54 protein-coding genes (2 of these 54 running past the window's edge) are annotated in these 57124 nt (G+C 65.8%); 27 read left to right on the forward strand and 27 right to left on the reverse strand.

Annotation, left to right across the window (positions count from 1 at the left end; translation table 11 throughout):
* The 3 genes from NG1_RS01215 to NG1_RS01225 form a co-directional block, all read left to right on the forward strand.
* Nucleotides 1-312, forward strand: partial view of a hypothetical protein gene (locus NG1_RS01215; RefSeq protein ID WP_062967065.1) — the 3' portion only. It extends 102 nt beyond the left edge of the window; only the last 312 of its 414 coding nucleotides appear in the window; the start codon falls outside the window, past its left edge; its stop codon occupies nucleotides 310-312.
* 96 nt (nucleotides 313-408) lie between these two features.
* The gene (gene pheA, locus NG1_RS01220) at nucleotides 409-1323 is read left to right on the forward strand and encodes a prephenate dehydratase (RefSeq protein ID WP_062967067.1); all 915 of its coding nucleotides are present in this window, start codon (nucleotides 409-411) and stop codon (nucleotides 1321-1323) included.
* Nucleotides 1320-1988 (forward strand): histidine phosphatase family protein, encoded by a 669-nt coding sequence (locus tag NG1_RS01225; protein WP_040864188.1) that lies wholly within the window; start codon nucleotides 1320-1322, stop codon nucleotides 1986-1988. Before pheA ends, NG1_RS01225 begins: the two co-directional genes overlap by 4 nt.
* 19 nt (nucleotides 1989-2007) lie before the next feature.
* Here the strand turns inward: NG1_RS01225 and NG1_RS01230 are convergent, their stop codons facing one another.
* The 6 genes from NG1_RS01230 to NG1_RS01255 form a co-directional block, all read right to left on the reverse strand.
* Nucleotides 2008-2835, reverse strand: a complete 828-nt coding sequence (locus NG1_RS01230) for an ESX secretion-associated protein EspG (protein WP_040864189.1) — start codon at nucleotides 2833-2835, stop codon at nucleotides 2008-2010.
* Nucleotides 2832-3998: a PPE domain-containing protein gene (locus NG1_RS01235; protein ID WP_062967069.1), complete on the reverse strand. Its 1167-nt coding sequence runs from the start codon at nucleotides 3996-3998 to the stop codon at nucleotides 2832-2834. The genes NG1_RS01230 and NG1_RS01235 overlap by 4 nt, the downstream gene beginning before the upstream one ends.
* 42 nt (nucleotides 3999-4040) lie before the next feature.
* A complete protein-coding gene (locus NG1_RS01240) occupies nucleotides 4041-4352 on the reverse strand; it encodes a PE domain-containing protein (RefSeq protein WP_040864191.1) in 312 nt (103 codons plus the stop codon).
* 164 nt (nucleotides 4353-4516) lie between these two features.
* Nucleotides 4517-4867 (reverse strand): metallopeptidase family protein, encoded by a 351-nt coding sequence (locus NG1_RS01245; RefSeq protein ID WP_062967071.1) that lies wholly within the window; start codon nucleotides 4865-4867, stop codon nucleotides 4517-4519.
* Between the two features lie 10 nt (nucleotides 4868-4877).
* A complete protein-coding gene (locus tag NG1_RS01250) occupies nucleotides 4878-6017 on the reverse strand; it encodes a septum formation family protein (protein ID WP_084498608.1) in 1140 nt (379 codons plus the stop codon).
* Between the two features lie 75 nt (nucleotides 6018-6092).
* Nucleotides 6093-7793: an aldehyde dehydrogenase family protein gene (locus tag NG1_RS01255; RefSeq protein WP_062967073.1), complete on the reverse strand. Its 1701-nt coding sequence runs from the start codon at nucleotides 7791-7793 to the stop codon at nucleotides 6093-6095.
* Nucleotides 7794-7885: 92 nt separating this feature from the next.
* On the opposite strand from NG1_RS01255, the gene serS reads away from it, so the two are divergent.
* From serS to NG1_RS01285, 6 genes are all read left to right on the forward strand, one after another.
* Entirely contained in the window at nucleotides 7886-9148 is a 1263-nt protein-coding gene (gene serS / locus NG1_RS01260; RefSeq protein ID WP_062967074.1) for a serine--tRNA ligase, read from the forward strand.
* A gap of 175 nt (nucleotides 9149-9323) precedes the next feature.
* Nucleotides 9324-11111: a putative bifunctional diguanylate cyclase/phosphodiesterase gene (locus NG1_RS01265; protein WP_245659741.1), complete on the forward strand. Its 1788-nt coding sequence runs from the start codon at nucleotides 9324-9326 to the stop codon at nucleotides 11109-11111.
* 144 nt (nucleotides 11112-11255) lie between these two features.
* On the forward strand, nucleotides 11256-12659 hold the full coding sequence (locus tag NG1_RS01270; RefSeq protein ID WP_245659742.1) for an MFS transporter: 1404 nt from the start codon (nucleotides 11256-11258) through the stop codon (nucleotides 12657-12659).
* A gap of 77 nt (nucleotides 12660-12736) precedes the next feature.
* Nucleotides 12737-13690 carry a DMT family transporter gene (locus NG1_RS01275; protein ID WP_245659743.1) on the forward strand — a complete coding sequence of 318 codons (954 nt, stop codon included), beginning with the start codon at nucleotides 12737-12739 and terminating at the stop codon, nucleotides 13688-13690.
* A 54-nt stretch (nucleotides 13691-13744) separates the two neighbouring features.
* Nucleotides 13745-14770, forward strand: a complete 1026-nt coding sequence (locus NG1_RS01280; RefSeq protein ID WP_062967083.1) for a peroxiredoxin family protein — start codon at nucleotides 13745-13747, stop codon at nucleotides 14768-14770.
* A gap of 165 nt (nucleotides 14771-14935) precedes the next feature.
* Nucleotides 14936-15277 carry a BP74-related protein gene (locus NG1_RS01285; RefSeq protein WP_062967084.1) on the forward strand — a complete coding sequence of 114 codons (342 nt, stop codon included), beginning with the start codon at nucleotides 14936-14938 and terminating at the stop codon, nucleotides 15275-15277.
* 54 nt (nucleotides 15278-15331) lie between these two features.
* Here NG1_RS01285 and NG1_RS01290 read toward each other — a convergent pair whose 3' ends face one another.
* Nucleotides 15332-16870 carry a Rieske 2Fe-2S domain-containing protein gene (locus tag NG1_RS01290; protein ID WP_062967087.1) on the reverse strand — a complete coding sequence of 513 codons (1539 nt, stop codon included), beginning with the start codon at nucleotides 16868-16870 and terminating at the stop codon, nucleotides 15332-15334.
* A 42-nt stretch (nucleotides 16871-16912) separates the two neighbouring features.
* Nucleotides 16913-17836: a hypothetical protein gene (locus NG1_RS01295; protein WP_062967088.1), complete on the reverse strand. Its 924-nt coding sequence runs from the start codon at nucleotides 17834-17836 to the stop codon at nucleotides 16913-16915.
* Between the two features lie 119 nt (nucleotides 17837-17955).
* Here NG1_RS01295 and NG1_RS01300 point away from each other — a divergent pair, with 119 nt between their 5' ends.
* Together NG1_RS01300 and NG1_RS01305 are read left to right on the forward strand one after the other, a co-directional pair.
* Complete coding sequence (locus NG1_RS01300; RefSeq protein WP_062967090.1) at nucleotides 17956-18705, forward strand: lysophospholipid acyltransferase family protein; 750 nt, start codon at nucleotides 17956-17958, stop codon at nucleotides 18703-18705.
* A 10-nt stretch (nucleotides 18706-18715) separates the two neighbouring features.
* Nucleotides 18716-19459, forward strand: coding sequence for a lysophospholipid acyltransferase family protein (locus tag NG1_RS01305; protein WP_062967092.1), 744 nt, complete (start codon nucleotides 18716-18718; stop codon nucleotides 19457-19459).
* A 25-nt stretch (nucleotides 19460-19484) separates the two neighbouring features.
* On the opposite strand, the gene NG1_RS01310 is transcribed toward NG1_RS01305, so the two are convergent.
* From NG1_RS01310 to NG1_RS01340, 6 genes are all read right to left on the reverse strand, one after another.
* Nucleotides 19485-20120 (reverse strand): dCTP deaminase, encoded by a 636-nt coding sequence (locus tag NG1_RS01310; RefSeq protein WP_157113797.1) that lies wholly within the window; start codon nucleotides 20118-20120, stop codon nucleotides 19485-19487.
* Nucleotides 20098-20637, reverse strand: coding sequence for a dCTP deaminase (gene dcd, locus NG1_RS01315; protein ID WP_062967096.1), 540 nt, complete (start codon nucleotides 20635-20637; stop codon nucleotides 20098-20100). Before dcd ends, NG1_RS01310 begins: the two co-directional genes overlap by 23 nt.
* Nucleotides 20637-21176 carry a dCTP deaminase gene (locus NG1_RS36270; protein ID WP_063910225.1) on the reverse strand — a complete coding sequence of 180 codons (540 nt, stop codon included), beginning with the start codon at nucleotides 21174-21176 and terminating at the stop codon, nucleotides 20637-20639. Before NG1_RS36270 ends, dcd begins: the two co-directional genes overlap by 1 nt.
* Entirely contained in the window at nucleotides 21173-21778 is a 606-nt protein-coding gene (locus NG1_RS01325; protein WP_062967101.1) for a P-loop NTPase family protein, read from the reverse strand. Before NG1_RS01325 ends, NG1_RS36270 begins: the two co-directional genes overlap by 4 nt.
* Nucleotides 21775-23595 (reverse strand): hypothetical protein, encoded by a 1821-nt coding sequence (locus tag NG1_RS36275; protein WP_157113798.1) that lies wholly within the window; start codon nucleotides 23593-23595, stop codon nucleotides 21775-21777. Before NG1_RS36275 ends, NG1_RS01325 begins: the two co-directional genes overlap by 4 nt.
* A gap of 934 nt (nucleotides 23596-24529) precedes the next feature.
* Entirely contained in the window at nucleotides 24530-25357 is an 828-nt protein-coding gene (locus NG1_RS01340) for a helix-turn-helix domain-containing protein (protein ID WP_210750447.1), read from the reverse strand.
* An 85-nt stretch (nucleotides 25358-25442) separates the two neighbouring features.
* Here NG1_RS01340 and NG1_RS01345 point away from each other — a divergent pair, with 85 nt between their 5' ends.
* The gene (locus NG1_RS01345) at nucleotides 25443-26306 is read left to right on the forward strand and encodes an SDR family oxidoreductase (RefSeq protein WP_062967229.1); all 864 of its coding nucleotides are present in this window, start codon (nucleotides 25443-25445) and stop codon (nucleotides 26304-26306) included.
* A gap of 105 nt (nucleotides 26307-26411) precedes the next feature.
* Complete coding sequence (locus NG1_RS01350) at nucleotides 26412-26756, forward strand: hypothetical protein (RefSeq protein ID WP_157113799.1); 345 nt, start codon at nucleotides 26412-26414, stop codon at nucleotides 26754-26756.
* Nucleotides 26757-27020: 264 nt separating this feature from the next.
* Here the strand turns inward: NG1_RS01350 and NG1_RS01355 are convergent, their stop codons facing one another.
* From NG1_RS01355 to NG1_RS01370, 4 genes are all read right to left on the reverse strand, one after another.
* A complete protein-coding gene (locus NG1_RS01355; protein WP_062967110.1) occupies nucleotides 27021-29270 on the reverse strand; it encodes a heavy metal translocating P-type ATPase in 2250 nt (749 codons plus the stop codon).
* Nucleotides 29271-29306: 36 nt separating this feature from the next.
* Nucleotides 29307-30242, reverse strand: a complete 936-nt coding sequence (locus tag NG1_RS01360; RefSeq protein WP_062967113.1) for a DUF8832 domain-containing protein — start codon at nucleotides 30240-30242, stop codon at nucleotides 29307-29309.
* 16 nt (nucleotides 30243-30258) lie between these two features.
* A complete protein-coding gene (locus NG1_RS01365; RefSeq protein WP_040864215.1) occupies nucleotides 30259-30465 on the reverse strand; it encodes a heavy-metal-associated domain-containing protein in 207 nt (68 codons plus the stop codon).
* Nucleotides 30466-30592: 127 nt separating this feature from the next.
* Nucleotides 30593-31345 carry a carboxymuconolactone decarboxylase family protein gene (locus NG1_RS01370; protein ID WP_062967231.1) on the reverse strand — a complete coding sequence of 251 codons (753 nt, stop codon included), beginning with the start codon at nucleotides 31343-31345 and terminating at the stop codon, nucleotides 30593-30595.
* A 119-nt stretch (nucleotides 31346-31464) separates the two neighbouring features.
* Between NG1_RS01370 and NG1_RS01375 the strand changes: the two genes are divergently transcribed.
* Both NG1_RS01375 and NG1_RS36280 read left to right on the forward strand, forming a co-directional pair.
* Nucleotides 31465-32022 (forward strand): TetR/AcrR family transcriptional regulator, encoded by a 558-nt coding sequence (locus tag NG1_RS01375; RefSeq protein ID WP_062967115.1) that lies wholly within the window; start codon nucleotides 31465-31467, stop codon nucleotides 32020-32022.
* Between the two features lie 124 nt (nucleotides 32023-32146).
* The gene (locus NG1_RS36280; protein WP_157113800.1) at nucleotides 32147-32332 is read left to right on the forward strand and encodes a hypothetical protein; all 186 of its coding nucleotides are present in this window, start codon (nucleotides 32147-32149) and stop codon (nucleotides 32330-32332) included.
* Nucleotides 32333-32347: 15 nt separating this feature from the next.
* Here NG1_RS36280 and NG1_RS01385 read toward each other — a convergent pair whose 3' ends face one another.
* Nucleotides 32348-33058 carry a sterol desaturase family protein gene (locus NG1_RS01385; protein WP_084498609.1) on the reverse strand — a complete coding sequence of 237 codons (711 nt, stop codon included), beginning with the start codon at nucleotides 33056-33058 and terminating at the stop codon, nucleotides 32348-32350.
* Nucleotides 33059-33066: 8 nt separating this feature from the next.
* Nucleotides 33067-33804 (reverse strand): FadR/GntR family transcriptional regulator, encoded by a 738-nt coding sequence (locus tag NG1_RS01390; RefSeq protein WP_062967119.1) that lies wholly within the window; start codon nucleotides 33802-33804, stop codon nucleotides 33067-33069.
* A 601-nt stretch (nucleotides 33805-34405) separates the two neighbouring features.
* Here NG1_RS01390 and NG1_RS01395 point away from each other — a divergent pair.
* From NG1_RS01395 to NG1_RS35100, 9 genes are all read left to right on the forward strand, one after another.
* Nucleotides 34406-35362, forward strand: a complete 957-nt coding sequence (locus tag NG1_RS01395; protein ID WP_063910226.1) for a ParB N-terminal domain-containing protein — start codon at nucleotides 34406-34408, stop codon at nucleotides 35360-35362.
* 191 nt (nucleotides 35363-35553) lie between these two features.
* The gene (locus NG1_RS38000; RefSeq protein ID WP_062967123.1) at nucleotides 35554-36780 is read left to right on the forward strand and encodes a condensation domain-containing protein; all 1227 of its coding nucleotides are present in this window, start codon (nucleotides 35554-35556) and stop codon (nucleotides 36778-36780) included.
* Nucleotides 36777-39059 carry a peptidase domain-containing ABC transporter gene (locus NG1_RS38005; RefSeq protein ID WP_084498610.1) on the forward strand — a complete coding sequence of 761 codons (2283 nt, stop codon included), beginning with the start codon at nucleotides 36777-36779 and terminating at the stop codon, nucleotides 39057-39059. Before NG1_RS38000 ends, NG1_RS38005 begins: the two co-directional genes overlap by 4 nt.
* Nucleotides 39060-39205: 146 nt before the next feature.
* Nucleotides 39206-40294: a class I SAM-dependent methyltransferase gene (locus tag NG1_RS01410; protein WP_062967127.1), complete on the forward strand. Its 1089-nt coding sequence runs from the start codon at nucleotides 39206-39208 to the stop codon at nucleotides 40292-40294.
* Nucleotides 40295-40302: 8 nt separating this feature from the next.
* Complete coding sequence (locus NG1_RS01415) at nucleotides 40303-41244, forward strand: radical SAM protein (RefSeq protein WP_217275389.1); 942 nt, start codon at nucleotides 40303-40305, stop codon at nucleotides 41242-41244.
* A gap of 17 nt (nucleotides 41245-41261) precedes the next feature.
* A complete protein-coding gene (locus NG1_RS01420) occupies nucleotides 41262-42143 on the forward strand; it encodes a creatininase family protein (protein ID WP_168434149.1) in 882 nt (293 codons plus the stop codon).
* Nucleotides 42144-42163: 20 nt separating this feature from the next.
* Nucleotides 42164-43729: an asparagine synthase-related protein gene (locus NG1_RS01425; RefSeq protein ID WP_062967130.1), complete on the forward strand. Its 1566-nt coding sequence runs from the start codon at nucleotides 42164-42166 to the stop codon at nucleotides 43727-43729.
* A gap of 25 nt (nucleotides 43730-43754) precedes the next feature.
* On the forward strand, nucleotides 43755-44966 hold the full coding sequence (locus tag NG1_RS01430) for an arylsulfotransferase family protein (RefSeq protein ID WP_084498613.1): 1212 nt from the start codon (nucleotides 43755-43757) through the stop codon (nucleotides 44964-44966).
* Entirely contained in the window at nucleotides 44963-45220 is a 258-nt protein-coding gene (locus NG1_RS35100) for a phosphopantetheine-binding protein (protein ID WP_168434150.1), read from the forward strand. Before NG1_RS01430 ends, NG1_RS35100 begins: the two co-directional genes overlap by 4 nt.
* Here the strand turns inward: NG1_RS35100 and NG1_RS01435 are convergent.
* Together NG1_RS01435 and NG1_RS01440 are read right to left on the reverse strand one after the other, a co-directional pair.
* Nucleotides 45160-46467 carry an alanine racemase gene (locus tag NG1_RS01435; RefSeq protein ID WP_062967132.1) on the reverse strand — a complete coding sequence of 436 codons (1308 nt, stop codon included), beginning with the start codon at nucleotides 46465-46467 and terminating at the stop codon, nucleotides 45160-45162. The two genes, NG1_RS35100 and NG1_RS01435, sit on opposite strands and share 61 nt — an antisense overlap.
* On the reverse strand, nucleotides 46464-48029 hold the full coding sequence (locus NG1_RS01440) for a class I adenylate-forming enzyme family protein (protein WP_062967134.1): 1566 nt from the start codon (nucleotides 48027-48029) through the stop codon (nucleotides 46464-46466). The genes NG1_RS01435 and NG1_RS01440 overlap by 4 nt, the downstream gene beginning before the upstream one ends.
* Nucleotides 48030-48401: 372 nt before the next feature.
* Between NG1_RS01440 and NG1_RS01445 the strand changes: the two genes are divergently transcribed.
* From NG1_RS01445 to NG1_RS01455, 3 genes are read left to right on the forward strand one after another with little or no spacing between them, the layout of a single operon-like run.
* On the forward strand, nucleotides 48402-49571 hold the full coding sequence (locus tag NG1_RS01445) for a radical SAM/SPASM domain-containing protein (protein ID WP_210750450.1): 1170 nt from the start codon (nucleotides 48402-48404) through the stop codon (nucleotides 49569-49571).
* A 28-nt stretch (nucleotides 49572-49599) separates the two neighbouring features.
* Complete coding sequence (locus tag NG1_RS01450; protein WP_062967238.1) at nucleotides 49600-50520, forward strand: glycosyltransferase family 2 protein; 921 nt, start codon at nucleotides 49600-49602, stop codon at nucleotides 50518-50520.
* Entirely contained in the window at nucleotides 50517-51209 is a 693-nt protein-coding gene (locus NG1_RS01455; RefSeq protein ID WP_062967138.1) for a histidine phosphatase family protein, read from the forward strand. Before NG1_RS01450 ends, NG1_RS01455 begins: the two co-directional genes overlap by 4 nt.
* On the opposite strand, the gene NG1_RS01460 is transcribed toward NG1_RS01455, so the two are convergent.
* From NG1_RS01460 to NG1_RS01480, 5 genes are all read right to left on the reverse strand, one after another.
* A complete protein-coding gene (locus tag NG1_RS01460) occupies nucleotides 51144-52199 on the reverse strand; it encodes a hypothetical protein (protein WP_210750451.1) in 1056 nt (351 codons plus the stop codon). The two genes, NG1_RS01455 and NG1_RS01460, sit on opposite strands and share 66 nt — an antisense overlap.
* 4 nt (nucleotides 52200-52203) lie before the next feature.
* Nucleotides 52204-53097 carry a phosphotransferase gene (locus tag NG1_RS35105; RefSeq protein ID WP_168434151.1) on the reverse strand — a complete coding sequence of 298 codons (894 nt, stop codon included), beginning with the start codon at nucleotides 53095-53097 and terminating at the stop codon, nucleotides 52204-52206.
* A 258-nt stretch (nucleotides 53098-53355) separates the two neighbouring features.
* Nucleotides 53356-54018, reverse strand: a complete 663-nt coding sequence (locus NG1_RS01470) for a hypothetical protein (RefSeq protein ID WP_062967140.1) — start codon at nucleotides 54016-54018, stop codon at nucleotides 53356-53358.
* Nucleotides 54015-55685, reverse strand: coding sequence for an ABC transporter family substrate-binding protein (locus NG1_RS01475; protein ID WP_062967142.1), 1671 nt, complete (start codon nucleotides 55683-55685; stop codon nucleotides 54015-54017). Before NG1_RS01475 ends, NG1_RS01470 begins: the two co-directional genes overlap by 4 nt.
* Before the next feature lie 39 nt (nucleotides 55686-55724).
* Nucleotides 55725-57124, reverse strand: partial view of an ABC transporter family substrate-binding protein gene (locus tag NG1_RS01480; RefSeq protein ID WP_062967145.1) — the 3' portion only. 301 nt of this gene lie beyond the right edge of the window; only the last 1400 of its 1701 coding nucleotides appear in the window; the start codon falls outside the window, past its right edge; its stop codon occupies nucleotides 55725-55727.

A 57124-nucleotide genomic window follows, 5' to 3' on the forward strand; every position in this document is an offset into this window, starting at 1 on the left:
CCCGCCGCGCCGACCGTGGAACTGGACGCGCCGGACAGCGGGATCGCCGACTTCCTCGCGCAGGCGGCACACTCCGATACCGGTTTCGTCGTGCGTACCGCCTCCGGTGAGCGCGCGGTGGCCATCGTCGCCGCGACGGCCGCCGCCCTGTGCGGCGAAGACATCGGCGCCGCACTGCGCAACCCCGATATCGCCTTCCTGACTTCTCTGAAACCACCGGCCGTCGAGGCGGTCCGATCCGTCCTGCTCGCCATCGAAACCGCGGCCGTTGACCGGGTGAACGACGCGTTGCGGGTGCTCAACGAAGGTTGAACGGCGCTCGGGCTGCCGTGGAACACCGGCCGCGCGGTGGCCGGGCCTTCCGCGATTGGTGGGGGGCCGGGCGAGCGCGCAAGTAATCTCGTAACCGTGCCGCGAATCGCGTACTTCGGGCCGTCCGGAACCTTCACCGAGATGGCCCTCGCCCAACTCGAATCCTCGGGAACCTTCGACGGACCCGTCGAGCGAATTGCCGCGCCCAGCCAAGGGGCCGCGCTCGACTTGATCCGCTCCGGCGACGTGGACGGCGCGGTGGTGCCGATCGAGAGTTCCGTCGAGGGGTCGATCTCGGCGACGCTCGACTCGCTGGCAATCGGCCCGCGTCTGCAGATCGTCGCCGAGACCGAACTCGAGGTGAGTTTCACGATCCTTGGCAAGCCGGGCACGGCGCTTCCGGAAGTGCGCACCCTCGCCGCATACCCCGTGGCCGCGGCACAGGTGCGGCTGTGGGTCGCGCGGCATCTGCCGCAGGCGCGGCCATACACCTCGGCATCGAATGCCGCGGCCGCGGAAGACGTGGTGGCCGGCCACGCCGATGCCGCCGTGTCGACCGCCCTGGCGGGCGAGCGGCTGCGGTTGATCGCGCTGGCCTCCGGAGTCGCCGACCACGAGCAGGCCATCACGCGATTCGTGCTGTGCACCCGGCCCACGGTCGCGCCACCCGCCACGGGCGCCGACCGCACCTCGATCGTGCTCGAATTGCCGAACGTACCGGGCTCGCTGATGCGCGCCTTCGCCGAATTCGCCACGCGCGGTATAGATCTGACCAGGATCGAGTCGCGGCCCACCCGAACCGGCATGGGCACCTACCGGTTTTATCTCGACTGCGTCGGGCACATCGACGACACGGCGGTGGCCGAGGCGCTCAAGGCGCTGCACCGCGCCGCGCGGATCCGCTTTCTCGGGTCCTGGCCGGCGATATCGGCGACCGGCACGCCGCCACCGTCCGACGAAGCCGCGTCGGAATGGTTGATCCAGCTGAGAAAGGGGAAGGCGGACCTATGACCGGGAGGTTGATTCTGGTCCGGCACGGGGAGACCGAAGGTAACGTCGCCAAGCTGCTGGATACCAGAATTCCAGGACTACCGCTCACCGAACGCGGTGCGGCACAAGCGAAGACATTCGGTGAAGGCCTGCTCCGCGCGCCGAAGGTGCTGTTCTCCTCGGCGGCGCTGCGGGCACGCCAGACGGCGAGCTACATCGAGGCCGCGACCGGTGTCGCCGCCATGGTCCTGGACGGACTGCACGAGGTGCAGGCCGGGGACCTGGAGGGCCGGCACAGCGAGGACGCGCACCAGACGTTCCAGCAGATCTACCGAGCCTGGCACGAAGGCGATCTCACGTTGCGGGTGCCCGGGGGCGAGTCCGCCCAGGATGTGCTGGATCGGTTCCTGCCCGTGATCGCGGAGTTGCGGAGCACGTATCTGACGCCGGAGGACGACGGGCACGGCGACGTGATGGTGGTCAGCCACGGTGCGGCCATGCGGCTCGTCGGCCGCACCCTCGCGGATGTTCGACCGCCGTTCACCACGAACAACCACCTGGACAACACCGAGACCATCGAGTTGGTGCCGATGCCGGACGGCGGGTGGGAGTGCATCCGCTGGGGCCGGTTCACGCCGCCGTTCGGCTACGACGTCGCGCCTACCTCTGACGATCCCATGGGTTAGCGACGCGTGTTCGACGTGCTCAGGACAGCTTCGGATGCCGAGGGAACTCTTCGCGTTCCGGCAGGGAGTTGATCAGGTCCTGCACCGCCGTGCGCAGTCGCGCGGGGGTTCCGCTGCTGAGCGACGTCCACTTCACGCCGTCGTCGGACTTGCTCGCGGTCGCGATGAATCGCCCTGCGCGCGTGTTGAAGACGGCGATGTGGTTGTCGGCCATGTCTCTGGTGCCGTCGCCGTAGATGACGCCGACTATCTCTGCGTACGAGTGGATTTCGACCAAAGCCGCCGCCAAGGTCTTCGCATCGTGGGCAGGGTTGCCCACTTTCGTCAGCCGCTGGGCGGTGGCCGCGGCGTCACCGGTATCGCCGAAGATCGTGGCCAGCTCTTCGGTGGGGGCGTTCATGCCGTACAGCTCCAGCGGCTCGGCGTAGCCGAGTGCCGCGAGAATGGTGCCGGGCAGGTCGATTCCCGCCTCGTCGATGACATAGGAGTCCTGTCCCCGAAGGGCGACGACCGCGAGGTCGGCACCCTTCGCCAGACAGAAGCGACTGACCCAACCGTCGACGATCAATCGCAGCGCGATGATCCAATGCGGCCGGTTCAGCGCGCGTAGCCGATTCTCCAGGTCGCGATGGAGCACATCGTCGATGAGGAGCTCCCGCTGAACGAGCGACTCGGCGGCCGCGTCCATCGCCGCTCTGTGATCGGTCAGGTTGTCGTAACGTGCCCGAGCGTTCAAGACGACGGGTACTTCGATCTGCAGTTTCTCCACGAGAAACTGCATCTCGTCGAGCGACAGGACGACCGCCTCGAGCGTCGACGGGTCGCGGCCCGCACCGAGTACGGTCACCTAACCGTCCCGCTGAAGTCACCGCCGATGACTCCATCGGCGGTGAAGCGGCCGTCGTTGAAGTGCTCGGTCGACCGCAGGTAATCCCGGCCGTTGTGCTCGCTCTCGTCCTCCTCGTCGCTGCGAGCCTGGTTACCGAGCAGCGGATTGCCGTTGCCGTTGTTCGCCGGACGGACCGGGGCAGCCTCGACGGGCTTGACCGCCACAGTCTCCTGCACCGGGGCGGAGCCACCGATCGTGCCGCTGGAGCCCCAGCCTTCCGGAAGCTTGAGCGATCCGTTGCTGATACCGGCCGATCCGAGGCCGGAGAACGACACCGCCCGCGTCGCGGCGCCGGTGGCGGTCGCTGCCGCACCGGCTCCCATGGCCATCGGAGCCATGCCGGAGAAGGTGGGCGCGGAGGTGGTGGTCGCCGCCGCGATCGCGCTGCCCGCGACATTTCCGACGGTGGAGACACCGGTGGTGGCGATCGAGCCGACGGCCTGAGCGGCCTGGGTGGCAGCGCTCGCCACACCGGGGTTGCTCAAGAACGCCTGCGTGGCGGCCACGGCGGCCTGGATAGGATCGGCCGGGACCTCGGTGGTCGTGTCCGCCGCCTGTTCGGGGCCGGCCGATCCGGCGCCCTTGGCGATCGGTGGCGGCAGCAGGAACTCGGCAGGCGTGGCGACCATGGCGCTGGTGGCGGCCTCGTAGGTCTCCATGACCAACGCCGCGCGAATGTCCATGGCGTTCCTGGCGACTTCCGCGACCTCGAACGCGCCGCTCAGTACGCCGGGCGGGTTCGCAGACGCGGCCAAGGCGGCGTTGACGGCCGCGATCTCGGGCGGGCTGGGCATCGCCAGCGAGGCGACGGTGTAGGCGGTGGCGTTCGCCGCGGCCTTCGCGCCCATCGCGGCCGCCTGCACGCCCTGCTGCTCGGACCAGCCGAGGAAACCGGTGAGCTTGCTCAGCGCGGCGATACCGTTGATGCCCTGCATCCCGACGCCGAGTTCGGCCATCACCCTGGCTACGGTCGTCGTCGCGTCGATCCAGGCGGCGGTGAGGCCGCCCCAGGCGGTGGCCGCGGCCGAGATCGGGATCGCGTGCGCGCCCGCGTGAAGGGTGGCCGAATTGATCTCCGACGGGCGCGCCGCCCAGATCACCCCGGTGACTCCTGCAACCATGTTTGACTTCTCCCCTGCTGAGCGTTGCTGATGGGTCTGGAACTACACCTGGATGGCGCTGATGCCCGCGGCGCGCACCACGTCACCCGCGACGTGCTGCGCCAGTTGCATGCGCAGCGTCGCCGCGGCGTGGTGGCATTCCAGAATCGCCTGCGCGATCGCGCGGTCGTGCGACATCGCCCCCTGGTTGAAATGGCTCGCGCCGAGGAAGGAGACCTCCTCGGCGCCGGAGGGCAGCACGTGCGTCGCGGGCGCGGTGATCGCCGCGGCGGCGGCCAGACGTTCGGCGACGAGGTCGAGTTCGGCCGCGGCGGCGAGAATGGCTTCGGGTGCGATCAGTACATGTCCAACCATGACTCGACTCCTTCTAGTGGCTGTGGGGCGGAACCACGAGAATTCCCCCTTCGAGTGATAGGACGCGACAGCAACGCGATCGGTTCCATCGAATCCCCAACTTTTCGATCTCCGTGCCGATTACACACCCACCGCTCGGGGCGCGCAATACAGCTCGGTTCAGACTATCCCCATCCCAGCTGATGCAGGCGGTCTTCGTCAATGCCGAAATAGTGTGCGATCTCGTGGATCACGGTGACCGCCACCTCTTCCACGACTTCCGTCTCGTCGGCGCAGAGTTCGAGAATGGCCTCGCGGTAGATGGTCACGGTATCGGGAAGCGCTCCGCCGTAATGACTGTCGCGTTCGGTGAGCGCGATGCCGTGGTACAGGCCGAGCAGATGCGGATCCTCCGGGTTGCGCGGCTCGATCAGCACGACCACATTGTCGATCGCGCGGGTCAGCTCGGGCGGGATGAGATCCAATGCGTCCCCGACCAATTCCTCGAACCGGTCGTCGGACATCGATACAGGCATCGGCGCCGGGCTACCTCGGCTGGGGCTGCGGCGGCAGCGGTGCGGCGCCGGGCAGCGGTGCGGGCGTGGAACGCCCGCTGTTCGGCGGCGGTACCGGAGCCTGGCCGTTGATCAGGATGTCGCCCCTGGCCGAGCCGGTGATCGGCGCGAAACCTTCCCGATCGGCGCCCTTGCCGATCATGCAGTCCAGTTTGCGGCTGCCCGCCATCCAGCTGCGGGCATCGATGTAGTCGAAGAACAGCGTGAGCGTCTTGTTGCGGATGACGTCCGGCCCGCCCAGGTAGTCGGTCGAGGTGCGGGTGCACTCCTCCTCGACGAACTTGTCCTGATCCTCTTTGGCGGGCGGGCCGCCGGTGAAGTGCCCGGCGAGATCGACTGTGGAGACGATCTCGACGGCGTGCGGCTGCGTGCAGTCCACCGGATCGGTGGGCAGGTTCTGGTTGATGCCGAGGCACACGCCGGCCTCGTACACCTTGGACTGGTCGTGCTCGGTGGCGCTGCCGACCGACGGCGGGGTGCCGACGCTGGCCGCGACCTGCAGGCCGCAGCGCAGGGTGCGGTCACCGTGCTGCCAGCCGTCCGGGCTCGGGTACATCAGTCCGACGATGTACTTGCCGCGCGGATCGAAGCGGCCCGACATGTACTTCTGCACCGAGGGCACGCAGTGCTCTTCCTTCAGCTCGGTGAGCCGCAGCGAGTCAGGGAAGCGCGAGCCGGGACCGAACTCCTTGCCCGGGTACCTGCTCATATCGATGTCGGCCGCGACCTCGAACATGTGCTTGCTCGAGCAGTTCACCTTGACCAGGTCGGACCGGTCGGGCTTGGTCCAGCTCAGGCAGTCGCCCTTGGCGGCGGTGCCGAATTCCTTGTCCAGCACGGGCTGCGCCGGGGCGCCGGGATTGTGCACTTCCAGGTTCTTCCCGTTGTCGAAGCCGGTGATGGACAGCGTCACCAGGGCCGCGACCACGGCGCCGACGGCCACCGCGAGCAGACCCCAGCGCAACGTGGGCGCCGACAGCTGCACATCGCGCAGATCGCTGTCGGCGAGAGCGGCCTTGGCCGAGTCGATCGAGCGGCGTACCGAGTCGGCACGCGACGACGCGCCGCGCTTGGGCGCCTGCGGGGACCGGGACACAGGTTCGGAGGACATCGCGGTCCATCATGGCAGCGTCCGTGCCTCGGTGCCACGACCTGCCCCGATCGGCGCGGCACGAGTCGCGGGCGGTCAGCCGCGCAGAGCCGACAGGAAGACGCCGGGCAGCCGGGCGGGGTTGGCGTCGGCGTAGAACTCGGTGAGCCTGCGCCCGGTGGTCGCGGCGGTGGCGTTGCCGACGAACCACGGCGGCTTCGGGGAGAGGGCGAGTTCGCCGCCCAGCAACGAGCGCGGCGCGGGGCGGAACGGGCCGCGCACCACCGTGCGCTCCACGTCGTCGAGCAGCAGCGCGTTGTGTACCACGCCGATCCCGCTCTGCACGTCGTCGATGGTGTGGCCCGGGAAGGCTCCCCAGGCGGCCCGCGGCGCGAGGAAGGCCAGCCCGGTCCAGGTGTTCACCGCGATCGCGCCGTAGCGCAGCCGCTCGATCGCGCGGTCGAAGGCGACGCCGAGCCTGCGGATGGTCGTCGGATGAGCGATCACGTTCGCGCCGAGCGTTCCGGTCAGCTCGGCATTGGCGAAGTCGACCGCGCGTTGCAGGAACTCGCCGCCCGCGTAGGGCAACTCGACCACGCCGAGCACGGGGGAGAAGTACTCCGTGCGCAACAGCGGTGTGCCGGTGGGCGGCAATCCGTCGACCAGCACCCGTTGCCCGCCGAGACGCTCGGCCTCCGGATACGAGGCCACCGCGTCGGCGACACGCGCGTCGCTGCCCGGGTAGTACGCCGTGCGCTGTGGCGCCCGCTCCATGGCCAGGCGCAGCTCGGCGAGGAACCGGTCCTTGCGGTCCCACTCCGCGCCGATCACCACCGCCTGCGCGGCCACGCAGTTGTAGCCGCCGTTGTGCAGCCGCTGGGTCGCCACGTGCTCGGCCTGGTAGCGCAGATCGGCGTCGGACCAGTCGCCGGGCACCACGATGGTCGGCGAGACCCCGCCCAGCTCGCTGGTGATCGGCTTGTCCAGCAGCGGCCGGTTGTCCTTCTTCCGCTCCGCGCCCTCCGCGCCGGGGCCCCACACGATGGCGTCGTGGGTCTGTGCGCTGCCGGTCATATGCACGTGCGCGACATCGGGATGACCGACCAGATAGCCGCCCTGCGGCGCGCCGCCGGTGAGAATTCGCAGCACGCCGAGTTCCAGCAGCGGTTCGAAGACCATCTCGAACACCGTGAACAGCGGGTCGGTGATCGGGTTGAGCTTCAGGGCGACCACCCGGTTGTGCGCGTACAGCTCGTACAGCGCGTCCAGCGGCGGGATCGAGGTGATGTTGCCCGCGCCGAGTACGGCTCCGATCCCGCCGGTCGCGGTGGGATCCAGCTGGCCGAGTCCGGCTCGCCTGCGTGCGGCGCCCGCGTCCACGCCGGGTCGCAGCCACACTTCACCGTGAAAACCGTTGAGCAGCAGTCGGTCGTAGACGCCGAGCGGGAATACCGGCACCGCGACCCGTCCGCCCGGCGCCTCCCGCAGCGTGATGCCGGTCAGCGGGGTGCGCCCGGCCTCCAGCGCGGCGAGGGTGGCCGACAGCGCGGCCGTGGCTTGCAGCAGGGTGAGCGGGCCGGACATCCATTCCTCGCCGACCAGCGGGGAATCCGGGGCGAGGTCCTTGACGACACACGCGGCCCGCACCCAATCCTCCGCGAAGCGGGCGGTCCGGGCGTGGATCTCGTCGAGCAGCTCGCGGCGGCGGCGCAGCGAGGTCGCGGCCCACGCCTCCTCGCCCGCGATGAGGTCGGCCAGCGCGTTGTCGATGGCCGTCTCGTCGAACGGAGTGCCCACAAGCCCACTATGCGCGCGATCTCGCGCGGATGTACCGCATCCTGGGATATCGGCGTGAAAGGTCGGCACAGCGACCACTAGGCTGGTGGCCCATGATCGACCTCCGATTCCTGCGGGACGACCCCGATGCGGTCCGCGCCTCGCAGCGCGCCCGCGGCGAAGACCCCGCTCTCGTCGACGCGCTGCTCGAGGCCGACGCGGCGCGGCGTGCCGCGGTGGCCACCGCGGACAATCTGCGCGCCGAGCACAAGGCGATGGGCAAGCTGATCGGCAAGGCGAGCAAGGAAGAGCGTTCCGCGCTGCTGGCGCAGGCGTCGGAGATGTCGGTCAAGGTCAAGGAGGCCGAGGCCGCACAGCACGCCGCCGACGCGGATCTGGACGCCGCGCATCGCGCCATCTCCAACGTGGTGCAGCAGGGCGCGCCCGCGGGCGGCGAGGACGATTACGTCGTGCTGCAAACCGTCGGCACGCCCCCCGAGTTCGACTTCGAGCCGAAGGACCACCTGGAACTCGGCGAGTCGCTGGGCCTGATCGACATGGAGCGCGGCGCGAAGGTCTCCGGCGCCCGGTTCTACTTCCTGACCGGCTACGGAGCGCTGCTGCAGCTAGGGCTGCTGCAACTGGCCGCGCAGCAGGCCGTGGCCAACGGCTTCACCATGATGATCCCGCCGGTGCTGGTGCGCCCGGAGGTCATGGCGGGCACGGGGTTCCTCGGACAGCATTCGGCGGAGGTCTACCACCTCGCCGACGACGACCTCTACCTGGTGGGCACCTCGGAGGTGCCGCTGGCGGGCTACCACTCGGACGAGATCCTCGACCTGAGCGGCGGGCCCAAGCGATATGCGGGCTGGTCGTCGTGTTTCCGCCGGGAGGCGGGCAGCTACGGCAAGGACACCCGCGGCATCATCCGGGTGCACCAGTTCGACAAGGTGGAGATGTTCGTCTTCACCACGCCGGATCAAGCCGACGCCGAACACCGGCGCCTGCTCGCCTGGGAGCAGGAGATGCTCGCGGCGATCGAGGTGCCCTACCGGGTGATCGACGTCGCGGCAGGCGATCTCGGCAGCTCCGCCGCGCGCAAGTTCGACTGTGAGGCGTGGGTGCCGACGCAGCAGACCTACCGCGAGCTCACCTCGACCTCCAACTGCACCACCTACCAGGCACGCAGGCTCTCGGTGCGTTATCGCGACGAGAACGGCAAGCCGCAGATCGCCGCCACCTTGAACGGCACCCTCGCGACCACCCGCTGGATCGTGGCCCTGCTGGAGAATCATCAGCAAGCCGACGGGTCGGTCCGGGTTCCGTCCGCCCTGGTCCCGTTCGTCGGGACCGACGTGCTCCGACCGGCGAGCTGACGACGCGCGAATGACGTCCAGGTGAATAGCTACTGGTTCGCCATGCCGGATTCCCGGGATGTGGCAACCGGCGGGATTCCTTGTGGATAGGCTGTTCGTCGTGCGAGGAATCGGGTCTCGCGGCGATACCCGAACCCGGGTGCGGGCCGCGTCTGCGCTGGCGACGGCTATGGTCATGGCTCGGACCACCGGGGCGTTCTACGTCATGGGCGGGGTGCTCGGTCTGTTGATCACCGCCATCGCCCCTGGTGAGGAGGGTAATCGGCCGCTGGTCGGCGGGGCAGCAGCGGTAGCGCTGGTGCTCGGTCTCACGCTGCTCGCGTGGGGGCCGCGGCTGCCGCATTCGATCCACCACGTGTACGTCGCGATCGCGACGGTGCTGGTGACGATCGCGGTGCACTCCTTCCCGAACACGGTGGGCGCGATCAGCCTCGCCGCGTTCTACGTATTCATCGCCTGCGACGCCGCTCTGTTCTTCGCCTGGTCGCAGGCCGCCGCCCACATCGCCTTCGCGTTGGCCCTGTGCCTGTGGGTGCTGCCCGCGCGGCCGGTGAGTCCCGGGTTGCCGTGGTGGTCGGGCCTGATACCGGCCGGTGTGACCTTCGGCGTCGGCGTCGTGGTCGGAATCCTGACCAGGATGGCTTCCGAGGCCGACATCGACGTGCTCACCGGACTGCTCAACCGGCGCGGCTTCGACCGGGCGCTGAACACCGCCATCCAGCAGGCCACCAGGTCCGGTCAGGGGCTCGCGCTGGTGCTGGTCGACCTGGACCGCTTCCAGAAGATCAACGACCATCTCGGCCACCGCGCAGGTGACGCCGTCCTGCAGCGGGTGGCCGACACCTGGTCGAAGCTGCTGGCCCCCGACCAGCGCCTGGCGCGCTACGGCGGTGACGCGTTCGCCCTGCTGCTGCCGAACACCACCGAGCAGGCCGCGATCCTGCTCACCGAACAGTTGCGCGCGGCGGTGACCACCGGCTGTTCGGCCGGTGTGACCTCCTGGCAGCCGGGAGAATCCGGGTCGCTGCTGGTCAGCCGCGCCGATGTCGGCCTGTACCGGGCCAAGCAGGCCGGGCGCAACCGGACGGTGCTGGAGTCCTCCCGGCAGTTGCCGCTGGCGGTGGAGCTGCGCGAGGCGATCGACCGCGGCGCCCTCGACGTGCACTACCAGCCGATCGTCAGCCTGACCGAAGGCGGCGGCAAGGCGGTCGGCGTGGAGGCACTGCTGCGCTGGTCGTCCAGCGCGCAGCCGGACGTCACCACCGAGGGTCTGATCCGCGTCGCCGAGGAGTACGACCTCATCTCCGACCTGGACGAACTGGTGCTGCGCCGGGCCTGCGCGGACGCCGCGCGATTGCAGGAAACCTTCGCCCAGCTGGATCTGACGCTGAACGTGAACGTCAGCGGGTTGGAGCTGGCCGAGACCGGTTACGCCGACCGGGTGGCGGGCATCCTCGCCGCCACGGGATGGCCCGCCGATCAGCTGGTGCTCGAGGTGACCGAGAGCGAACTGGCCGCCGAATCACAGACCGCGATCGAGAACCTGCACCTGCTGCGCGACCGGGGCGTGCGCATCGCCATCGACGACTTCGGCACCGGCTACTCCTCGCTCAGCAGGCTGGCCACCCTGCCCAGCGACATCCTCAAAGTCGATCAGTCCTTCGTCGCCGCGATCCGCTCCGATTCGCCCGCGCCGCCTTTGCTCGGCGTGATCGCCGCCCTGTCCAATGCGCTGGACCTGCAGGTCATCGCCGAGGGCGTGGAGACCGAATACCAAGCGGCCGTGCTCACCGAACTGGGCTTCGCGCTCGCGCAGGGCTATCACTACAGCGATTCGCACCCGGTGTCGGAGCTGATCAGCGACCTCAACGAGAACAAAGGCCGGATCGGCCCCGGCGTCACCGACCGGGAACTGGGTGATGGTGACTCGTTGCCCGCCAACGGCTGGGTGCCGCTGCCGTAAATCGCTTGACCGTACGGGCCGACGGTGAGCATGCTGGTCGACATGCGATTGCTCGTCTACGCCTATTGATTCGCCGAATCGCTGCGCCCCCCGCGGGCGGGTAGCGCACACACCTTCGGCCTGCGCTCGCTGACGGTTCGGGCGGTGCTCTTCAAGGGCATCGGTGAACTGATTCCGCTGTACGCGCTGTACGCCCTGCTGTTCGCCGACCACGGCATGAGCACGGGGCAGATCTCCTTGCTGTTCGCCATCTGGTCGGCGACTTCGTTCCTACTCGAGGTGCCCTCCGGTGCGTGGGCCGACACTGTCTCCCGGCGCGGACTGCTCGTGCTCAGCGGTGCGTTGCTGACGGCAGGCTTCGCGCTGTGGACGGCGGCGCCCTCCTTCGCGGGTTTCGCCGCCGGATTCGTGCTGTGGGGAACCTCGGGGGCGCTGGCCTCCGGCACCTTCGAGGCGCTGCTGTACGACGAGCTGGCCGCCCGGGGCGAGTCGTCGGCTTACCCGCGCGTCCTCGGCTACACCCGCGCAGGCGGGGAAGCTGCCGTCGTCATCGCGATCGTCGCCGCGACACCCCTGTATCTCTACGGCGGCTATGCCCTGGTCGGCTGGTCCAGTGTCGCCGTCGCGGCCGTGCATACGCTGATCGCGCTGTCGCTGCCCACCGCGCCGAAGGCGGTGTCGGCGGTGGACATCGACGACCTGGAAGAGGAAGAGCCGGCATCCGCTGCGCGCACCGCTGTGTCGGCCCCGGACCCGGCAGTCGAGAACGTCGCTTCCCTCCTCGGCTTCGCGGGTGAGTCCGCCCGACTCGGTAGGGCGGCCGACGCGGACGGACGTGGTTCCGTCTCGGTGTCCGGCGGTCGGGACGAGACGGACGAGGCGGAGTTCACCGGGAATCGCGAAGTGGCCCAGCCTCGCCCGTTCGCGCGATACCTCACCATGCTGAAGGCCGGTGTGGGCGAGGCGGTTCGCGTGCGGGTGGTGCGCCATGGCGTGCTGCTGGAAGCGCTGCTGTTCGGGATCACCGCGTTCGACGAGTATTTCGCCCTGCTGGCGGAGGAATCGGGTGTCTCGACCGCTGTGGTGCCGCTGCTGGTCGGTCTCACCGTGCTCGGTTCGCTGACCGGTTCCGTGCTGGCGGGGCGCACCGAAGGAATGTCGGGCCGCACGATGTCGATCGCGGTGGGCGTTGCCGGCGTGCTCTTTCTCGGCGGCGCGCTGATCGCAGGCCTCGCGACCGGTCGTCCGGACGCGATCTACCTGTTGACGGGCCTCGGTTTCGCGTCGATCGGCGTCTCCTACGGCATCGTCTACAACGCGGGCGTCGTCGCGGGCGCCCGCCTCCAGGACGCCATCGAGGGCCCGGCCCGGGCGACGGTCACCTCCGTCTCCGGCCTCTTGGGCGAGGTGATCGCGCTAGCGGTCTTCGGCTTCGCCGCCGTGATCACCCTCTGGTCCTCCATGGCCACCCTCCTGGCCCTCCTCGGAGCCTCCATCCTCGCCCTCGCCACCCTCGCTCCCCGCTGGCTCCCACCCCGCGCCGACTGACGAGCGGCACACCACCGAGAGCTCTTCTCGGAAACGCCGCGACCATGCGCCACTCGCGGTTGGGTAGCGTGCGGAAGGTGAGTGCGGAGGCGAGGGTGGGGCTGGTTTTCGGGTTCGCGATCGGTGCGGGGGTGGCGGTACAGGCGCGGATCAACGGGGCGTTGGGGGCGCGGCTGGAGGACGGGGTCGCCGCGGCGGTGATCAGTTTCGGGGCGGGATTCGTCGTGCTGGCGGTGGCGTTCGCGGTCAGTGGGCGGCTGCGGGAGGGTGGGCGGCGGGTGCGGCGGGCGTTGTCGGAGGGCGTGCTGCGGCCTTGGCAGTTGCTCGGCGGTCTGTGCGGCGCGTTCTTCGTCGCGTGCCAGGGGCTGACCGTCGCGGCGATCGGCGTCACCGCGTTCACCGTGGCGGCCGTCGCGGGCCAGCTGCTCAGCAGTCTGGTGGTCGACCGGCTCGGGCTCGGTCCGAGCGGACGCACGCCGGTCACCACGGTGCGTCTGGTGGGGGCGGCGCTCGGCGTGGTCGCGGTGCTCGTCGCCGGATTCGGGCACACTCGCGTCAGCGGCGGGCTCTCGGTGCCCGACGCGCTGCGCGGCACGCCGACCGCTCTGCTGATCGTGCTGCCCGCGCTGGCGGGCATCGGACTGGCCTGGCAGCAGGCGGTGAACGGCAAGGTGGGCGTCGTCGGAGGGTCGCTCTCGGCGGCCATGGTGAATTTCTGCGCCGGTCTGGCCGCGCTGCTCGTCATCGAGGCCGTGGTCGTCGCGTCCTCCGGCGGACCGGCCGAATTCCCGACCGAGCCTTGGCTGTATCTCGGCGGTTTCATCGGCGTCGCCTTCATCGCCCTCGCGGCGCTGACCGTTCGCTGGATCGGCGTCCTTCTGCTCGGACTCACTTCCGTGGCGGGGCAGTTGCTGGTCTCGGTGATCCTCGATGTGCTCACCCCGACCAGCGCCGGCCTGTCCGCCACCGCGATCGTCGGTTGTGCGCTGACCCTGGTCGCGGTCGCCATCGCCACTCGGTCGCAGTCCTGAGGACACTCGCCGCGCATTCATGCTCGAAGCGCATAACTGTGGAATGGTGCGCTCATGCTGATCGAATACGGGGTGTGGGTTTCGCGGCTCGGGCTGTGTGTCGTGTTCGGGTTGTCGGCGTGGGGCAAGCTGGCGGATCGGAGCGCGACGCGGCAGGCGGTGGGGGATTTCGGGGTGCCGCTGCGCTGGGTGCCCGCGGTGGCCTGGGCGCTGTCGCTCGTCGAGGCGACCATCGCGGTAGGTGTGCTGCTTCCGTGGGTTTGCGGCGTGGCCGCGCTGGCGACGCTGCTGTTGCTCGCCGTGTTCACGGCGGTGATCGTGCGCTTGCTGCGGCGTGGCGAGCATCCGTCGTGTTCCTGTTTCGGTGCTGCGAGCGCCGCGCCGATCGGGCCGATGATTTTGGTGCGCAATGGTCTTTTCGCCGTGCTCGCCGTGCTTGTGGGTATCGGCGCGCTGACATATCCGCGCGTGCCGATGGGTCTGCCCGCCGACAACGCGATCGGTTGCGCGGTGGTCGCCGCGGTGGTGGCGGTGCTGGTGTGGTTGGCGGGCCAGGTGCGTGTCCTGCGCCGGCGGGTGGACGAGCAGGCGCTGTCCACGCTTGGTGCGGAGGGCTTGCCGGTCGGCGCGGTGGCGCCGGAGTTCGAACTGTTGGGCCCCCAGGGAACGAAGACCACGCTCGAGGATCTGCTGAACGGGACGAGGTCGGTCCTGCTGGTTTTCGTGCACCCGGGCTGCGAGTTGTGCGCGGCGCTGGCCCGCGAGTTGCCCCGCTGGCGAGTTCGGGCGGCTGACGCCCTGGCCATCGTGGCGGTCGGCAACGGGGACGCCGCCGAGCAAGCCGCTTGGGGCGTCGAGCACGGACTGGGTGACATTCCCTCGCTCGTGCAGCAGGGCAACGAGGCCGCCTTGCGCTATCGGGTGCGCGGTACCCCGTCCGCTGTGCTGATCGACCCCGAGGGGCGTGTCGCCGCGCCGGTGGCCAGAGGGGGAATCGCCATTCGCGAGTTGATCACCACGGTGCGGAAAGCACCGCGCGAACTCGCGCGCGACAGGGTCCCGGCCGGGGCCGCGCGTTGATTTCGGGACGTACCTCTTCTTCGCTCCTGAGACCGACTCCAGCCGGTTATTCGCTTGTTGGCAAATTTTCAGCAAATTAGCTCGAGGCACCGATAGGATCGAGTCGCACCGGTGCGGAATTCGCCATCCATCGACCACAGGACCCATCGACAAGAGGGGAAAGACATGGCGCTCTTCGCATTCACCGACTACTCCGGCAAAGAGTTCATCATCCAGCTGACCAACGAACAGCGGATCGCTGAGGCCCGCCGCATCCTGTCGGGTGACGAGCAGATGTCTGTGCACGTCATGGGACGGATCCGGAAGATGCCCGCGCCCTACAACCCGGGCTGGGACTTCCATCTGGACCCCGACACGATCACCTTCTTCACCATGGCGATCGAGGTCTGCGACGCCAGCATCATGTACGTCAACGACCATCTGGACGAGGCCTGCGGCGCCTTCCTGCCCGGCTGTATGTGGTGCCCGTGGTCTTCGAAGCTGACCCGCGAGGTTGCCGACCGATAGCAATCAGATGGCAACTGCTTCCGGCCGACGTGGACGCGTCGGCCGGAAGTCGGGTCAGTCCAGCTTGCGCGAGCGCAGTTCGTGACCCTTGGACGTCTTGCACCGTCCCGACTCCAGGTCCCACTGCCAGCCGTGCAGGTTGCAGGTGAGCGTGTTGCCCTCCACCACACCGAACTTCGACAGGTCCGCCTTCAGGTGCGGGCAGCGGCGCTGCACCTCCCAGCCGCTGAGCTCGGTGGAGGCGGAATCGTCGTGCGCCTCGGCGAACCAGCCGTCGGCGTAGGCGATCCGCTCGTCGGTGAGGCATTTGAAGAACGTGTAGAGGAACTCGTTGTACCCGCCGATTCGCCAGGCCTGGAAGCGGGTGGACAGGAAGATGGTGTTCACCCAGTCGGGCTCGCGGTCGCGCAGCACCGTGCGCACCAGTTCCGGCGCGATGCGGAAGCCGTAGCGGTAGCGGCCCTCGCCTTCGATCGGCTCGCGCACCGCGCGCTTGGGGAAGTCCAGCACGATGGTTTCCTCGCCGATCACCAGGCCGACCGGGTAGCCGATGCCGTCGCAGATCACGTCGCTCTGCGCCATGATCGGCTCGAACAGCTTGCGCAGCGGTTCCAGCAGGGAACCGTCGCCGCGTTCCCAGGTCGCCTTCTCGGCCTCCAGCACCGGTGCCAGGCGCTGGGCCATCCGCTCGATGTACTCGGCCTTGTGCTCGTAGATCTCGGCCGGGTCGCTGGGATGGGTCAAGGTGAGTTCGGCGCCGCGCACGTCGGCGACCGAACCGGGGATCATCAGGATGCCGCCGGCGTTGCCGTGGATCTCCATCTGCTCCAGGAACACCTTCTGATCGGGGAAGATGTTGCCCTCGTCACCGCGGTCGTCGTTGAGGTAGCGCAGCTCGTCGTCGAGGAACACCGGCGGACCCGCCGACGGCACCACCCAGGTCGCGCCGACCTGCTCGATGTAGCTGCGTGCGCGGTCCATGCCGCGCTGGCGCTTCTGTTTGCCGAAGTTCGACTTGGTGCGGGCCGGGATGTCGTAGACCATCGGGTACCAGATCGCGCCCGAGTACTGCAGCAGATGGATGTCGACGTGGCCGAACGCGTCGTGCAGCACGTCCATGTCGACCGGCCGGGCGTCGTTCATGTTGAAGCAGGTGGTCTCGCCGTCGGAGACGACCAGCCCGGAGTCGCCGATCGGGCCGTCGGCGGGCGCGCGCAGCGCGATGATCATGATCTCCAGGTCGCCGCCGGGACCGGTCACCGTGTGCTTGACCGAGTCCTCGGTCTCGAAGAACTTGTGGAAGCCCAGTTGTTCGAGCTCGCGGCGCAGGTCCGGCACGGGATAGTCCGGCAGCAGGACGGTCGCGTCCTTGTCGACGTGCTCGGTCAGCGTCCGAGCGTCGAAGTGGTCGCGGTGCAGGTGCGAGACGTACAGGAAGTCGCACGCGCCCAGTTCGTCCCAGTCCAGCCCGGTGTTGTCGGGGAACGGGAACCAGGAACCGAAGTACGCGGGGTTCACCCAGGGATCGCAAAGGATCGACCCGGCCGCGGTGCGGATGTGGAATCCGGCGTGTCCGACGCTGGTGATCTGCACTAGCTGCTCCTCCTGCTGTTTACCAGCCAACCAGGGTAGTAGTTACGGCGAGATGTCGCCGATGCAGTAGCCGTCCGGCCCGGAGCGCAAGGTGAAGGTGCGGGTCTGCGTCACACCGGAGGAGTTGGTCACCGGCACGAGCACCGCGATGTAGTCGGTGTTCACCTGCTCCGACCGGATCTGCTGGTCGGCGAACTCGGTGGCCCCGGTGAGCACGCCCTGGTTGTTCGCCAGCGGCGCGGGGCTCGGACGCCCGGTGCCTTTGGGGTCCCAGGTCGCCGGGGACGCCTTACAGATCAGAGGGTAGTCGCCCTCCTTGTCGGCCGGGTCGAGCGGTGTGCCGACGAACCGGGACAGGTAGCGGCGCACGGTGTGGCGGGCATCGGCGTCGTTGTAGGCGATCTCCGCGCCTTCCGTGGCAACGCGTGGGCAGGCGTAGCCGCTGTCGAGCTCGGCACGTGGCACGGCGACCGTGGCGGCCGGGCCCTTCCAGACGACGGCGTCCTCGGTCGTCGTGCCCGGCTGGGCCAAGGCGGTGAGGACGGCCTGCTGGTCGGCGTACATGTCGGCCACGTTCTTCGGCGCGATGGTCCAGCACTTGTCCTGCATCTCGGCGATGGTGTGCGAGCGCAGGTCGGCGGCCCAGCGCTGCATCGCGGTCGCGGCGGCGGGCAGCCCGGCGACCGCGCCGACCGGCGGAGCGTCGGCGGGAACCGGAGGCAGTGCGGAGGCGCTGGGCGGTGGCGTGGTCGGGACGGCGGCCGGTGGCGTTGTGCGCACCGCCGCCTGCGGCGCGCTCTCCTCCGGAATGCCGACGACAGAGTCGCAACCGGACAACGCGATCGCTGCGATCAGGGCCGAGCCGCCGACCAGCGCAGCGCGGGGCGCTCGCCCACCCGAGGCCCGATTCCGCTCGCGTGCTGCACTGCGGTCGTACTCGCGCGGTGCCGATCGGGCGCGTTCCACTTCGGCGATCCTCTTCTCTCAGGCGTGTGGTCGGGGCTGCTCGTTCGTCCTCGCTCCGGCACGGCGCGTGATGGCGCGCACTGCCGGTGGGGACGAGCAGCGACTACGCTAGCGGACTTGTGGAACCCGTCTACCGGACGATCATCGGGCTGGCCCGTACCGTCTTCTTCGTCGAAGGTCTGAAGTTCACCGTCAAGGGCGCTGAACACATCCCCGCCCGCGGTGGCGCCGTGCTGGCGGTGAACCACACCGGCTACATGGACTTCACCTACGCGGGCCTGCCGGTGCGCACCCCGAAGCGCTACGTCCGGTTCATGGCCAAGAAGGAGGTCTTCGACAACAAGATCTCCGGCCCGATCATGCGCGCGCTCAAGCACATCCCGGTGGACCGCTCGGCGGGCGCGGACTCCTACAAGGCCGCCGTGGAATACCTGCGCCGGGGCGAGCTGGTCGGCGTGTACCCGGAGGCGACGATCAGCCGCAGTTTCGAGATCAAGGAATTCAAGTCCGGCGCGGCGCGCATGGCCGTCGAAGCGGAGGTGCCGATCATCCCGATCGTCATCTGGGGCGCGCAGCGGGTCTGGACGAAGGGTTTCCCGAAGCGGCTCGGCCGCACCAACACCCCCATCTCGATCGCCGTCGGTGAACCGATCCAGCCGTTCGAGCCCGTCGCCGAACTCACCGCCGAGCTGCGCTCGACCATGCAGGACATGCTGCTGGACCTGCAGAAGGACTACGTGCACGAGCCCGGCGCGTACTGGGTTCCCGCCCGGCTGGGCGGCAGCGCTCCTACCCTGGAAGAGGCGGACGCGATGGATGCCGCCGAAGCCGAGGCCAAGGCCGCGCGCAAGGACGCGGCGGGGCAGTAACGGAGCTGTGATGGCGCGGGAACCGGTTTACGACATCCTCACCGGCATGGCCCGCGCCATCTTCTTCGCGCAGGGTCTGCGCATCGATGTCGAGGGGCAAGAGCACATTCCGCGCTCCGGCGGCGCGGTGCTGGCCGTGAACCACACCGCCTACCTCGATTTCATGGAGGTCGGGCTGGTCGGGCGGAAGTCCGGCCGCAACGTCCGGTTCATGATGAAGGCCGAGCTCGAGCACGGCATCGTCGGCTTCCTCATGAAGCACTGCAAGGCGATCGGCGTCGATCGCACGGCGGGCGCCCAGTCGTACGCCCGCGCGGTGACCGCACTGCGCGAGGGCGAACTGGTGGTGGTCTACCCCGAGGCGACGATCAGCCGCAGCTTCGAACTGAAGGAATTCAAGTCCGGCGCGGCGCGCATGGCTCTGGAAGCCGATGTTCCGATCGTGCCCCTGATCATCTGGGGCGCCCACCGGATCTGGACCAAGGACATCCCGAGACAGCTGGGCCGCCACAACTTCCCGATCAACATCCGCATCGGAGCACCCATCCCGCCCGATGCCCCGCGCGAACAACTCACCGCCACCCTCCGCACGCGGATGAACGAACTACTGGACCGCGCGCAACGTGACTACCCGATGGAGGAAGGGGCGCGCTGGGTTCCGGTAAGGCTCGGCGGAACCGCGCCGACCCTCGCGGAGGCGGCGGTGCTGGAGCGAGAGGAAATGGAGCGGCGGCACCGGGCGAAATCGCGCTGATCCCCGGCATGCGTCCGGATGCCCGTCATCGGACGGGCGCGGCGAGTGGCCCGGACTTCACTGCGTCCCGGCCGCCGAAGTATGGTGCGGGGAATTTGAGGTTAGGACCCATGACATCCAGTTGGCCAGCGTATTGCGTCTGCTCATCGGCTGGATCAACCGGTTCTGAAGCCTTGATGAAGGTCAGCATACCCACGCCGTACCGGTACGGTATTTTGACCGTGAATTCGGAAATATTCTTGAGCTCCAGGACAACGGCGCGGTGTTCGTTGTTGTTGTTGTCGATCGTTTCCGCCGTGCAATGCACCATCAATCCGAGACGAGCGAGTGTGCTGCGGCCATCCAAACGGCAGGCAAGTCCCGGGTCGACCATGAACGACTCGATCGTCGCGCCCAAGGCGAACTCACCGGGCGCCAGTACCAGCCCGTCGTCGACAATGGACTCACGCCGATACAAGCTGTCGATCTCCGACTCCACCGACAAATCGACATCCGTAGCGTTCGGCCGAAGAATTTCCGCACCGAGATGAACCCGGATGCCGAACGGCCGAACTTGAGAAGAATCGAATGAGGGCAACATCGAGATGAGTCCGTTATCTACGTACTTTATGATGGTCGGCCTGGAAAGAATCAATTTTTTACTCCCTTTCTTTCTGTTCATCGCTGAAGTCCAGATGTACGAGCGATTCAACGGGGCCCATGGAGCCCTGGTATTTCCCGGCGTATAAAGTGATTTCACCGGTCACCCTCCAGAAAGTGACTTGACCGATGAGCATACCAGGATAGACACGCACCGGCTGTACCGGGTTCAGTTGCAGGGTCCATTGGTTGTGGCTGCCGATGTCGATTATGTCGGCTGTGACGTGAACGAATAGTCCGAGTCTCGCCGTAGACGACTTCGCCCTTATTATCGGCACATAGTGGTCGCTGCCCATGATTTCGAGGGTATGTCCGAGATAGATACGTCCCGGATTCAAGACGAGTCCCGAGTCCGGTATGGAGATCATCGATGTGGGGTTCCGGCGCCGAGAGTCCAGGACGTAGTCGGTATAGGTCTTTATAATCGAACCCAGCCGGAAATCATAGCTATTAGGATTGATCTGGCCTGCACTGAACGGCTTGATTTCGATCCGCCCCAGGTCGCGCTGCCGGGCTATTTCGCTTCCGGTAAGAATCACTAATTCTCCCCCTCCATGAGATCACCGGTCAGCTGTGCACCGATGTACTCCTTGGGACGTGACCAGCGGCCGTATCTTCCGTCATAAGTGGTCGGGGCCCCGTCGGCTACCCAGAAACTCACCTGTCCGATAGTCCTCCCTTGGTACACGCGCACCGGCTGCACAACGGTGAGCTCCAACGTCCAAGAATGCACAGCGCCTTGATGGCCGAGATCCGCGGATACCTGCAAGAACATTCCAAGACGCCCCACGGAAGACCGGCCGACCAGGATCGTCACGAATTCCTGGCTTCCGATACTTTCCCAGGTATGCCCGAGGTACAGTTGCCCGGGTTCCAGCACGGCTCCTGAGTCGGGTATCTCGAATTCCGGCCATTCGAGATGGTCTCGCGGATCCAAGACACCGGGCGGAGCAGGTTTCAAGAAGCGGCCGAGTCGATAATTATAACTGTTCGGGTTGAGCAGGCGTCGATCGAATGGATCGATAGTGATCCGATCTTCCTCCACCGCTTCGCGAATTGCGTTTCCGGACAGGATCATGACAGCAGCTCCGTCATCACTTGCTCGACGTCGAGCTCGAGGCTGTCCATCGAACCAGAATTCTCTATGGTGAACTCCGGCATGATCGAATCAAGGTTGGACTCGTGTCGAGCAGGGACCGACTTGATATGGTAATCGCCGCGGAGCCGCTGTCGGCGCTCGCACACTCCGGTGTCGGCACTGATTCGGATCGGTATGAAACCGAGCTCGTGCAGATACTCCCAATCCGGGAAGCGCATGTCGTCACAGAGAATTATCGTCCGCTCCGGTCCTCCGGACTGTATGCTGGAACTCAGATTTTCGAGTCGAAACCGGAAGGCGTCGATCAAAGCGGTCGGATTGATCTTACGGAGGTGGCGGCCCAGAAATGAAAGTAATTCGCCGTCTTGGATGTACTTGTCATCGAGAGGCCGTCCGGCAAGCCGGTAGATCTCGTACTGTGCTTCGTACAGTGGTTCGCCGAGTTTGACCAGGGCGAATCTGACTCCGAGTCGTCCGCATATCGTTTCGATCATCCCGGCAGTCGTACTTTTACCGGACCCAGCGGCGCCGAACAGCGCGATCCGGATCTGCCCGCCACGCGGGTATTCGAGTCGCTTCATCCCTGTGCACTGCCCGTACTGTCCTCGAATGCGCGGTCGATAGCGCGAAGCATTTCATCTACCGAGTCCACGATCTCCTCCCGGGATGCGGATCGGAGAGGTCTTCCCATGAAAGGTGCCTCGTCGAAACCGAAGGCTGCTCGCCACGGAAGGCCGTTCTCGACTTCTTTCCAGCTGTCTGCGGAAAGTATCACCAATGGGAAGGACCCTGAGGCAATCCTGTTACTGATCGAGAAGATTTCTGTCGCTATGTACCCATCGGGTGCTTGAGTATATCGGGCTATGTAATTCGTCGAAGCAAGTATCATGGCTGCATCTGCCATGTGCACCCCCTGTGCGCTATTGTGATATGCCGTTTCACCAACACCCTGGAATTTCCCCGCGTAGAAGAAGTATCGACGGTTCCGTCGCAGCAGTTCTGATGCAATACGTCGCACAACTGCCAAATCTGCGCCCGCGAAGGAAATGAAGATCGCTGGTCCGCTGAAACCCGGCAGATCACGTGTATCCGTGAGGAAGTCGACGGTCGTCAAAGGATCGTTTGACATCAAGACTTGATATAAACGCTGATCGGTCAGCGCCTTCGAATATTCCGCCCATGCTTTTCCGTGCTTGACGTCGGGCTCGAAAACGAGGATGCAGTCCTTCATGGGAAGGGTGGATGTAGGAGTCTGGAACATCGCGGTGAAAGGGCCGGCGCACTGCTCCAATGGCACCGGGCCGGCAGCGAATCTGAGACTATCGTTCTTGATCCGAACGGCACCGGAATGGTAGATCGGCCGTTGTTGGTCACTGAATGTATCGAAGAACAGCTCGCTAGGGAGCGGGACGTCCGCAGCTTCTGTTGGACTACTATGATCCGGTGGAAATATCCAAAAATGGTTGTACTCGTGAAACTTTCCGGAAAATATTTCCAGCGCGCTACGAGATCGCTCATTCAGTCGCCGTGCTCCTGCGGTTCGCGACAACTGATACAATTTCGAGGTCAGCGATACCTCATCCAATTCCAAGAAGTCGTCCAGTGCGAGTTCATTTCCATTGGATCCGAAGATTTTTTGTGCGGATTCCTTGTCGTCGCGGATCCCTTGTAGCGCTGTGAGCAGCACATTGAGGCGAAATCTGTTTGCGGGAGAGAGATAGACGGTAGAATACAGTCGGGCGCGAGTGACCAAGAAGTTGGAGATCGGGCTGGCGTCCGTCATCACCGGGCCCGTTGCATCGTAATAATGAAGTGTATCGATCACGGAATCTATGGTTCCGGTGGTGCCGATTGTGTGATGGGCGTCCCGAAATACATAGTCGAGACGATCGGCATCCAGAGTTCCGTCGACCATTTGCCGCAGGGGCGCAAGCTTTCCGTTGGAGATATCCGGAAGTCCGGTGATGAGAAAAGTGAGAAAATCGAGGTCGATGCTGTTCAAGGGCTGCAGAAGAGTGTCGCTGTAGATGCACGCCAGTGTGAACACATCCTTGGGCTTGATCGCTTCGACAGGTATCCCTGTCTTTTGCGATACTTCCTGGCGCAAGGCGAACTTGGGTGCACAGATATGGCGTGTTACCTGAGCAAAGGGCAGCTCGCCCAGATCTTGCAGCAGGCCGGCGAGCAGCATGTGTTGAAGTAGCTGCGCACGATCCGCTTCGTCATCGCCATGGAAAGACGAGGGGTAACTTTCCCGCAGCACGGGCAGTTCGCCTTCGCCCAGCTGACCCAGGTCATAGAGTCTCGTCACAAGCTTACGCATCACATGCATTGTTCCGAGCGCGTGTGCAAAGCGCGAGTGGTCCGCAGCCGGGTAGGCCTGCGAAGCGAAGTCCAACTGTTTGATTCTTCGGAGTCGCTGAATCGGCGTCGAAATAAGTGCTCGTGGAATTACTGGCGAATGTGGGTCGCTGGTGACCGCATCGCGGGCGTCGATAGTCCCGTGGACGGCGTCGAATACAATATGGAGAGCAGAACTGGGACCAGTGTGGGGTGCCGGGAGAGATTTCATCGTGGCCCTTTGCCTTGGTCGCTGGCCCGCGTGACCGACTATGAGCGTCGGCCACCCGCGTGAAAACATGGTACCGAGTCGGTCGACTCTAGCGTGCCTCGGACACGCACGTTACACGTGCCCGAGAGGGCTTCAACAGCGGCCCGCAAAAAGACCGAAAGGTATTTAATCGCCCACTCGGGATGCCGGTGCAGAATGCGTATTGTTAGCCAAGATCGTTCCGCGTCGGCTGATATATAGAACCTTGGCAATGCATCTCAGTTGATAGTGGGTGCTCCTGATACTGAAGCTATGACCCGAGCACACCGCTCAGCCGCTAGCCGAGGGGCTGCTCGCCTGCCGATAGCTCACTGTCATGTCCGCTATTCGAACGATGCCGAGACTCGGCAGGGGCCCGGTCTACCCGTACGGCTCGTGCGTCCCCGGTGTGATGCATTCTGCGGAGGTGGACGATTTCATGGACCGGCTCGTGGCACAGCTGCTCCGCAAGGACCAGTTGCCTGAATCGGTGCTGCGCTGCATGAGAATCGCCTCCGTGCGGTCCAACCAATACACCCAGTCGGGCTCGGGAATCTCGGGGGAACGGCACTCGTAGGCCTCGTCCACCGCATCGAGGGCGCTCCGCGCTTCGTCGCAGTCGCGCGAGCATGCCCATCCAAGCCGCGTGCACAAGGATGCACTACCAGTGCATACCCGTACTGGCCCGTGATCAGCGCAGTGTCTCGGAAACGAGCCCTGGTAGGACGGTCGTTCGACTCGATCAGCGGAGACGGGTGAGCGCGCGGCACGGGGAAGGGGCGGGCACCTCACCTCGGAGGAAGGAGGTGGGCGGGACGCCCATCAGGCTGCGGAAATCGGCCGTCATGTGGGACTGGTCGTAGTAGCCGATGCCGGTGGCGATGTCGGCCAATGGTGTGTCCTCGGCCTGGGACAAGACCCGGCGGACGCGGTCGATGCGTGCGAAGTGTTTGGGGGAGACGCCGATTCCGCTGGTGAACAGGTTGCGAAGTTGTCGTTCGCTCACCGCGAGGTGCGCGGCCAGCGCGGTGACGGAGAGGGGACGGTCGGCGGCGATGGCAGCCACGGCGGTGGCGAGCAGTCTGCGGCGGGCGCGCTGGGCCGGGTCGTCGGGGATGCGGCGGGGCAGCTCGTTCTCCAGGTATGGCACGACCTCGTCGTGTGCGAGTTCGATCAGCTCGGAAGCCAGTCGTGCGACCGGACCGGGTAAATCGTCCAGTCGCAGCACGCGATCGGTGAGGTCGGCCGCCGAGACGCCGAGCAGCGCGGGGACCGCACCCGGCGCCAGCCGCAGGCGGACACAGCCCGCGGGCTTGCTCGCGCGCGAGTAGCTCGCCTTGGTCTGCGGTCCGACGACGAGTGCGACGCGGTCGTCACCGGCGTCTCCGTGCTCGGCCCGCAGCACGATCGTGGTGGCTGCTTGTGGAATGTGCGCGAACGGCTCGGACAGGTCGAGCACGGTCGGGATGCGGCCGAGTTCGGCCAGCCACGGGCGCAGCGACTCCGGCGTCGGCTCGGACGTCTCGACCAGTTCGGCGGTCACGACCGGCGGGCGCAGCAGGGTGGTCACGGCATCCACTGTATGCAGTCGCGCCTCCCGCAGGTGTGCCGGAATTTCCTAGAGAGCTGCGCGAATGCCCGGCACGGTGGTTCTCATGATCGTGATCACCGGTGCGACCGGCACCATCGGCAGTGAAATCGTCCGGCAGCTCAGCACGCGTGGAACCGCGATCCGTGCTGTCACTCGTGACCCGGACCGGGCCGAGGTGCCCGCAGGCGTCGATGTGGTGCGCGGCGACTACACCGACCCCGCGTCCATGGCGAAGGCGATGGTCGGTGCGGAGGCCGCGTTCATTGTCGGCGTGCTGGGTCCGGAGTATGTGGAGGCCGACCGTGCGCTGATCGCGACAGCGCGGGACGCGGGAGTCGGCAGGATCGTCAAACTCTCCGCGATCGGTACCGGCGATACCGGCCTCGGCCTGGTCGGAACCTGGCATCTGCCGGGTGAGCAGGCCGCGCGCGAGAGCGGCGTCGACTGGACCATCCTGCGCCCCAGCTCGTTTGCCTCCAATACCCTGAGCTGGGCCGCCGCGATCCGTGCCGGGCAGCCGGTGCCGAACATGACCGGTGCCGCGGCACAAGGCGTCATCGATCCACGCGACGTCGCCGGGGTGGCGGTCGAGGCGCTGACCTCCGCCGATCACGCGGGACGGATCTACACCCTCACCGGGCCGGAATTGCTGACCACGCACGACCTGGCCGCCATTCTGGCTACTGTCACCGGCCGTCCCGTCGATGTGACCGATATTCCCGAAACCGAAGCGAGGGCACATATGCTCGCGTCCGGAATGTCCGCCGAATTCGCCGACGGTGCGCTGGCCGGGCAGGCATATGTGCGCGCGGGGCACAATGCGATCGTCACCGACGATGTGGCCCGAATTCTCGGGCGTGCCCGAAGTTTTGCCGAATGGGCCACCGATTACGCCGGTAAGTTCGTGGCCGACGAGCGCACGCCGTAAGGTGCCTGTGATCAGCGCCACATCGAATTGCCGAATGGTGCCTACTCGGCAAGGGTGACAGGACCGGCCGGTCGGCCGGTGTGCTTACACGAAAAGGAAATTCGGATGCGTCAACGGGTCATGACGGTCTTGGTAGCGGTCGTAGCGGGCGGATCGGCCGCCGCGTTCGGCGGCGCGAGTGCGTCCGCGGTCGCGGTGAACCCCTTCCCCGGTGGCACGGAGGTCTACTTCGACAACGGTGAGTCCGCGGCGATCGCGAACCTGAACCTCGGACCGGCGCTGAGCCAGGTGGCCGTCGCTTGGTCTCCCGGAGCGAAAGCTCTGCTCGGCGATGGGATCACCGAGCACGCCCGGTGGGCCAGCGAATCCCCGACCGGCGGGGTGTCGATCGAGGTGTACGGGTCGCCCATCCAGCCATCGCTGGTCACGGTCACCACCCTTCGCGGCTGAGCGAGATTTCATTTCGGATTTCGGTGTGCCAGGGGTACGCTCGCCCATGGCGTTATGCGCATGCTTTGCCGGAATCCGCGGCGCTCGAGCGTAGAACTCGAGCAGCGGCCGCGAGCAGGCACGCGGCGAGACATCTGGCCGCCGCCCGTGCCGCCGGATGCCGCGCGGCTCGCGCCGCGCCTTCGGTGATTGCCGACATGGAGACCTCCTGGCGGATGCCCGGACGGGACGACACTACGTGTGCCGTCCCGTCCGGTGTTTTCTTCAGTTCGCGGTGGAGCGGAAGCCGCGCAACCGCAGGCTGTTGCTGACCACGAAGACCGAGGAGAACGCCATCGCGGCGCCCGCGAGCATCGGATTCAGCAGGCCCGCCATGGCCAGCGGGATCGCGGCCACGTTGTAGGCGAAGGCCCAGAAGAGATTGCCCTTGATGGTCGCGAGGGTGCGGCGCGACAGCCGGATCGCGTCCGCCGCCGCCCGCAGGTCGCCGCGCACCAAGGTCAGATCGCCCGCCTCGATGGCCACGTCGGTGCCGGTGCCCATGGCCAGGCCCAAGTCGGCCTGGGCCAGCGCCGCGGCGTCGTTCACGCCGTCGCCCACCATCGCCACCACTTTGCCCTCGGCTTGCAACCGCTTGACGGTGTCGACCTTGTCCTGCGGCAGCACTTCCGCGATCACCTCGTCGATGCCGACCTGCGCGGCGATCGCGTCGGCGGCGGCCCGATTGTCGCCGGTCAGCATGATCGGGGTGAGACCGAGGGCGCGCAGCTGGGAAATCGCCTCGGCGGAGGTCGGTTTCACCGCGTCGGCCACCACGAGCACACCGCGCGCCTTGCCGTCCCAGCCGACCGCGACGGCGGTTTTGCCTTCGGCTTCGGCCGCGCGCATCGCCTGCGTCAGATCGTCGTCGAGGTGCTGTGACCAGTCGGCGAGCAGCCGGGCGCGGCCGACGAGCACCGCGTGGCCGTCCACCATGCCCTGCACACCCAGGCCCTCGACGTTGGCGAAATCCTCGACCGGCTTCAACTCGCCCACCCGCTCGCGGGCGCCCTTGGCGACGGCTTGGGCGATCGGGTGTTCCGAGGAATCCTCCAGCGCTCCGGCCAGTTCCAGAATCCTGGAGACCTGCTCGCCTTCGGCGGGGACGACATCGAGCAGCGTCATCTTGCCCGCGGTGACGGTGCCGGTCTTGTCCAGCACGATCGTGTCCACCCGCCGGGTCGATTCCAGCACCTCTGGGCCCTTGATCAGGATGCCCAACTGCGCGCCGCGACCCGTGCCGACCATCAGCGCGGTCGGCGTGGCCAGCCCGAGCGCGCACGGGCAGGCGATGATCAGCACGGCGACCGCCGCGGTGAAGGCCGCGGCCACCGATCCGCCGGTGCCGAGCCAGAAGCCCAGCGTCGCGACCGACAGGGCGATCACGATCGGCACGAAGATCCCGGAGATCCGGTCGGCCAGCCGCTGCGCCTGCGCCTTGCCGGTCTGCGCGTCCTCGACCAGCTTCGCCATCTGCGCCAGCTGGGTGTCCGAACCGATCCTGGTGGCACGCACCACGATCCGTCCGCCGACGTTGACGGTCGCGCCGACCACGACGTCGTCTCGGCCGACCTCCACCGGCACCGACTCACCGGTGAGCATCGAGGCGTCGACGGCCGAGGAACCTTCCGTCACGATGCCGTCGGTGGCGATCTTCTCGCCTGGACGCACCACGAACCGGTCGCCGACGGTCAGCTGCTCCACCGGAATACGCTGCTCGGTTCCGTCGCGCAGCACCGAGACCTCTTTGGCGCCCAGTTCGAGCAGAGCCCGCAGCGCCGCGCCCGCACGCCGCTTGGCGCGCGCCTCGAAGAAGCGTCCGGCCAGGATGAACGTGGTGACGCCCGCCGCGGCCTCGAGATAGATGCTGCCGGTGCCGTCCATCCGCGAGATGGTGAACTCGAACGGATGCGTCATGCCCGGCGTGCCTGCGGTGCCCCAGAACAGGGCGTACAGCGACCAGCCCAGCGCGGCCAGCGTCCCCATCGAGACCAGGGTGTCCATGGTCGCGGTGCCGTGGCGCAGGTTGGTCCATGCCGCACGGTGGAACGGCAGCGCGCCCCACACCACCACGGGGGCGGCCGAGGTCAGCGACAGCCACTGCCAGTTGGTGAACTGCAACGCCGGGATCATCGCCATGGCGATCACCGGCACCGACAACACCAGCGACACCAGCAGGCGGGTGCGCAGGGCGGCGGCGGGGTCGTCCTCGGTCTCGGCCTCCTCCGAGCGCTCCGGCCGGGCGGGCAGGGCAGCGGTGTAACCGGCCTGTTCGACGGTGGCGATCAGCTCGTCCGGCGAGACGCTGCCGGTCACCTCGACCCGGGCCTTCTCGGTCGCGTAGTTGACCGTCGCGGTGACGCCGTCGAGCTTGTTGAGCTTCTTCTCGATCCGGGCGGCGCAGGACGCGCAGGTCATTCCACCGATCACGAGTTCGACCTGCCCGGCGGGGGGAGGTTGTGTCGCGGTGGTCATCGTGGGTGCTCCGTTCTGTGCGCGGACGGTCGTCGGTCAGTGCGCGTGGCCGTCCGGCGCCTGCTGCTGACCAGTGTGTTCGTTGTGAGTGGAGGCGTCTACGGCGGGGGTGCGCGGCGCGACGGTCAGGGTGAATTCGGCGGTGCGGACCACACCCTCGTGCTGGAAGTCGAGGAACAAGCGGTAGTCGCCGGCGCTCGGCGCCGTCACCGCGAAGGTGATGCCCGGTCCGGGCGCGGTCACGCCGTCACCGGGGTGGCCTTCCGGATGGACGTGCAGATAACCCAGGTCAGCGGCGCGCAGGGCCACCAGGTGGCCGTAAGCACCGAGGTAGGGCTGCAAATCGGTCACCGGTTTGCCCGCCCGGCTCACCGACAGCGTCACCTGCGAAGCCCGGCCCGGGACGACAGCTCCCTCCAGCGTGACGGTGTAGTCGCCCACGGTGGTGGTGGAAGCCGTCGCGGGCAGCTTCAGGGGGTCGTAGACGCCCGCCACCCGCAGGTCCGCGCCGAGTGTCAGATTGTCGCCGCCCTCGGGGGTGAAGTCGGCGAACACCCGGTAATCACCGGCACGAGTGAGGTCGAGCGGGACGCTCCACGTTCCGTTGCCGTCGAGCACCGGATGCACATGCTGGAAGGCGGCCATATCGCGGCGCACGACGATCAAGTGGAGATCCTTGTCGTGGCTGCGCATATACCGGGTTACGGGTTTTCCGGCGCGGTCGAGGATGGTGAAGCGCAGCGGTACGTTCGCCGCGGCGGTGGTCTGGGCGGTGTCCAGCCGCAGGGTGTAGCCGCGGTCGGTTGCCATCATTCCTCCGGGTGATGAGTTGGGTTCGCCCTGGTCGGCGGCGTGTGCGGTCGAGTCATGGGCTGCGGGTTCCGGCCCGATGAGCGAACCGGCCGCGAGAGCGATCCCGAAGACCGCGGCGAGGCCGAGGGCGAAACCGCCGAACTTGGTGGATGCGTTCATCGGAGTGCTCCGTCCGTCAGTCGGTGACCGTGTAGCCGGCGCGCGCCACGGCCGCGGTGAGTTCGGCGCGATCGATCGGAGTCGCGCTCTCGACGGTCACCAGGCCGTCGGCGAGGTCGACGGCGACGGAATCGACGCCGGAGATGCGGCCGATCTCGGTGCGGACCGAGGCGGCGCAACCGCCGCAGGTCATACCGGTGACGGTCACGGTGCTGGTGCTCATGGTCGTTCTCCTCGTGCGGTGCTGCTGATTTCTTTACCCTACCCCCCTAGGGTATCAAGTTGTCAAGCCCGGCGTAGACGAAAGCCCGGTCCGCGAGGGAGCGCGGACCGGGCTCGCTGGTCGAGGATCAGGAGGCGGGATAGGTCACCAGGGCGACCGCCGGAGCCGAAACCACCTGTACTTCGGCCGCGTCGGAGACCTCGACGTGCAGGAACCCGCCCTCGATGGCGATTCGGACTTCATCGACGCTGCGCACGCTCCGCCCCTCCCGGTCCAGCAGGGAGTAGCCCTCGACCAGGACGACCTTGCCCGCGGACCGCCATTTCGCTTCCATCACTGTGCCTTTCGTCGGCGCCGCGGGCGGGAAGTCGAGTTCCGGCTCGGCGACGTGGTTGAAGTAGTTGGACAAGACGTTCAGCGCGACATGGCCGACGATCTCGCTCAGTTCGGCATCGCTTACGCCGCGTGCGCGCGCCGCGGCGAGCGCGTCGTCATCTATCCGGCCGCGGGAACGCAGCACGTCGCGAGCGAGGCGCAGGATCGCGTCGGCGTGCGGGTCCTCGGCGCGCGCCGAGCGGGTGTCGGCGATCGCCTGCTCGGTGCAGCCCATCCGCTCGGCGCGCACGGTGTGCGCGGCGGTGCAGTAGTCGCAGCCGTTCTCGTCGGCGACCAGCAGTGCGAGTTGTTCGCGCACCCGAGCGGAGAGCTTTCCCCTGGTCAATGCGTCGCGCAGATTCAGGTACCCGCGCAGTGTGGCGGGACTGTTCGCCATGGCGGCGTAGAGATTCGGGACGCGGCCCAGCTGGCGCTGTACCTCGGCGAGTAGGTCGGCTTGCTCGGTATCGGCGGAGTCGGGGGATACAAGGGGCAGGCGGGACATCGAAGCCTCCAGCTCGAACAAGATGGTACCGATCGGTGCCGAACTTGGACGGTACTAATCGGTTCCATATTGGTCAAGTAGGATGGTACTGATCGGTTCCGTTCTGCTACCGTGACGACATGGCAACTCAGGCCAAGCAGCGTTTGCTCACTACGGCGGAAGAGCTCTTCTATGCCGAAGGCATTCGAGCCGTCGGCATAGATCGCCTACTCCAGGAGTCCGGCGTGGGCCGCGCGTCGTTCTATCGCCACTTCGCGAGCAAGGACGAACTCGTCGTCGCGGTGCTGGAAGATCGTGATCGCCGGTGGCTGAGCTGGCTGCGGGAATCGGTCGAGGCGAAGACCGGCGATCCGGTCGCCCGCCCGCTGGCGGTCTTCGACGCCCTCGCCGACCGATTCGCCCGCAAGGACTTTCGCGGCTGCGCGTTCATCAACACCATGGTCGAGGTCGCCGATCGCGAGAGCGCCGCGCATCAGGTCGCCGATCGGCACAAGCGGCGGGTGATCGATTACCTGTCCGAACTTCTCACCGAGGCGGGTCGGTCCGATGCTTCGGGAATGGCCGCGGAACTCGCGTTGCTGGTGGACGGAGCGATCGTCACCGCTGTTCGCGAGGGGAATCCGGATGCGGCCTCCCGGGCGCGTGCGATCGCAGAGCGTTTGCTCGCCGCGCGGTAGAACTTTCGATCGCCGTGGGTTCGATGCGGCGACTCGGGCGACATTCGGTCAGCGCTGGACCTTCCTCGACGCGGTACTACGCCGCCATGAGGCGGCGCGGGCCGTCCCGCTCGGCGGTGCGGTCGTGATCGCGGCAGTTCTGTCGATTTCGAACGGCGCCTGGATCGTTCTGCTCGCCGTCGCCGGGGTGTGTCAGGTCGGGGATGCGGTGATAGGTCTGTGGCGGCGGATCCCTGGGCAGGTGGCGGGGTCGGTGCTCGTCGGCACGATTCATCTCGCGTCGATGACACACTTGTTGGCCACCAAGTGATCCCAGGGGCTCCCGTCACGTCGAGTGGAGACTACGCGCGGTGGGTGAGGTTTCGGTGGTGGCCGGGTCGGGATAGGTGCCGAAGAGGCGGTCGGCGGTGCCGGAGCTGGTGACCGTGAACCAGTAGTGCTCGTTCTTGTAGTGGTGGTGGCGATGGTTGCGCCACACCGCCCGGTAGAGCGAGCGTTTCGGCTTGTAGTCGGTGTGGATCAGATAGTGCGTCCACTCGTAGCCGAGGCCGAGCAGGGTGATGGTGATCAGGAAGGTCGGCCCCAGGCCCGCGCGGGGGAAGGCGAACGCCGCCAGTGCGATCAACACGACGACCAGCACCGCCAGCGTCCTGGCCGGGATGAAGATCAGCGGGATGTCGCGCGGATCCACGTGATGCTCGCGGTGCTTGCGAGCCAGTTCGCTGTCGAGCGCGACCGGGCCGAGCCGCCGTGGCCGCCAATGCAGCACGGTGACGTGCACGATCCATTCGAAGACCGGGAAGAACGCCAGCATCACGGCGGGCACCAGCAGATCGGTGGGCTGCCAGTCGCCGACGACGATCCGGGCGATCAGTGCGCCGACCAGCGTGGTTCCGATCATCCACGGGGACGGGTGCCGGAGGAATTCCTCGAATGCCTGACCCAGGGTGAGTCCGCGGCGCAGCGCCCGCTCGTCCCTGCGCACCCGCGCCCGCGCGTCGGCCGATTCCCGGTCGGATGTCTTGGATTTGGTCATGATGGTTCCTAGCTGTGCGTGACCGGCGGTCCACCGAGGACCTCGATCAGAGCGGTGGTCGCCGGCTCGAGCAGCGCCCGAGCGGTGGTGGCGGCCTTCTGCGGCCGGCCCGCCGCGATGGCGGCGGCCAGTTCGCGGTACGCCTCGACGTTGCCCACCTCGGCGGACATGATCGGGGCCAGCGCCGCGAGCGCTGGTTCATAGGCGGCGCGCAACATGTTGAACATCAGCCGGAAAACGATCGAGTCGGCCGCGTCCACGACGTGATCCCAGAACTCCATCGCGTGCCGCTGCTGGGCGATCGGGTCCGGCTCGCCGGCGAGTGCCTCGACCGAGTTCTCCAGAAGAGGGCGAATCGCTTCCGCGCCGACTGCGCCCACCCGGCGCGCGGCCAACTCAGCCACCTTCGGCCCGTTGTGCAGGCGAGCCTCCAGAATGCTGCGCGCGACAGCGGGGTCGAGTTCCCCGGCCTGCACCAGCAACCTGGGCAGCACCTCGAGCCCCGCACCGCGCCGATAGTCCAGCACGGTCGTCGCGTCTCCTTGCCGCACGGCCACCAGCCCGGCCGCCGCCAGCCGCTGTAGCGCCTCCCGAACCGCGGGCCGGGACACCCCCAGCGCCTCCGCCAACTGCCGCTCACTGGGCAAGGTCGCCCCCGGCGCCAGCTCGCCACTGAGCACATCCGCGGCGATCTGCTCGAACACATCCGCCGACACCGACCGCTTGACCACAGGTTGCAACGCCATGCGTCTACTGTGCGCCGAGATGGTCAGGAGGTCAAGTGGTCAGACCAATACAGCGGCGAAGTCCGAGGCGGAATGGGATGCGCGGGTCGCGGTCCTACCTGGTTGTGCCAACACCGATATGGCGTCCGGCCTCAGGTGCCGACGGTGCCGCGCGCGGCGGAGGCCTGGCGGCCAGGGATGGCGCGAGGCAGGCGTTGTCAAGGTGTTCCCTCGGTCTCGAAGTTCGGACTGTGGCAGCGATGTGGGCGAATATTGTTAGATCAATAATGCATAACTTGTGCATAGGCTGTGGGCGGTGCGGCTGGGTAATGGCGCGGTCGAAGTGACCGAGTAATTGCCGCTTGCGCCGACAGTTCGGATCGTGATATGTTCCGTGGCGTGCGGCGCATAGCTCATGTGCTGGCCGAGGGAGGGTATTCGAGCGTTCGGGGGGAGTCGCGACAAAATAGAAGCTTGTTTTCGGCTGAGTTCTCCACATGGAGGTCAGTCGCAGATCATGCTTTCTTTTGTGTGCGCGCTTCTTCGCGGGGACGGAATGGGGAGGTTCAGGTGGGGCGCAAAAATGCATGGCCTGGAATGAATGGCAGGGCGGGAGCGAGAAATGACGCCCGCTGATCATTGGGATGTCATCTGCGCGCCGACAACGGTCGCTGTCGGTTCCATCCGAATTTCCGGATCGCCTCGGCTGGTGCGGGAAAATCTCGACCATATCCGAGCGATGATCCAGCTGGATACGCCGATGCCTCCGATAATCGTGCACCGTCCGTCCATGTGCGTTATCGACGGTATTCATAGATTGCGCGCCGCGAAGCTACGCGGTGACACGCATATTCTGACCGCCTTCTTCGATGGCACCGCCGCCGATGCCTTCGTGCTGGCACTCAAGGCGAACGTGGCGAACGGCTTGCCGCTGTCGCTGACCGAGCGCACCGCGGCCGCCCGGCGCATCCTCGGCACCCATCCCCACTGGTCGGATCGAGCGATCGCGCGATACGCAGGACTTTCCGCCAAGACCGTCTCGTCCATCCGGCAGCGTTCGAGTGTGGAGATTCCACACTCGAACGCCCGATCGGGACAGGACGGAAGGGTCCGTCCACTCGACAGCGCCGAAGGCAGACGGCTGGCCGGCCAGTTGATCCTGAGCCGCCCGGATGCCTCACTGCGAGAGATCGCGAAAGAAGCGGGAATTTCCGCATCGACCGTATTGGATGTCCGAGACCGCCTTCGTCGCGGCGACGATCCGATACCGGAAGCCCGGGTTCGCGGCCGTCCTGAGAAATCAGCGCGCCACGAGGATGCGGTCTCGGCAATGGATGCGATGCGTTCCCTGGGAAAGGACCCGACCGTCCGGTTCAACGAGTCCGGCAGAACCTTGCTTCGACTACTGAATTTTCTTCTGATGGACGCCGAGACGCGGGATCGCCTGATCGATAATGTGCCACCGCATTGCACTGAGGCGGTCGCCGCTGCTGCTCGGGGTTGCGCCGCCGCATGGCAGCAATTCGCGGTCGAGGTGCAGAACAGGCATGCCGATGGTGCAGAAGCCATCGGGAGGTAAAAAGTGAAGGAGGTGAAACAAATCATGGAGATCGAATTCAAGAAGGTGGCTATCGAGCCTATCGATGATGCCGAGCTCGACGACATCGTAGGTGGCGTCGTCCTGGCCGGTCCGGTCGCGACGCAGGCCATCTAGTAGTTGCCCTGGGCGGTCGAAATCGGCTGCCCAGGGCTTCTCGAAGAAAGCAGAGTATGACGCTTCCAGTACTGCCGAGCCAAGCGGATGTTCTCCTGGATCAGGAGCGGTCCGGTAACAGCAGCAACAATCTCGGATTCACCCTGACATTCGGCCCCGAGATTCCTGACGAGCGAATCGTGCGTGCGCTGGAAGCCGCCGTGTCTGCTTTCGAGGCCTTCCGGCTGCGCTGCACCGGTAGCGCGAGAACCGGCTACACCCAGGAGATACGGCCGCCGAGCGAGCCCGCGGCTATCGAACTGCTGGATGTCTCGGACGCGGACGCGAGGAGTGTCCGCCACTACCTCGAGACCATCCTCTACCGGGACTCGGTCACCTGGGATTGGCAGCGACTCGGTGTGTACAGGTTCCGTGTCCTGAAGGCGGCGGGAGGGATCCATCACGTGGCGGCATCGCTGCAACACCAAGCCTTCGATCATCGTTCGGTGCAGATCGTGCTCGATTCGATTCGGGATTTCGTCACGACGGGAAACGAGAAGCGACGCACCATAACGGAACCCGACGACTACACCGGAGCCGTGCGCGCCGCGACTCTCGACGCACAGGCGAACGAGCGGGCGATCGCCTACTGGGAGAACGAGCTGAGTTCCGTGCCTGCCGAGTTCGGCGCGGCGGTCGATTCGTCACCGGCTCCGTGGCACCGCGAGAGTTTGGTGCTCGACGGCGCCGACTACGCGCGTTTCCGGGAGCGTGCTGGAGCATCGCCGTGGGGAGGCGCGGCATTGTTGTTGGAACGCCTGGTAGACCAATGGCGAAAGCGCCACCAGCCCGTGTGCGTTATCGACGTCCGGCTGAACTGCCGTCCGCCGCGTTATGAGCGGCAAGTCGGTATGTTCGCCACCACACGTCCACTCGTCTTCGATACCGCCGATGACGCATGGCGACAGCGGGTTTGGCCGAAACTGATCCGGGCCGCGGCACACCAGCGAGTCGACAGCATCGCGCTGCGCGCGATCGAAGACGAGCGCGGATTCGATGGGCACCGAGCATTTCCGGCCTTCAACTATGTTGTCGACGCGGAAGGTTCCGCATCGTCCGGGGCCGGTCTGCCCGACGGCGCAGTCCACCGGATCCCCTTCCGCCCGCGCAGCGCCACGTACCGGCCAATGGGACTGAGCGTTCGGGAAATGAACAGTTCGATAGCGATCCAACTCGTTGCGAGTTCACGGCTGTTCAGCCGGGCCGACGTCACCAGGATGCTGTACGGGATCGTGCGCGGATGAGCGGCGATAGCGAAAATGCGACCCGAGCGGACAGTTGGGACGCTTCCGGACGGTTCCGTCGGCACGCCGTGGCCAGGGGAGGACGTATCGGGAACTTCGGCAGCCCGAGATTCGTCCAGGGCACGGATCCCGTCGAACGCGATATCTTGAACGGATTTCGGCGCGGTGTGCGCGCTGTCATCCCCGAAGGTCGGCAGGTGGGGGACGTCGACTGCGGTCCGGCGAGCCTGCAGATGGCGCTGGCCAGTCGTGGCATCGATGTCCCGCTGGAGCAGCTCCGAAAGGAGACCGACAGCGGCCGAAACGGAACCTCTGCTGCTGCGCTGCTACGGGTGGCTCGTTTACACGGTATGGACGGGCGGGGGGTACGAAGCAATCTGGCCGGACTTCGTCATCTCGCGCCAGGGTCGATCCTGTTCTGGCGTTTCAATCACTTCGTGGTCTTGGAAGGCGCTGTCCGGTCATACGCGGTCGTCCTGGACCCGGCGGTCGGCCGTCGTAGGATTCCATGGAGTGAGATAGATGAAGAGTTCACCGGGGTCGCGATAGAGTTCGCCGCCCCGTCCGCGGAAGGCGCGAGAACGAGGCGGAGCGGATGGCGGCGGATCGCCGGTGAACTGGGTCCGGCGAGTTGGATCGTCCCGCGTACCTCGAAGTGGGGGCTCGCGCTCGCCGCGTCCGCCGCACTGCTGATCTACAACCTCGCCTACCCTTACGTGCTCGGTGAGATCGTTTCGTGGACGGCGGATGGGGACGCCGGATTCGACGGCGAATTGCGCTATGGAGCGCTACTCGTCGCGGCGGTGCTGTCGTACGGGGCGATGCACCTGGTCCGCTCTCGTCTGATCGTCACGATCCAAAGCTTGGTCGAGGCTCGCATCGGCGAGACCCTCATGGCCCGGGTCACCCGATTGCCGTTGGAGTTCTTCCTGGGCAGGCATCCGGGTGACCTGGCCCTGCGGGTTCGGTCGGCGGGACGCTTCAAGCAAGTCGTGTCCGTGTCGACGCTGGGCGCGGCGTTCGACGCGGTGCTGATCGTGGGATATCTGATCGTGGTCGGGTCGCGCGATATCGCGTTGGGGGCCGTGGCCGCGACGGGGGTCCTGGCGTTCGTTCTAGGGATGGCGGTGACATGGAGGCGCCAGCGCCAGCTGTCGGTAGCCGCGTGCGCCGCACAGGTCGAGGCGGCGAATGTCGTCCACGAACTTTTCGCGAACATGACGACGGTCAAGGCGCTCGGAGCCGAGGGTGCGGTCCACGCGAGGTGGCTGAACACCTTCAGCGGCGAATTGACGGCCGGAACGCGAAAGCGCCGGCATGCCGGGTCGGTCTCGGTCTTCGTATCCGCGCTTCAGTTCGCGACGCCCCTGACCGTTCTTTTCACCGGAATCCTCACGGCTGGGGACGGCAGCGCAGGACTGACCGACGCGGTCACGCTGAGTGCTGTCAGTGCGGGCTTGTTCGTGTCGCTGTCCAATCTTTCCCTCGCACTCACCGCCCTGGTGGACTTGGTTCCGGACATGCTGCGTATCGACGACGTGCTCAACAGTGCCGTAGAGCCCTGTGGCAGTGCGCATCTCGGCCGAACGGATCGTGCCGTATCGGTGCGGCTCGACCGCGTTTCGTTCAGCTATCCAGGTAGTCCGCGAGAGACCATCCGAGAGGTCGATATCGACGTGGGTCGGGGGGCGTTGACCGTGATCGCCGGAAGGTCCGGCTGCGGCAAATCGACCATCGGGATGCTGCTGGCTGGGCTTCTGTTCCCCGGCGACGGTCGGGTCCTGGTAGACGACACGGACCTCGCGAATCTTGATCTGACGGCCTACCGGCGGCACATCGGATATGTCGATCAGAACAGCGGTTTGATGGCGGGAAGTGTTCTGGAGAACATTCGCCTCGGCGATGAAAGTGCTTCTCTGGACGATGTTCGCCGGGCGGCGCGTATGGCGCAGATCGACGAATTCATCGAGGGTTTGCCGATGAAATACGAGACGATACTGAGCGCGAGCGGCGGGGGAATCTCGGGTGGACAGCGCCAGCGAATCGCCTTGGCGCGGGCTCTGGTGAAAAACCCGCGACTTCTGATCCTGGACGAAGCGACGAGCGCCGTCGATCCGGAGACGGAGCAGGCGATATTCAGGGAGCTGACGTCGTTGGACGCGACTGTCATCGTCCTGGGACACAGGGTGCCCCCCGGCTGCGGCGAATGCGACGTTGTGGTGGTCGAGGACGGACGCGTACGGACATCGGCGTACGGACAGCATAGGAACGGCGAATGACGAATTGCTATTACTGTACGCTTTTCGCTGGAGCCACCGGCGACGGAGTGATACACGCCGCGGAGTTCGACCTCGGGTCCTCCGCGCCGCGGTGCGCAGCGCATTGGCGGGTCGTCTGTGGCTGCTGTGATCACCCAGCGCATTTCATGGCCGCGGCGTTCTGTACGGTCGATCAGCGCTATTTTTGCGCCGAGTGCGCGCAAGAGGTCGAGATGGTGTCCGAATCCTTTTTCGGATGGGAATACTATTACCGCTATCGGTCGCCGTGGTCCGGCCGGTGGGAGCCGGCGCTGGACAGGGCGATGTTCGAGGGTCGTCATCCGTATCAGGCCGCCGTGTCGGCCGGTCGAGAATTTCCGGGACTCTCCACCGAACGCCAGGTCGACCGCGCGAATGCGCGATCCCAATCGTGGCTGGGCGCGGTGGACGACATGTATGTAACTCGATCTTGGGAAGATAACGCGGAGCGCTGGGACGAGGTATTCGACGCCGAGGGCGATGAGAGCCGGAAATACCACGGTGACGCGCCGCTTCTGACGCTGCTGGGTGACGTGCGCGATGCGCGTGTGCTGGATCTCGGGTGTGGAAACGGCTACCTGAGCCGCATACTGGCCGGCAGTGGCGCTCATGTGGTCGGGGTGGACCCGAGCGAGAAAATGGTGGCGCTGGCGCGCGAAAGGGAGATCCGAGAGCCGCTCGGGGTCGCCTTCGAGGTCGCCTCGGCGGACGATCTGTCGGAATTCGCCGATGCTCGGTTCGACATCATCGTTGCGAACCACGTGCTCACCGCCATCATGGACTTGGGTGATGCGTTGGTCGAGGCCAACCGCGTGCTGCTGCCCGGCGGCCGACTGGTCGCGCTGTTCAGTCATCCGTGCTTCTCGTGTGGCCCGCGTACCTGGATTTCACCGGTGCCGGACTCGCCGCGCCCTGAAGAGAACACGGGTTACGTTGTCGATCACTACTTTCGTACCGGGACGTATGCCATCGAGGGGTGGGAAGGTTTTTCCCCGGTGCCGTACATCCATCGCCCGCTGAAAGAATACTGGCAGGCTTTTCGAGGCGCCGGTTTCGCGGTGGACGACTTCGATGAGCCCGTGGTGACCGAGCGCGGGCTCGCAGAGTTGCCACAATGGCGGGTTGCGCAACTCGAACGCGCGGCGCAATCATGTATTTTTGCATGCACCAAGGTGGGGAATGAAGTCCGGCTCGGCGGCAGTCAGGGGGGTTTGTGAGTACACCGTTGCGGATCTGGTACGTCTCCGCGCAGCGATTGTGCAATTTTCGCTGTCCATATTGTGTTTCCGTCGGCGATTACAGCAAGAGCAACAAGTTCGATTGGGCCGAGGACACCGACATCGCAGAATTCGACGCCATCGTCCGGTGGATAGGTTCTCGGCCGGCGCCCGTCGAGGTTCGCCTGGCCACCCTGGGTGAGCCATTCGCATCGCGCGATTTTCTCACCGGTGCGTCCTGGCTTACGCAGCAGGAGCAGGTGCGATTCGTCGAACTACTGACCAATGGTGCGCTGTTGAAACGTCGTCTCCCCGCCTTGGCGGAGACAGCTGACATGAGCAAGGTGTCGTTGTGGATCACTCATCACCACACCGAGATCGCAGTCGACCGTTTCATCGAGAACGCGAAGTTCGCCCAGGACGAGTATGGTTGCTTCGTCGTCGTCAACGCGCTCCTGTTTCCGGGAAATCGGGACGCGGTAGCCGAGCTGCGGATAGCGGCCGAGCAAGCCGGATTGCGATTCAACCTCGATATCGGATACGACCCAGCGCAGCACGAAGCATTCGGACCGCCTTCGGAGTCGGTGCCGATATTGCAGGAGCCAGGAGGCGCCGATTCGGCCGTTGCGACGGGCGTCGATCCGCATATGCTGCGGCTGAATCTGACAGCGTTGGACGAGCCACGCGGAAAAGCGTGCTCGGCCGGACACGATTACATCTACATCGGAATCGACGGTGAGGTGTATCCGTGCTCCCGTTACTACGTCTTGAAGAAGAACCGGCTGGGTAATGTCCTCGACCCGGATTTCGACCTTGCGCTACGGCCGTCGCAGTGGGCCCTGTGCGATGCGCTCGCGGGCTGCTGCAACAAGGAGGACTTTCTCAACCTCGCTCTGAGCCGCCACGTCGGCGAGCGCCGTGAGCCGAGCCTCGGCTGGACGAGTAGATGAAGGGAACCGAAGGAGCAATGCGAGCCGGAGAGATGACCTGGCCGGAGTATCAAGATAGCGTGTCGGACCGGTTGTGTGTGCTGCCGGTCGGTGGCACCGGCGCGCACGGCCCACATTTGCCGCTGGGTACGGACACCATCGTCGTAACCGAGCTGGCCGACCTGCTTTGCGGCCGAATGCCCTGTCTGGTGCTTCCCGCGATCCCGTATGGCTGCCGTACCAATCCGGTGCGCACCGGCGGTGAATTCCCTGGAAACGCGGACATCCGAGGGACCACACTGACGGCGCTGGTCACCGAAGTTGTCGCGGCGATGTATGAGCAGGGCGCGCGGCGTTTTCTCATCTTGAACGGGCACTATGCCAACGCTCCCTTCATCTTCGAAGCATGTGCCGATCTTGCTCCGGCGGCGCCGGAGGCGCAGCTGATGACGGTGAGCTGGTGGGACATGACGACCGAGCGGACGCGCGATGCCATCGCCCGAGAGTGCGGAGTGCCGCGGGCCGACGACAACCACGCAGCCATCGTGGAGACCAGCATCATGATGCATCTGGCGCCCCCATCGGTACGTACCGATCGGATCATCGATGACTCCGCCGAACAGGTCTTCCGCCACACCGTGCTTCCGCTGCCTTCGTCGGCGCGCACAAAGCAGGGCGTCGTGTTCCGTGCGAGCGGTGCGAACGCCGCCATCGGCGCGCGCGTGGTCGATGAGATCCTCGGAAACTTGGTGCGCGAGATCGCTGTCAACCTGCCCGCCACCACGGGTGACGTTCCGGGATCGGAAATCTTCGCGGGCGAGCCCGAGTACGCGGAGGCGGTGCTACCGGATCGATACGCGTTTCCGAGCGTGCTGGAGTTCGACGGCAGTGCTCGATCCACGGCGCCATCCGGTTCATGAGCCGTGTCTCGGAGTGAGCGATGCTGAAATTCGTCTTGAACGCAGGGGCAGCGCGTGGAATCCATTGGCGCTGGGATGGTTCCGCATGGCAGAACGGCGACAGCTGGATCTCTCCGGTGCGCCATTCCGCACTGACCCACCGGATGGTGCTGCACGAACAGACGGTGCTGGTCATCTCGCGCGAACGGCGGCGGGGTGATCCGGAGGTCGGACCCCGCGCACCGGAGCGGGTCTCCGCGGGGGCTTTGGCGGATCTGGTCGCGGAGACAGCGCAGTGGCCGCTCGATGCCACACTGTTGCGATTGAACGCGGGTACGGTCACCCTCCAGGCAGGCGTGTGGGCGGTCGCGCCGATCTATCTGACCAGCGGACCGGATCGGTTGGCCGGCTCGTGGCAACCCACCGACCTGCGGGCGTACGCAGACACTTCATCCTTGTCGGACAACGAGGTAGCCCGTCTGCTTACCCGGCGGCACCGATACGGGCAGGAGACGGTCTGGCGCGCGGTGAAACGCCTCACCGAACGTTCGGTCGCCACTTGGCGGGACGGCACGCTACAACTGGCCTATCCCAGTCCGGCCGAGCACACCTCACCCAGACCGCTGCGTCGCTCCGCGGACGTCCTGGGTGCTTTCGAGTCGGCCCTGGACGCCGCAGTGCACAGGCGCGAATTCGCGCCGCACCAGTGTGGCGTCGAGTTGTCCGGGGGGTTGGACAGCACAAACGTGGCTGCGACACTGGCGGGTCGCGGCGCACGTATGACCACCGCCGCCGTACTGATGGACGGATCGTGTGGGCAGGCGCAGCGGAGCAGGCGCCGGCAGCTGACCGAGGAATTCCGCTGCGGCGCCGACATCACCGTCGAGGCCACCGAACATCTTCCGTTCCATCCGGACGGGACGCGCGGACGGCAGCTCCCGGTGAGTCCGTACGCCGAACCCTGGATCGAGGCGAAGCAACCGATGCTGGCGGGCATGGCGGCACGCGGGGTGCGGTGGTCCTTCGGCGGCACCGGCGGGGACGAGTTGATGAACGTGCGCAGCGCCGAAAAGTCCGAATCACGCCACGCTCGCCCCGTCCCGCCTTGGCTGGGCAAACGGAGCATCGCAGCCGCCGCGCACAGCGAGGACGGGATAGCGCCCCCGAGTGTCCTGCGCGAAAGCACGTTGCTGGCGTTCGGCAGCCGAACGCCTCAGTTCCTCGAGCACGGCCTGTGGCCGGTCTCGCCCCTCGCGGACCCGCAGTTGTCCCGATTCTGCGAGTGGCTTCCGCTGCCGTGGCGTGCCGACAAGACCTTGTCGCGGTTGCGCCTCAGCCGGCTCGGGTTGCCGCTGTCGGTGTACTGCGGTCTGCGGGACGATCCGCGGGAGACGCTGGACATCGCATTCCGGCGGCATGTCCTGCCGTTCTTGGAAGACATGTGCGCCGAGGGCGGCGTCCTCGTGGACTCGGGCTACGTAGACGCCGACGGGCTGCGCGACACCACGCGGGCGGTGCGTCGCATGGGCGACAAGTTCGCGCTGGACCGAACTCTGTTCACCATCGCGGCGGTGGAGGCCGGACTGCGAACATGCGCGAGCGCGTAATTCGATGAATGAGGGGGAGATTTCGATGGACTTCGCAACTACTACGTCTGGGTCACATTTCGTGTTCTCACCGGCATCTTCGTATCCGGACCCGGCGGCGTTCCTGGTCGATCGAGAAGGCAACGTCCTGCACAGGTGGGCCAGTCGGGTGGAACAACCGGACGAAGACACCGACCCGCCGAGCTTCCTGCGAGGCTGGAATCACGTCGAGGTGATGGACGACGGCGGATTGCTCGCCCTGGTTCCTCTGCACGCTGTGCTGCGGCTCGACAGAAGTTCACAGGTTCTGTGGTGCGCGCCGGTCGCCGCGCACCATGACATGTACGTCGGTACGGACGGCGCGGTGCATGTTCTGACCGAGCATCGGCGCGCGGTGCGGGTCGACGGCAGTCCGTGGGCGGTACTCGACAACGCGATCACCCTGCTGGCCCCGGATGGGACGGTCCTTCGTTCATGGTCGTTGTACGGAATCCTCAGTACCGACCCGGTCATCGCGGGCATGATCGACTCGGCGCAGCGACACAAGCGCGCGGCCTTCCTCCGTTCCGGTCGGGCGGTCGGCGATGCCGCGCGTTCCGCCGCCGACCTCGAGCGAATACGGAATCTGCTGGGTGACGACGATCGGACGTCGCTTTCTCGTGACGATCTCGCCCTCCTGCGTCGGCTCCCGGACTCGCCGTGCGATGTCCTGCATGCCAATTCCATCGAAATGCTCGAAAGCGCTCCGCACGGATTGTGGGAGCGCGGACATTGGCTGGTCTCAGTGCGGGAACTCGATCTGATCGCGGTGCTCGATCTGCATGCGGAGCGAGTGGTGTGGTGGTGGGGTCCCGGTGAGTTGTCCGGCCAGCATCAGCCGTCGGCGCTGCCGTCCGGCAACATCCTGGTCTTCGACAACGGCGTGCGCGCGGGCAGATCGCGCGCAGTCGAGGTGAACCCGGTCACCGGACGGATCGAATGGCAGTACGTGGCGACTCCACCGAGTTCGTTCTTCACAGCTGTGGCCGGCGGCTGTGAACAGCTATCCGGCGGAAATGTCCTGCTTACCGACGCACAGGCGGGCCGGGCATTCGAGATCACCCGGTCGGGGGAGCTGGTGTGGGAATGGACAGTGCCGCAGGAGTACTGCCCTCCGCGCAAGAGCCGCGCGACGATTTACCGATTCTCCGCAGTGGCGGCCGCTGTGCCACAGCGCACCGCAGCGGGTATGGCAACGATACGGGAGGCCCTGGGATGACAGTGTGGAGCGAGGAGTACGAGGACCTCCTGCGTAGGCATATCACCTCCTTGGGCGCGGAGGAGCCGTTACCTGCCGAGGCCCCCTTCACCGACCTCGGCATCGATTCGCCGAGCATCATCAGTCTGCTTGTCGAAGCGGAGCAGCTCTTCGAGGTCACCATTCCCGATGATGAGCTGACCGGAGAGACGTTTCACTGCGCGCTGTCGTTCTGGGGGGCTATCGAACGTGCCCGTCGATCCGATGGCAGGTAGTCTCCGGCTACTTCGGACGATCGGATCAGCTCCGTTCTGGTGAGCGACTCCAGCTCGCCGCCGTCGACTACTGCCTCCAAGGGCAATGCGCGACTGAGAAAACCGACGAGGCTCGCAGAGAGTCCGTATGCACCGACATTCGGCACCCGCAACAGGTCGCCGATTCGAGGCACCGGCATGCGAACGTTCCGCGACAGGGTGTCCATCGGTGTGCAGAGCGGTCCGACGAAGGTGATGGACTCTTCCCGATCGGCGCTGTCGTGGTCGGACAGAGAGAGCAGTTGCGCCTGCAGCGGGAGCAATCGCCCGAGCCCGGACAGCCCACCGAGGTGGTTGATACCCGCGTCGAGGACGGCATAGTGACGGCCCCCGACCTGTTTGACATCCAGCACTCGGCAAATCAGGCTCCCCGCAGCGCCGACCAGATAGCGACCCGACTCGAACGAAACCGTCGGCGTGCCCTGCCGCCAACCGGGGAGGTAGCCGTCGAGCAAGACGGTCAACTGCTCGCGCAGGCCGGAGTAGTCGATGAGATCTCCGGCGGTCGCGAAGGGCGCGGCGAAGCCGCCGCCGAGATCGATCTCGGTGAATGGCGTACCCGCCCGATCCTGGAGTTCGGCGGCGACGGCGAGACTTCGTTCGACGCTCCGCAGCAGCGTCGGCGAATCGGTCACCGATGAGGCCGGGAAGAAGTGCAGGCCGTCCAGGGAGACCGAGTTGTCGATCACGCCGCGCACTCCGCTCCGCAATTCCTCGAGGTCGATGCCGAACTGCGACGCGCCGTTCATGCGCAGCCCGCCGCCGTCAGCCGCGCCGGTGTTCACCCGCAGCAAGCAACGAACGGCGATGGCTTCCTTCCGCGCCTGCGCGGTCAGCATGCGCAGCTGTCCGTAGGACTCCACCGAGAACGTGCGCACGTTCGATCGCATCGCACGAGCCACCTCGGCCTCAGCTTTACCGGGCCCGGTGTACAAGATCTGCGTGGCATCCGCGCCGGCGGTCAGCGCGGTGTCGAGCTCGCCGAGTGAACTCACCTCCGCGGTGGCGCCGCACCGCAAGAGCTCCCCGACTACCGCGGGGTGCGGGTTCGCCTTCAACGAATAGTAGAGCTTGATGCCGGCGGGCAGGGCAGCACGCAGTGCGTCGTGAGCACGGCGGATCTCATCGAGACGGTAGAGATACAGGGGCGTTCCGTAGGCAGCGGCGAGATCGCGAGCGATGTCGTCGGCAGGCTCGAGCGCGGTCATCGCACCTCCAGCCGTGCGGTGCGGTCCCGCAACGCCGCTCGGTCGAGTTTGCCGTTGGCCGTGGTAGGCATGCTATCGAGTACCTCGCATCGGTCGGGGACCTTGGCCGGAATCAGTTGCTCGCGCAGCCCCGCCAACACCGATGAGGCAGTGACCGCACCGGAGACCCACAAGGCGGCCGATTCGTGTTGCCGGGGTGGAATCAACACCGCCGACCGCACTCCGTCCACATTCAACGCGGCGCGCTCGATCTCGGCCGCGCTCGCTCGAACCCCCCGCGCCTTGTATATGTCGTCGACGCGGCCTTGCACGAGGAGTTCACCGTCGGCGTCGAGGCTGCCGTAGTCGCCGGTGAACAGGACACCGCGGCCGGTGGAGCGGCAGCGAGCGAAGTTCGCGGCTGTCGATTCGGCGGCGCGCCAATAGCCGTCGGCCACATGCGGACCAACGGTCACGATCTGACCTGTGATCCCGGACGGCAACACATCGCCCTGGTCGTCCACCACGACGACCTGGGTGCCGGGAATCGGGTGGCCTACCGTGTCGACTGGTAGATCGTCTCTGCTCGGCATGCGAATCGATACTCGCGCGCATTCGGTCAGGCCGTACATCAGCGCGATGCGAGCAGCGGGGAACGCGCCGGCCAACGCTCGTTGTACAGCCGGGAGCAGGGGCTCGCCCGTATTGGTGATCAGTCGCGGGGTCGGTAGTTCCGGGTGCCGGGCGGACAACGCGACGATCATCTCCGCCAAAGTCGGTACGACCGGCAGAATGGTCGCTCCGACGTCTCGAACTCGTCGCAGCAACCCGACATTGTTCGCCGGCTCGGCCAGCACGAGCTCCGCCCCGGCCCGGGCGCACAGCAGGATTTGATAGAAGCCGTAGTCGAAGCTCAACGGAATTGCGCAAATCGCGACGTCACGGTGCGAGTATCCGAGTCGCGAGGCCACCGACGCCAGCACGAAAGCGACTTGTCGATAGGAGCACACGACTCCTTTCGGAGTGCCCGAGCTTCCCGATGTGTAGAACAAGAGTGCGGGCGCGGAATCTCGGACGCTGATCGACGGTGCCGCGTGGCTACCGGGAGCCGAGAACCATTGCGCTACAGCGCTCCATGGCACCACCGCGGCAGGGTGTGGATTCGAAGTGTCGGGAGGTGCGACGTCGAATCCGACGATCAGCAGCGGGTCTGCGTCTTGAATGATCTGTCGTAACTGGCTGTCTCGCAACTGAGGGTGCAATGGCACGAGTGTCGCGCCGATACGCAGGACGGCGTATGCGAGTGCCGCGAACTCGATCCGATGATCTGCTCGGATGACGACTCGAGTGTCGGGCCGCACCCCTTGTTGCCACAACCAGTGACCGAAACGCTCGATCAGTTCGGCGAGTTCGCGATAACTGACACTTCGATGGTCATCGGTGACCGCCGTCGCGGATGGCGCTCGGGCCGCTGCGAGAGGAATCAGATCAGTGACCGAAGACAAGCCCGAGGGAACCGCCGGAGACCGGGCGAGTCCCCAAGCGGCGGTATCGATCCCGTCGAGCGACGCAGGTTGGATCATGTGATCCGCGGCTCATTCACCCGTCTGCCGGAGAACGGCAGACGGGATACACGTCGAAACGACCATATCGGCTCCTAGGCTTGCTTGCCTCCGAATGATCGTGAAGCGGCATCTGTGTGTCAAGAACACGAAACATTGTGTGCCGAAGACGTTTCCGGGTACCTTACGAATCGGGCTCCCGCAGACTCGTGTGGCCCGCATGTTGGGGGAGGAAGTGTTTCCGATCCAGCGTTCGCCGACTATCGACTCCTACCGGAGTTCCGGTGCGAGTCGCTGTCCTTTTCTAGGAGTGCGATAATGCTTCCTGCGCGGCTTCAGACATCACCGTATCTGACGTGCATCCGACCAGGCGACGATTCGCCGGTCATCTACATGACCGACACCTTGGGCCCGGAATTCCCACAGATCCCAGAGCCTGGTGAAGCCGCGTTCGGCGTGATCGGATTGGACCGTGTGGTCACTTGGCATGCCGATCCGGCGGGCTTGACCGCTTTGCAGGCCGCAGCGGCGGAGCCCGCCGCGACGCGTAATCTCGCGGAGCGCTTCGGCCTCGACCTGATTCGCGACCTGGAATCACGTGGCTGGCTTCAAGATCCCGATCTCCTCTGCCGGGATTACACGCTGAGAACCGGTCAGATCGAAGTGACGGCGCACTGTAACTGGGGTTGCAGCTATTGCCCGGTATCGGTGGACCCGAAGCCGAAGTCCACCATGCCGATGGATCTGTTCACCGAGATCATCGAGAAGCTGCAGCCGCACCGCGATATTCGGTATGTCACCTTTCACTTCTTCAACGAGCCGACACTGGACAAGCATTTCACCGAGCGCATCGAGGTATTATCTCGTTACGGCATGAAACTCTCGCTGTCCAGCAACGCGAGCGCGCTCACCGCGGCCAAAACTCGGCAGCTCATCGACAGTGGTGTCATGCATCATCTGGTCGTCAACCTTCCGAGTCTGCACGAGGCAGAGTTCGCTTCGCTGACCGCTGCGTCCACCTATCAGCAGTCGCTGCGCAATCTGGACGAGGCCATCTCGGCGGAGAAATTCCCGATCACCATTGCGGTCAACGGCGTAGGTGAATCCGTCTCCAGGCGCTTCGGTGAACTCGCCGCCCGGTACGAACCGCGCGGCGTGGAGGTCGTAGCCACGCAGACATGCGATCGCGCGGGCGCGTTGGACAACGAATACCATCAGGACATCAAGGTCGACGGGAGACTCCGCGGTTGCAGCTGGCCGTTGAACCACGCCTATTTCTCCGTCGCGGGAGACATGTTCATCTGCTGCAACGACTACTATCAGCGAGAAACCTTCGGAAATATCAGGGACGGCTCCGTCCACGAAATAATGACGAGTGCGGAAGCGGTGCGCCTGCGCCGCCGAGTCTTCGGTGTGGAAGATGCACCGGACGATTACATCTGCCGTACCTGTCACGATCAGAAACCAGATTTCGTGCATCGTCAGTTCCGGCCGTTGGCCAGTTTTCCGCTCGAGGTGGTAGGCGCTGATCCGTGCCGCGCCGGGAATGGGTGTGGGCGTTGAAGGGAGGCGGCGACCTGTGGGCCACCAGATGATCAGCGTGGTGATTCCGACCCTGAATCGGCCGGAATTCCTGCGCCAGGCGCTGCAAAGCGTTCGTCAGCAGACATATCGCGACGTGGAGGTCATCGTCGTCAACGATGGCGGCGTCAGCGTGGCGGATGTCGTCGCGCAGTGGGAGCACGATCTCGCGGTCGAGCTGGTGGAACTGCCGCACCGGTCCGGATGCTCACGGGCACGCAATGCCGGGATCGAACGTGCATCGGGCGAGTACATCGCCTTTCTGGACGACGACGACATCTTTCTCCCACACCACCTCGAATATGCGATGGCGATGCTCCGATCAGGCGCGCAATTCTCCTATTCGGGTGCGGTGGTCAGCAACCAGAGGTGTATCGAAGTGTCTCCGGATGGGGCACGAATGCACCAGAAGTCGTACTCCTTCGATCCGAGATTCCTGCTGATCGCGAACTACATACACACCGGCGCCGTAGTGGTCGAGAACTTCAAAGACACCAAGGTGCGCTTCGACGAAGGTCTGAGCCTGTGCGAGGACTGGGACATATGGCTCAGGTTGACCCGCGAACTCGCCCTCAGGGTGTCCTTCGGTGCTGACATCACCACGATCTACCACCAGATAGACGGCGAAGGCGGCATGGTCGTCGATGGCCAGGCCACCGTGCCCAGCCCGTTCTCCGTGGTTCGGCAGAGCCTCTATTCGCGCTGGCAGGTCGGCGACGATCCACTGGTCGTCCGGTACCGCGACTGGTTCACCGCGTTCGAAAGCTACCGGAACGAGATGATCGCGCGCGCGGCGCCGATGCCGCGACAGCTGTTCGACGCCGTTCTGCGGTACTCGTACTGGCGTTTCGCCGAAGGCCACGAGCCGGATCATTCGGATATACCGCACCTTTTCACGCTGCCGAATCATTCGATCGGTCAGCTTGCATGACGAATGGATCCAAGAACGAACTCGTCATCGTGCGGCACGGTCAAGCCCACAGCAATGTGGCGGGCGTACTGGCAGGCCCGGGCTGTCAAGGGCTGACCGCGGACGGACGCGCCGCCGCACGAGCGGTGGCCGATCGCATCCACTCGGAAGGACCGATGCGGACCTTGGTGTGCAGTACCACCCGCCGAGCGATGGAGACCGCCGAAATAGTCAGCGCCCGGACGCAGGTCCCCGTCATCGGAATGCGGGCGCTTCGGGTGGCGGACCCAGGATCCACCGAGGGGACGCCTTGGGCTCGATGGCGCACCATGGACGCGGCGGATCGAGCACGGCGCGGCGCGGAGAGTTGGTCAGCTTATCTGGAACGGGCGTCGACCTGCCTAGCTGAACTGATGGCGGGCAGCCCCGGACGAGTCGTAGTGGTCGGACACACCGAGACGGTGTTCGCGGCGTTCGCTTTGCTCCTCGGCACCGCCGATCTCGGCAGGCTCGGTATCGGCGTCGACTACACGGCCGTCACTGAATTCCGGGTGGTCGGCGGCAAGTGGCAGCTGTTTCGATACAACGATGTGAACCACATCCCGGCCGGAATCGCGAGATATCCGGGCGCGCGGTCGTCCGCATCATCGATCGATGATCTCGCAGTTGGCGGACATGATGTCCTCGGCCGTGCGGAACAGGCCCGGTAGCGCGCGCGTTACCGCGTCGGCTCGTGCAGCGAGGTCGGAGTAGGACGATATGCCGATCTGCGAAAGCGCTGCGCGCAACCGCTGGGTGCATGCCCGCCGATCCCCTTCCGATCCGTCCACCTCCAAGATCTGCTGGCACCGGGCATAGGTGGCGATCATCCAGAACACCGCTTCCCGATGTTCCCCGGCGGTGAGCAGGCGTCTGGCCGCGTCGATGGCGATCGGTCGACCGTGCGCGGTGATGTCGGCGCTGAAGGGGAACGGGCTGCGCGCCGCATCGACCGCCCTGTCGAAAACTTCGGCGAGATCGGTCACCATCTGTTCCGCCTGGTCCGCGCCGAACTCTGGAGGGCATAGATGCGCCAGCAGTCCTTCATATCTGTCCGGCATGCCGTAGTCCCCGAGCATCTGCCGAACTGCCTGGTAGCGTAGCCGCACCGTCGGATTGCGCAGGGCGGCGACAAGCAGTACATGCGCCATGACCCCGGTGCCGAACAACCAGCACGTGACCTGGTCGTGCAGTGGCGCGGACGGGGAGAGCCGCGCGAGGAACTGTTCGCTGTGCCGGACGGCACCGCCGCAGCGCGCCCGGACCCAGCGGATGTCCGTGAAAGATTCGGCGACGGTGCGTTGGAGCGACCGTAACTCGCCGGAGGGATCGGCGATCACCGAGTCGACGTGGAACGCGGGCGCCAAATGGTACGAACTCAGTACGGCCGCGGGATCGGCCAGCCGCTCCCATGACCGATAGCTGACTTCCAGCAGCACACTGCGGTGAAGAATTTTTCCCGGCTTGGGACCGTGCCCGGGCGAGGACGTCACCACGACCACATCGATGTCGGATCCAGGCCGCAACGGACTGTCGCCGGGGACCCCGACCGTCGAGCCGGCGTAGTGAGCGCTGTGAAACCATGGCGTGCCTGCGGCGTGCCGCGACACCCAATCTTCCGCCGCTGCTCGAGCTTCGCTGATCAGCACAGGCTGTTCCATCGGCTCAGCGGAGCAGGTCCAGGGCACTCCAGTCGTCGGCGGCAGCCACGCAGCGTTCCAGGATGGGCAATCGTGCGGGCCATCCGCCTCCGCTGCGCTCCAGGCCGATGACGTGCAGCGCGAGCGGCGTGCACAGATTCCACAGGAACCCGGCACGCAACTCGATGGTCCACTGATCGGTATCCGCCCGGCCGGCGCCGAGTTCGGCGAGGCGGTCATGGTATGCGCGAAGCAGATCGGCTTCGATCGCCCGCCGTGTGTCGGTCGTCAAGCTGGTGGCGAGAAAACGAGCCACGTCGAGCATTCCGGACGCGTGCTGCAGGAACTGGAAGTCGATCAAGGTGCAGCGGTGTGAACCGAAGTGAATATTTTGACTGTGGAAGTCGCCATGCGCGATGGTCCGGTGCGTCGGCGCGAGCAGGTCGGCCAATTCGTCGAATCCGTCCACCACCAGAGCGGGAGCCTGCCCTAGCGTTCGCGGCCAATCACCTCGGTAGCTGCGCAACCAGCGTCGGCAGAATTGTCCGACTCGCGAATTCGCCGGCGTCAGTGCCCACTCCAGTTCAGTGGGTAATTCGCGACGCCACCACCACGCGTGCACGCTCGCCAGCGCCGTCATCGCCCGAAAGGCCAGATCCGCGGAACAACCGTCGATCTGACGGACGAAGCCTTCGTCACCGAGGTCTTCCATGATGAGCCACGGAGCCGGGTCGAGGCCGTACGTCAGCACCGTGGGCACATCGAACGGCGCGGGATTCGCTTGGTGATACTGGTAGAAACCGAGTTCCACCATCGCGAGGTCGCGGCTTTCGGCGAATCGGTCCGATGACCTCTTGTAGATCAGCGACGCGGGGCCGGAACTGTTCGGTGGGTCATAAGTGACCAGGACACGTTGCACTTCGCCGACGAGTCCGGACCCTGCGAGGCCGCGTACTGCCACGTGAGCGACATGCTCAGCGGAGAGCAGACTGCCAGAAGAACGCAGTCTCGCCTCGAGCTCGTGTGGGTCCATGATTGCGGGTACAGCTGCGACTTCGCCGGTCAAATGAGGTCCTGAGGTCGGTGGAGAGGGCGCGAAACGGATGAGACCACTTTCCTGCTCAGGCTGCACGCGCCGAGTCGCCGATGTCAACAATCGCCGGTCGACCTCTGATCGTCACGTGGGATCCGAACCACCTATGGCGGACAGCCAGATGGACCCGCCGAACGCGACGGTGAAAGCGGCGAAGAAGGTGGTGAGTCCGCCGCCGTCGAGATAGATCCACAGCAGGGCGGCGATCGGGGCAGCGACGGCGGACTGGGCGTCGAGCAGGAGCCGGCGACGCAGCCGGACGGCCTTCGCGGTGTGGCCGGGTGCATCGGGGTCAGGACGGCTCGGATTGTCGATCAGGCGGCCAGGGGGCTCGGCATCGCGGAGACGGCCCGACGGATAGAGGCGGCGTCCGGAGACGTGAACTGTGCGACCGGTCAGTTCGGCCTCGGTTTCGGTGAGGGTGGGCAGCGCCGGGTCGAAGTAGACCGGAAGCCACCGTCGACCATCGGCGCCGTCGATCTGCAAGCATGACCGGCTGACGAGGCGATGTTGCTGGCGGACTCGGGTGACTCGGGCCGTTCGCACGGTGCTCGAACTCCCGAATCCGAGCAAACCGAACGCGACAGCGAACCGGTACGCCGTGTATCCGACGAGCCCGAGCATGACGGCCGCGATCCCCGCCACCTGATCCAACGTGCTGAACGGCGCCCAAGCGGCACAGACCGCGAGGGCACCGCACGTCACCGTGACCGGATAGGCCAGCGGGTGGCCCGATCCAGAACTCACTTCAGGAAGCCGACCTTGGTGTAGTCGCGCGAGGCGAGGCCGAACGCACCGTAGTTCGCCAGATCGGTCCGGGCCGCGTAGGTGCCCGCCGCCTGGTGCAGCGGGATGGAGTAACCCTCTTCGAAGATCATCCGATCACACTCGTTGGCCAGCTGAATGGCCTTGTCCGGGTCGAGTTCGGAAAGTGTCCGGTCGATCAGCGCGTTGAGTTCCGGGGTACCGATCCGCGCCTTGTTGCCCTGCAGGTTGTTCGGATCGTAGTAGTAGATCTGCCGCAGTCCGCTCAGCGGGAGAACGCTACCGTTCCAGCTGAATTGGGCCAGATCGAAGTTTCCGGGGTCGATGACGTTGGTGAACAGGCCGGTGCCCGGCACAGTCTGTATGCTCAGCTTCACGCCGACCCTCGCGAGGTTCTGCTGCACGATCTGCGCGGTCTGCACCCACTGATCCTGCTGGTACATCACGTCGCGGAGTTCGAGCTTGCGACCGTCCTTCTCGCGGACATCGCCGTTGAGTTTCCACCCGAGGGCGTCCAACATGCGGGCCGCCTCGTCCGGGTCGTAGGCGATGGGCGCCGCGTTGTCCTGGTAGCCCTTCTGCCCCGACACGAAGACGTGGTTGTTCAGCGGCTTGGGATCGTCGACGACGCCGTGCTGCGAGGCGGTGACCACTCCCTGCCGGTCGATCGCCTTGGAGATGGCGATTCGCAGCTGCGGATCGGCGAGCAGGGAACCGGGTGCTCCGTTGAACGTGATGTGCGACCAGGTCGGCTCGGGCGTGCGCCGGATGACCACGTTCGCGGCATTGCGGGCCGCGCTGACGTTCTCGATGCCGGACATGTAGGCGATATCGAGTTCGTTGTTCTGGATCGCGGGCAGCCAGGCCGAATGGTCGAGCACGCTGAAGGTGACGGAATCGAGCTTCGGCGTATCGCCCCACCACTTGGGATTGCGCCCGAGCACGATGCGATTCTGGCTGCGGTCGATGGAGGTGACCGCGAAGGGGCCCGCACTTTGCGGCAGCCCGTTCCTGGCCGCGTTGGTGAAGGCGTCGGGGGTCGCGGTGACCGACTTCGGGTACAGCGGGCTGAACAGTCCTTGCCATTCGCCATACGGTTGGTCGAAGGTCACCACGGCTTGCCGGTCATCGGCGCCGCGCTCGACCTTGCCGACCCGTTCGAAACCACCGGTGGCCGAGACGAGGAACGCGTTGTCCTTACCGCTGAGCGCATTCGCCTGAGACCGGAGATCCTCCCAGGTGATCGGCGAGCCATCGGACCAGACGGCCTTCGGATTGATGGTGTACTCCACCCGCTGCGGGCTGTTGCCGGTCAGCTTGATATCGGTGAAGAAGTTGTGGTCGACGCTCAGCTGCCCCGCCGCGTCACTGACGAAGGCGGCGGGCATCGTCGCTTCGACTATGTAGAAGACGGTTTCCGTTCCGCCGTCTACGTGCAGATAGTTGAAAGTCTCCGGAAAATTGGAGAGTGCCAGGCGCAGGTTGCCGCCGTCGCGCAGTTCGCTCGGGTCCCTCGGGTTGATGTCGTTGGTGCTGCCGACCGTGCTGGAGCCCGGGGTCACTCCGTTGTCGCCGCCACAACCGGTGATTGCCAGCCCTACGACGACCAGCGATAAGGCCAGCCGGGCACACGCAGAGGTAATCCGCATGGTGATCCTTCCTGCTCGTTGCGTCCTACGGAAACGACCTCACTTCTCGAAGCCCACCCGGAGGTAGTCCGTGGAAGCCAGCCCGAAGGCGCCGAAGTTGGCCAGGCCCGCACGGACCGCTACGTTGCCGGCCGATTGCGCGACGGGCACCGAATGACCCAGCTCGAAGATCATCCGGTCGGCCTTGTTCGCAAGCTCGATCGCCTTCTCGGGGTCGAGTTCGGAGATGGTCTGCTCGATCAGCGCGTTCAGTTCGGGTGACCCGATCCGTCCCTTGTTGCTGAGCGTATTCGCTGGGTCGTAAGCGTAGATCTGGGGCAGCGCGCCGAGCGGGAAAATGCTTCGTTGCCAGCTGAACTGAGCGATGTCGAAGTTGCCCGGGTCGATGACATCGGTGAACAGGCCGTTGCCTGGGAAGGTCTGGATTTCGAGTTTCACCCCGACCCGAGCCAGATTCTGCTGCATGATCTGCGCCATCTGAACCCAGGTGTCCTGCTGGAACATCACATCCCGGATCACCAGCTTCCGCCCGTCCTTCTCGCGGACGTCGCCGTTGAGCTTCCAACCGAGTTCGTCCAGCATGCGGGCCGCCTCGTCGGGGTTGTAGGCGATCACCGCGGAATTGTCCTGGTAGCCCTTCTGCCCGTCGAGGTAGATGTGGTTGTTCAGCGGCTTGGGATTCTCCACGATCCCGTTCTGCAGCGCCGTGACGACGCCCTGCCGGTCGATCGCCTTCGCGATTGCGACGCGCAGGCGGGGATCCGCGAGAATCGACCCCTGCGCTCCGTTGAACGTGATGTGCGAATTGGACGGACGCGAAGCGCGACGCACGATGATGCCCGGTGAGTTGGTCGCGGACTTGACCTCCTCGATGCCCGAGATATCGATGGCGTCGAGTTCATTGTTCTGCAAGGCGTTGAGACGGGCCGAATAGTCGAGCACGCTGTAGGTGACGGTGTCGAGTTTCGGCGTCTCGCCCCACCATTTCGGGTTGCGGCTGAGCACGATGCGTTGCTGCGCCCGGTCGACGGAGGTGATCACGAACGGTCCCGCCGACTTGGCGAGCCCGTTGCGGTCACGCTCGTTGAACGCCTGCGGCGTCTCGGTCGATTCCTTCGGCATCAGCTGGCTGAACAGGCCCCGCCAATCCGCGTAGTGCTGTCCGAAAGTGGCGATTGCCTGGCGGTCGTCGACGCCGCGCTCGACGCCGGCCAGCCGGCTGTAGCCCTGGGTCGCGTCGACACGGTATTCCGTATTGCGCCCGCTCAGCGCCTCCGCCTGGGACCGCAAATCCTCCCAGGTGATCGGGCTGCCGTCGGACCAGACCGCCTTGGGGTTGATGGTGTAGACCACTCGCTGCGGGTTGGTCTCGGTCAGCGCGATGTCGGTGAAGAAATTGTGGTCGATCGACAATTCGCCCGCGGCGTTGGAGGTGATCG

The organism is Nocardia gamkensis NBRC 108242 (genome assembly GCF_001612985.1).
GTDB classification, from domain to species: domain Bacteria; phylum Actinomycetota; class Actinomycetes; order Mycobacteriales; family Mycobacteriaceae; genus Nocardia; species Nocardia gamkensis.

What these genes read in the sequence shown, in the direction of transcription:
- NG1_RS01325 (WP_062967101.1), bottom strand. Translation starts at nt 21,778, where the DNA reads ATGAAGCGACTCGAATACCCGCGTGGCGGGCAGATCCGGATCGCGCTG.
- NG1_RS01410 (WP_062967127.1), top strand. Translation starts at nt 39,206, where the DNA reads ATGGCCGCGGCGTTCTGTACGGTCGATCAGCGCTATTTTTGCGCCGAG.
- NG1_RS01240 (WP_040864191.1), bottom strand. Translation starts at nt 4,352, where the DNA reads ATGGTTGGACATGTACTGATCGCACCCGAAGCCATTCTCGCCGCCGCG.
- NG1_RS01280 (WP_062967083.1), top strand. Translation starts at nt 13,745, where the DNA reads ATGCTGATCGAATACGGGGTGTGGGTTTCGCGGCTCGGGCTGTGTGTC.
- NG1_RS01225 (WP_040864188.1), top strand. Translation starts at nt 1,320, where the DNA reads ATGACCGGGAGGTTGATTCTGGTCCGGCACGGGGAGACCGAAGGTAAC.
- NG1_RS01235 (WP_062967069.1), bottom strand. Translation starts at nt 3,998, where the DNA reads ATGGTTGCAGGAGTCACCGGGGTGATCTGGGCGGCGCGCCCGTCGGAG.
- NG1_RS36270 (WP_063910225.1), bottom strand. Translation starts at nt 21,176, where the DNA reads ATGATCCTGTCCGGAAACGCAATTCGCGAAGCGGTGGAGGAAGATCGG.
- NG1_RS01445 (WP_210750450.1), top strand. Translation starts at nt 48,402, where the DNA reads ATGACCGACACCTTGGGCCCGGAATTCCCACAGATCCCAGAGCCTGGT.
- NG1_RS01395 (WP_063910226.1), top strand. Translation starts at nt 34,406, where the DNA reads ATGACGCCCGCTGATCATTGGGATGTCATCTGCGCGCCGACAACGGTC.
- NG1_RS01370 (WP_062967231.1), bottom strand. Translation starts at nt 31,345, where the DNA reads ATGTCCCGCCTGCCCCTTGTATCCCCCGACTCCGCCGATACCGAGCAA.
- NG1_RS01265 (WP_245659741.1), top strand. Translation starts at nt 9,324, where the DNA reads ATGGCTCGGACCACCGGGGCGTTCTACGTCATGGGCGGGGTGCTCGGT.
- NG1_RS01355 (WP_062967110.1), bottom strand. Translation starts at nt 29,270, where the DNA reads ATGACCACCGCGACACAACCTCCCCCCGCCGGGCAGGTCGAACTCGTG.
- NG1_RS01360 (WP_062967113.1), bottom strand. Translation starts at nt 30,242, where the DNA reads ATGAACGCATCCACCAAGTTCGGCGGTTTCGCCCTCGGCCTCGCCGCG.
- NG1_RS01350 (WP_157113799.1), top strand. Translation starts at nt 26,412, where the DNA reads ATGCGTCAACGGGTCATGACGGTCTTGGTAGCGGTCGTAGCGGGCGGA.
- NG1_RS01420 (WP_168434149.1), top strand. Translation starts at nt 41,262, where the DNA reads ATGCGAGCCGGAGAGATGACCTGGCCGGAGTATCAAGATAGCGTGTCG.
- NG1_RS01425 (WP_062967130.1), top strand. Translation starts at nt 42,164, where the DNA reads ATGCTGAAATTCGTCTTGAACGCAGGGGCAGCGCGTGGAATCCATTGG.
- NG1_RS38000 (WP_062967123.1), top strand. Translation starts at nt 35,554, where the DNA reads ATGACGCTTCCAGTACTGCCGAGCCAAGCGGATGTTCTCCTGGATCAG.
- serS (WP_062967074.1), top strand. Translation starts at nt 7,886, where the DNA reads ATGATCGACCTCCGATTCCTGCGGGACGACCCCGATGCGGTCCGCGCC.
- NG1_RS01305 (WP_062967092.1), top strand. Translation starts at nt 18,716, where the DNA reads ATGGCGCGGGAACCGGTTTACGACATCCTCACCGGCATGGCCCGCGCC.
- NG1_RS01450 (WP_062967238.1), top strand. Translation starts at nt 49,600, where the DNA reads ATGATCAGCGTGGTGATTCCGACCCTGAATCGGCCGGAATTCCTGCGC.
- NG1_RS01475 (WP_062967142.1), bottom strand. Translation starts at nt 55,685, where the DNA reads ATGCGGATTACCTCTGCGTGTGCCCGGCTGGCCTTATCGCTGGTCGTC.
- NG1_RS01310 (WP_157113797.1), bottom strand. Translation starts at nt 20,120, where the DNA reads ATGAACAGAAAGAAAGGGAGTAAAAAATTGATTCTTTCCAGGCCGACC.
- NG1_RS01365 (WP_040864215.1), bottom strand. Translation starts at nt 30,465, where the DNA reads ATGAGCACCAGCACCGTGACCGTCACCGGTATGACCTGCGGCGGTTGC.
- NG1_RS01245 (WP_062967071.1), bottom strand. Translation starts at nt 4,867, where the DNA reads ATGCCTGTATCGATGTCCGACGACCGGTTCGAGGAATTGGTCGGGGAC.
- NG1_RS01385 (WP_084498609.1), bottom strand. Translation starts at nt 33,058, where the DNA reads ATGACCAAATCCAAGACATCCGACCGGGAATCGGCCGACGCGCGGGCG.
- NG1_RS35100 (WP_168434150.1), top strand. Translation starts at nt 44,963, where the DNA reads ATGACAGTGTGGAGCGAGGAGTACGAGGACCTCCTGCGTAGGCATATC.
- NG1_RS01345 (WP_062967229.1), top strand. Translation starts at nt 25,443, where the DNA reads ATGATCGTGATCACCGGTGCGACCGGCACCATCGGCAGTGAAATCGTC.
- NG1_RS38005 (WP_084498610.1), top strand. Translation starts at nt 36,777, where the DNA reads ATGAGCGGCGATAGCGAAAATGCGACCCGAGCGGACAGTTGGGACGCT.
- NG1_RS01460 (WP_210750451.1), bottom strand. Translation starts at nt 52,199, where the DNA reads ATGGAACAGCCTGTGCTGATCAGCGAAGCTCGAGCAGCGGCGGAAGAT.
- NG1_RS01435 (WP_062967132.1), bottom strand. Translation starts at nt 46,467, where the DNA reads ATGACCGCGCTCGAGCCTGCCGACGACATCGCTCGCGATCTCGCCGCT.
- NG1_RS01440 (WP_062967134.1), bottom strand. Translation starts at nt 48,029, where the DNA reads ATGATCCAACCTGCGTCGCTCGACGGGATCGATACCGCCGCTTGGGGA.
- NG1_RS01375 (WP_062967115.1), top strand. Translation starts at nt 31,465, where the DNA reads ATGGCAACTCAGGCCAAGCAGCGTTTGCTCACTACGGCGGAAGAGCTC.
- NG1_RS01285 (WP_062967084.1), top strand. Translation starts at nt 14,936, where the DNA reads ATGGCGCTCTTCGCATTCACCGACTACTCCGGCAAAGAGTTCATCATC.
- NG1_RS01250 (WP_084498608.1), bottom strand. Translation starts at nt 6,017, where the DNA reads ATGTCCTCCGAACCTGTGTCCCGGTCCCCGCAGGCGCCCAAGCGCGGC.
- NG1_RS01455 (WP_062967138.1), top strand. Translation starts at nt 50,517, where the DNA reads ATGACGAATGGATCCAAGAACGAACTCGTCATCGTGCGGCACGGTCAA.
- NG1_RS01390 (WP_062967119.1), bottom strand. Translation starts at nt 33,804, where the DNA reads ATGGCGTTGCAACCTGTGGTCAAGCGGTCGGTGTCGGCGGATGTGTTC.
- NG1_RS01430 (WP_084498613.1), top strand. Translation starts at nt 43,755, where the DNA reads ATGGACTTCGCAACTACTACGTCTGGGTCACATTTCGTGTTCTCACCG.